The following is a 56,461-nucleotide window of genomic DNA, read 5'->3' on the forward strand; positions in this document are numbered from 1 at the left end:
GCCGACCGTGTCGGGCGTCGCCTTGTCGGCGGTGCCGATGGTCGGCCGGATCGCGAACCGCGCCTCGGTGACGTAGCGGTCGGAGGCGATCAGCCCGTAGTAGATCCCGGCGGCCAGGGTCGGCAGGACGAAGCAGACGACGAACAGGAGCGGCAGCCAGGGGTCGCTTTTGACGTGGCTCTGGTACGAGCGCACGCCCTTCTTGGTGTCGGGCAGGCCCGGGAGGCGCGCGAACTGCCGCAGCGACTGCGCGATCACCTTATTCCGGTCGATGCCTTTCAGAGGCCGGCCCTGGGCTTTCTCGACCTGCATGTCCATCGTTGCTTCTCGAAGCTCGGGCTTGCGCGGGCGTCGTCGACCCGCGCGGCTTTCACGCCGCTCGCGCAGCCCATCACACGGACAGGCGGCGAAAGCATGTCAGCCGCGCCGTGCTCCCTCCCCCGTGCGGGAGGGCGTTGGGGAGCGGCAGGACGCTTCGAGGTGGAGCGCGCCGTAGAGCCGCTGGGTCCGGATGTGCTTCGTCCGGACGGACCTGATCCCCGACCGGGCGCTCCGCGAGAGCAGGCCTCTCCCGACGGATCTCGGGCCTGACCGAGATCCGCGCCGGACCGGTCGGGACCGGCCCTAAGGACTGTCCGCGATCGTGACCTGATCGGCGACACCGTCGGTCTTGCCGCTGAGGCCCGGCACCTCGTCGACCTGCCGCAGGCTGGTGAACCGGCCGCGCTCCTCCCGGCAGCGCACGATCTCGAAGCCGTGGGCCTTGAGTGCCGGAACGCTGTCCAGCTCCTCGGCCGTCGCCGTGTTGAGATCGATCACGGTGGTGCCCTTCCGCGCCGGTCGGCGCCGTACTCGGTCGCTCCGGTCCCGCGCCGGCCCGGGCGCCTCAGCGGATCGGATCGGCGCGGAACTGCCCGTGGGCGGGCTCGGACGCCCGACAGCGGCAGGCGGGTGGCAGGCCGGTCGGGCCCGTGCGGTTCGGCCCCTCACGGCTCAACAGGCGCAGCAGAAGATGCTCGAGCGGCGCCGCCTGGTAGGGCTTCTGGAGCACCGGAACCGCCTGATAGGCGGCGTCCAGGCCGTGCTGCCCGTACCCGGTGGCGAACAGGAACGGCGTATCGCGCGCCAGCAGCAGGTCGGCGACCGGGTAGCTGCGCGCCTCGCCGAGATTCACGTCGAGCACCGCCAGATCGAACGCCTCGGTCCGGGCATGGGCCAGGGCCTGCTCGAGGCGCATCGCCACCACGACCTCGCAGCCCAGGTCGAGCAGCATGTCCTCGGCGAGCATGGCGACGAGGCTCTCGTCCTCGACCAGCAGGACCCGGCGTCCGGCGAGCGGCGTCATGGCGCGCGCGGCCCTTCGACCGTCTCCTGGCCGATCCAGCCGAGCCGGGTCAGCGGGATCCGCATCTGGCAGGTCGCGCCCGCCGGCGCGAAGGTGATCGCCGCGCTGCCATCGAACTCCAGCGGCAATTGCCGCTCGATGAGCCGTGAGCCGAACCCCTTCCGGGTCGGGGGCGTGACTGGCGGGCCACCCCGCTCCTCCCAGAGCAGGTCGAGCTGCTGACGGCCGTCATCGCGATCGTGAAGGGACCAGGTCACCGCGACCCCGCCCTCGGGCGTCGACAGGGCGCCGTACTTCGCCGCGTTGGTCATCAACTCGTGGAGGGCCATTGCCAGCGTCACTGCCACCTTAGGGTGCAGTCGCGCGTCCGGCCCTTGTAACCGGAAGCGGCCGGCATCGACCTCTGCCAAAAGGTGGGGGGCGAGCGCGCGCTCGACCACGCCGCGCAGGCTGGCGCTCTCCCAATTGTCCTCGACCAGCACGTTGTGGGCGTTGGACAGGGCCGCCATCCGGGCGTCGAAGACGGCGCGCGTCGTCTGGTCCGTCTGCCCGCGGAAGGTCTGCGCGGCGATCGACTGCACCGTGGCGAGAGTGTTCTTCACCCGGTGATTGAGCTCGTTGATCAGCAGGCGTTGGCGCTCGGCGGCCGCCTTCTCCTCGCTGATGTCGCGGACCTCGATGATCGTCCCGATGATGTTGGTCGCGTCGTCGCGGATCGGGCTGGCAGTGAACGCCACGGGGAAGAAGTGCCCGTCCCTGTGCACGAACACCTCCTCGCCGCGCTCCTGATTGTTCTCCGGGAAGGCGCGGTCGATCGCGCACTCCTCCAGCGGGAAGGGCCTTCCGTCCGGGTAGGTGTGGTGGACGATGTCGTGCAGCGGGCAATCGCGGGCGAGGACTTCCCGCAGCGTCCAGCCGGTCAACTGCTCGGCGGCGCGGTTCATGTAGATGCAGTGCTGGCGGTCATCCATCAGGAAGATGGACACCGAGGCGTTGTCGAGGACCGCGTTGAGGCGACGCTCGCTCTCGAAGAGCTGGCCCGACCCGCGCCGCAGGCTCGCCAGCGGCGCGCTGGCGGCGGACGAGGATTGAAACGGCTGCCGCGAGTTCGGCACGGTCACGACCCTTCACGCGGGTTGATCTGAGATACCCTGCGCGCGATCCTGGTGGACCTTCGGGACTGGGCACGGTGGGTGGCTGGCCGCGCCGGACGGCCTAGAGGTGGGAGCGTGCAACGCACCATGCGGAGCCGTTGTTCCGCCGCGCGGACGGTCCGGCCGCGCCGTTCCGCCCGGGTCCATATCACGCGGGTCCGGATCACGCGGGTCCGGGCTCCGGGCGGCGCGCGAACAGGGCGGCCCAGTCGGCTCGACGCTCCTGCGGGACGAGGAAGAAATCCCACGTCACGTAGTCGCTGACCGCGAGCCACGTGCTCGCATCGTCGATCAGGTTTCCGGTGATGTCCGCGCAGATGTAGCCGTGGCTCTCGGCGAACCGGTAGAGGGAATCCTGCGCGTGCCCGTAGGCGGAGTAGCCGGCCCAGCCGTACTCCACGCTGACGATCGGGCGGCATCGCCGGAGGAGCTGGGCCGCGCCGCTCAGGGCGTTCAACTCCCCGCCCTCGATGTCCATCTTGATGTAGGCCACCGCGGGGACGTGACTGAGGGCGGTATCGAGCCTCTCCGTCCTGACCTTGATGGTCTTGGACGTGATGGCGGGACTGCTGAAGTAGCGGGCGAGGAGCCCGCTCTCGCCGGGCACGCTCGCGACCGTGAAATCGGTGCGCCCCGCCGCGTCGGAGAGGGCGACGTCGTGCAGCTCGACCTCGGGTCGTCGGCCGAAACGCCCCACCAGATCCTTCATCAGGAACGGGATCGGCTCGAAGGCGTGGACCTTGCCGGTCGGGCCGACGATGTCGACGAACGCGACGAGGTGGAGCCCGGTATGGGCGCCGACGTCGACGACGACATCCCCCGGAGCGAGGAAGCGGCTGTAGCCCTGCCGCAGGATGCGCTCGTAGTCCGGGACCTGACCGGCGTCATGAACCGCCCTGAAGGCGTTGGCAGCGGCCACGGCAGGATGCATGCGCAGGGTCCGTTCAGAGGGGACGAGTCCGGAGGGTCGGCGAGGTCGCGCCCATGGTAGCCCGCCCCGCGCCGGCTCTGCCAGCGCGCCGCGGCGGGAAGCCGACGCCCGCTGCGAGCCCCGACCGGATCAGGCGGGCCGGCCCTTCCCGAACCGCTTCAGCAGTCGCTCGCGCTTCAGGCGCGACAGGCGGGCGATCCAGAACACGCCGTCGAGCTGGTCGATCTCGTGCTGGAGGACCGCGGCCGGGAAGCCCTCGGTCTCCTCCTCGTGGGCGGACCCGTCGAGGTCGCGGTAGCTCAGGCGGATGCGGGCGGCCCGGGTGACCCGCTCGCGCACCCCCGGCATGCTGACGCTGCCCTCGTCGTGGACCTCCGAGTCGGAGGACGCCCAGGACACGACGGGGTTCACGTAGACGCGGGCGCTCTCGTCCGGCGACATCCGCACCACCACGAGGCGCGCGGGGACGCCGATATGCGGGGCCGTCAGGCCGATGGCGCTCTCGGCCATGAGCGTGTCCCGGACGTCGTCGGCGAGGGCCCGCAGGGCCGCGTCGAACGCGTCGACCGGTTCGGCCGGGCGCGTCAAGCGGGGATCGGGAAACAGGACGAGCGGGCGCGCCGGCATGGTTGATCAGTCCGCGTGGGTCGTTTCACCAGCGGCGCCGCGAGGGCCCGCCGCGCGCCATGCAAGCCGCGCCGCGGGGCGGATCGTCAAGACCGGCGCGCCGCAGGCCCGGCCGCGTCGCCGGGTCCCGGGCCGGCCGCGACGGCGCGCGCGACGTGGCGGAGCTTGTCGGGATTGCGCGTGATGTAGATGGCGTCGATCCGGCCGTTCTCGATCGCGAGGGCCGTCGTCTGCAGGAGGCCGCCGCGCTCGCGGGTGACATAGCCCGGAAGCCCGTCGATCCACACGAACCCGATCAGCGCCGCCCGGCCGTCGCCCCACTTGCGCCGCGCGCCCGCGTAGAGCCGGAGCAGGCGCTCGAGCCCCCGGATCGGGTTGACGAAGGCGAGCACCTTGCCGCCGCCGTCCGAGGCGAGCGTCACGCGGTCGGCGAGCAGCGTCCGCAGCCCCGCGACATCGCCGCTCGCGGAGGCGTCGAAGAACGCCCGGGCGACGCGCTCGCCCTCGTCGCGGGTCACGGGAAAGCGCGGGCGCGCGGCCCGGACGTTCCGGCGCGCGCGCGCCGCGAGCTGGCGCACGGCCGGCGCCGCCCGCCCGAGCGTCTCCGCGACGTCGCCGAGCGGCAGGCCGAACACGTCGTGGAGCAGGAAGGCCGCGCGTTCCAAGGGAGACAGCCGCTCGAGCGCGAGCATCAGCGTCAGCGTGAGGTCGTCCTCGTCCACGCCGTCCACGCCGTCCGTCCCCGGCTCGACCAGCGGCTCGATCAGCGGTTCCGGCAGCCAGGGGCCGACATAGCTCTCCCGGCGCGCGCGCGCCGACTTGATCTGGTCGAGGCAGAGGCGCGTCACGACGCGCGCGAGGAACCGGTCGGGCGCCGCGACCCCGCTCCGGTCCGCCGCGACCCAGCGCAGCCACGCGTCCTGCACGACGTCCTCGGCCTCGCTGCGCGAGCCGAGCATGCGGTAGGCGATGCGCAGGAGCCGGGGACGGTGGGCCTCGAAGGCGGCGGTCCCGTCCCCGTGCCCCGGCGGCATGACCGAACCGGAGGCCTGATCGCGTCGGGGCGGAGCCCGCCCGCGGGGAAGGTCGGGGCCCGTCATGCCGTCGCGAGCCAGGTCTCGAAGCGCGTACCCCCGAGGCGGGCCGCGGCCGCGTCGTCGGGGACCAGGGAGCCTCGCGCCAGCGCGGCACCGAAGTAGCGGGCCGCGGCGTCGACCGTCACCGCGCGGCCGTCGCCGGCGGCGGCCACGCGCCGGGCGACGAACGCCCGGAACGGCAGCCGCTCCGGCCCCGCGACGTCGATCGTCCCGTCGGCGGGCGCGCCGACGGCCACCGCGGCGAGCGCCGCGGCCACGTCCGCCGCCGCGATAGGCTGGAAATCCGCGTCCGGCACGAGGATCCGGTCCCCGACCGCGAAGGCTTCGGCGATCGTCGCGACGAACTCGAAGAACTGGGTGGCGCGGACGATGGTGTAGGGAAGGCCCGACGCCGCGATCAGCCGCTCCTGCGCGACCTTCGCCCGGAAGTAGCCGTTGCCGTCCGCGCGGTCCGCGCCGACGATCGAGAGGGCGACGTGGTGCTTGACGCCCGCCTGCCGGCCGGCGGCGAGGAGGTTGCGGCTCGAGCGCTCGAAGAAGTCGCGCACCGCCGCCTCCTCGAAGGAGGGCGCGTTCGCCACATCGACCACGGTGTCGGCGCCGACGAGAACCTGGGCCAAGCCGGCGCCGGTCACGGCGTCGACGCCCGTGCTCGGGGAGGCGGGGACGGCCTCATGGCCCGCGCGCTCCAGCTCGGCCGTCAGATGCCGGCCGATCAACCCGCTGCCGCCGATCACCACGATCTTCATGACGTCTGTCTCCCGCGCGGACCGGGCCGAGGGGCACCCTGCCGCTCCGGCGTCCCGGTCGGCGACAGGACGATGCAGCATCCCGGTTTGTGACATCCCGCCGCAAAAAGCGACGGCCGCGGCGTTGCGAGAGGCCGCGACCGGCGCTACGGAGGCCCCCCGCCGGAGCCGAGACGCCGATGAGACTGACCCTGACTGCAACGCCGCCCCGCCTTGCCGCCAGGACCGTCTCTCCGCATGCCAGCACAGCTCGCCCTCCTGAACCTCGCGTGGACCGCGCCTGACGGGCGCGCCGTCCTCTCCGGCATCACCGCCAGCTTCGGGCAGGAGCGGACCGGCATCGTCGGCCGCAACGGCGCCGGCAAGAGCACGCTCCTGAACCTCCTGGCCGGCCGCCTCGCGCCGACGGGCGGCAGCATCCACCGCGACGGCACGGTCGCCCTGCTGCGCCAGTTCGCGGGCCCGACCGCCGACGAGACCGTCGCCGACCTGTTCGGCGCGACGGCGGGCCTGGCGCTGCTCCGCCGCGCGGAGGCCGGTGCGGCGGAGGCCGACGAGCTCGCCGTCGCCGACTGGACGCTCGAGGAGCGCCTGACGGGCGCGCTGGCGCGGATGGGCGTGCCGGTGGGCCCCGACACGCCGCTGCGGCGTCTCTCCGGCGGGCAGCGCGCCCGCGCGGCCCTTGCGGCGGCGATCTTTGCCGCGCCGGATTTCCTGCTCCTCGACGAGCCGACCAACGACCTCGATCGCGACGGGCGGCGGGCGGTCCAGGAACTTCTGCAGGCGTGGCGCGCCGGCGCGATCGTGGTCAGCCACGACCGGGCCCTGCTCGACGCGATGGACGCGATCGTGGACCTCGCGCCGGCGGAGGCGACCCGCTACCGGGGCAATTTCGACGCCTTCCGGCAGGCCAAGGCGGCGCGTCTCGCCGCGGCCGAGCACGACCTCGCGGTCGCCGAGAAGCGGGCGACGGACCTCGCCCGCCGGGCGCAGGAGCGCGTCGAGCGCCAGCAGCGCCGCGACGCGGCCGGGCACCGCCGCTCCGCGAAGGGCGACCTGCCCCGGATCCTGGCCGGGGCTCGCCGGGACAACGCGGAGCGGACGGCGGGCGGGAGCGCGCGCCTTACCGAGCGCCAGCGCGCCGGCGCCGAGGCCGATCTGGCGGAGGCCCGGGACCGGATCGCGGCGGTGAAGCCGGCCGCGATCGCGCTCCCGCCGAGCGGGCTCCACGCCGACCGGCGCGTCCTCGCGCTCACCGACGTGACGGTCGGCTACCGGCCGGGACAGCCGGTCCTGCGGGACGTGTCCCTCGCGGTCACGGGTCCGGAGCGCGTCGCCCTCCGCGGGCGGAACGGCTCGGGCAAGTCGACCCTGCTCGCGCTGGTCGCCGGCCGCCTCAGCCCGTGGTCGGGCCGCGTCTCGGTCGAGGTGCGCGCCGCGCTGCTCGACCAGCGCCTCGACCTCCTCGACCGCGAGCGGACCGTGGCGGAGAACTTCGCGCGTCTCAACCCGGAGGAGGACGCGAACGGGTGCCGGGCGGCGCTGGCGCGGTTCCAGTTCCGGGCGGCGGCCGCGGACCGCCCCGTCGCGGCGCTGAGCGGCGGCGAGCGGGTCCGGACCGCCCTCGCCTGCGTGCTCGGCAACCGCGCGCCCCCGCCCCTCCTGATCCTCGACGAGCCGACCAACCACCTCGACCTGGACGCGGTCGAGGCTCTCGAGGCCGGGTTGGCGGCCTATGACGGCGCGCTCCTCGTCGTCAGCCACGACGCGGCCTTCCTGGACGCGTTGGGGATCACCCGGCGCGTCGACCTCGACGACCTCGCCGACCGGCCCCGCGCCTGAGGGGGGCATCCGGAACGGCGGCGGGACGGGACGCATTCGCCGCCCCCTACCCCGCCGGGTCTTCAGGAGGCGTCGGTTCAGTCCGCACGCGTCCCGGCCGGATCGAGCCGGAGGGTGAACAGGCGCAGGACGGTGCGGGTGCCGCGCACGGGCCCGACAGCCACGATCCGCGCCCCGCCGGACGGCGCCGCCCGGACGACCGCCTCGGAGGCGAGGCAGTCGCAGGGCAGCGCGCGGGTCATCTGTTCCAGCCGACGGGCCACGTTGACGGTGTCGCCGACTGCCGTGAACTCGACCCGCTCCGCCCCGATGACGCCGATGAAGACCGGGCCGCGATGCAGCCCGATGCCGACCCGCACCGGTGGCAGGCCGGCCTGCCCGCGCTCCCGGCTCCAGGTCGCCATCGCGGCCGCGAGCGCGCGGGCCGCCGCGACGGCGCGACCGGCATCCCCGGGCGCCGCGTCCGGCACGCCGAACACCGCCATCACCTCGTCGCCGACGAACTTGTCGACGAAGCCGCCCGCCGCCTCGATCGGCAGGGCGGCGCGGGACCGGAACGCGGCGAGGAACGCCGCGACCTCGCCGGGCGCCATGCCCTCGCAGAGGCGGGTGAAGCCGCGGATGTCGGCGAAGAGCACCGTCGCCTCCTGCTCCCAGCCGGGGCGCCGGGCGGCGCGATCCGTCTCGGCGACCCATCGGGCGACCGTCGGCGCGGTCAGGCGCGCGAGGTTATTCCGCTGCCGCATCGCGGCGCACGCGGCGCCGCGCAGGCGCTGCACCCGCAGCGAGAGCCATGCCAGGGCGAGCCCGCCGAGCCCGACCGTGACGGGCTCGGGCGTCGTCGTGGCCGCGAGCGCCAGGAGCAGCGGCAGCGGCGCCGCGGCGAGGAGCCGGCCGCGCCCCGCCGCCGCGACGGCGAGGTGTCGGCGGAGGGGAACGGCCCGCGCCCGTCGCCCGACACCGCCAGCGAGCCCGGAACAGGCGTCCGCCGTGTCCGCGTGGGGCTCTCGCAGCGCCATCGCGGGCATCAGCAGCGCGAGCAGACGCGGGCGATGATGCGCTGCGCCCGGGAGTGCTCCCGCTCCACGGCGGGGGAGCGGAGGTCTAGATCCGTCCGGAACGGGCGTGCCCGGGCGATCGCCGCGACGCTCGGGACGTCGGGCTGCGCGAAGCGCGGGATTGGCTGCGCCAGCGCGGCGGTCGGGGCCGCCAGGACTGTCAGCATCGTCCCGAGCGCGGTGGCTGCGGCGGCCCGTGTGCGGTGTGAGATCATGATCTCGTGCTCCTCGTGGTGGAGCGTCCGAAGTAAAAATCCGATCTTTCACCGCGATTTCGGCGTCTCGGAAAACAATGACAGCAGACATGCGGCGCGAACGACGGACGGGCGCGGGATCGTTGCCGGGACGGTCGTGACCCGGGTCCGGGCTCGTCGCCCCGACCGTCGCCCCGACAGTCGCCCCAATGGTCGCCCCGACACGCGAACGGCACCCGGTCCGCCGGACCGGGTGCCGTGATGGGCGCGGATGCGGGGGCCGTCCCCGCCGGGACGGTCCCACGCCGGGTGCGGCGGACGCTCAGGCGGCGCTGCGCGCGCGGTCGCCGTGGCTGGACAGGAGCCGCAGGATCTCGGCCTTGGCGTCGTAGGCGGCGAACTCGGCGGCGAGGCGCCGCGCCTCCCGGCGATGGCCGGGCGCGTCGAGCACGGTCCGCACCGCCTTCCGGATCGCCTCCGGCGTCGGGTCGTTCGCGGCGAGGTCGATCCCGGCCCCCGACCACGCGATGCGGGCGTTCACGTCGGCCTTGTCCTCGGTGAGGCCGGCGGCGACGAGGGGGATCCCGTGGCTCAGGGCCTGGTTCACGCTCCCGTAGCCGCCGTTGGTCACCATGGCGTCGACCCGGGGCAGCAGCCACTCGAAGGGCAGGTAGGACGAGAGCCGCGCGTTGGCCGGGATCGGGCCGGGGATCGCGTCGAGCCCCCGGCCGCCGCCCGTCACCACGGTCAGGATGTCGGGCTCATCGGCCAGCGCCCGGAGGGCGGGGCCGACGAGCAGGCCGAAATCGTGGTTCGCGACCGTGCCCTGCGTGACCAGCACGACCTTGCGCGCGCCGTCGAGGTCGCTCGCCCAGGGCGGGAGCGCCGCCTGCCCCGGGACGATCGGCAGCGCCCCGATGAAGCGCACCGTCGGCGGCAGCGGGAACGGGTACTCGAAACTGGGGACGGTGAGCTGCAGGTAGGTGTCGGCGAGCCGGACCACCGCGTCGAACAGCGGCCAGGGCGGGGCGGCCCGGCCGAGTTCCGCCAGCTTGGCGGCGAGGCTCAGCCCGACCGGCCGGTCGACCGCCGCCTCGTAGGCCTCTGCGATGCGGCCGTAGGCGGCCTCCTGCTCGGGCGTCTCGGCCGGCGGGAGACCCAGGAAGGCCGGAGCCCGGTCGGGCCGCGCGCAGTGCAGGATCGACGTGCCGCACAGGACGATGGCGGGGCGCTCCGCGCGCGGCCCCAGCAGCAGCGGCAGGGCGCCGAAGAACATGTCGTCGCCGATCACCAGCGAGGCCGGGAAGGCCCGGAGCGCCGCGCGCAGGCCGCGCGCCTGGTCGGGGATGCGGTCGACGAACACGCGCTCCATGGCGACGCGCAGCCAGTCCGGTCCCGGCGCGATCTCGGCCAGCTCGGGCACGACCGCGCGGAGGTCACGGCCGTCGAAATCCGCCGCGCCCGGCAGCGCCATGAAGCGGGCGCCGGCCGCCACGATGCGGTCGCGGAAGGCCGAGCCCGAGAGGACCATGACCTCGTGGCCGTCCGCGATCAGCATGTGGGCGATGGCGAGGAGGGGATTGAGATGGCCCGTGGCGGGCGTCGAGCAGAGGAGGACCTTCATCGCTTGTCCTTTCCGTGGGGGGCGTGAGGGCGCCGCGATCGCGGCGCGATCGCCGGGGCGTCCGGGAGCGAGGCTGGGGGCGGTCCGTTACGGCGTCGCTGCGGCGCGGGGCCGAAGCGGCTACGGCTGCAACGGGCGCGCGTCGGACGCGCGGGAGACGGCGCGACAGGGTCGCAGCGGTCCGGAGGGGCGGCGATCCTGTCGAGGCAGCCGCGCCCTGGTCCCCCTCCCGTGCGGGAGAGGGACCTCGCTACGCGCGGCGAAGGGCTCGGCGAGCGCCGCCGTCCCTATCCGGTCGGGAACGGCGCTAGGCGGCGACCCGCAGCGCGTCGATGCGGCGGATGCCGCTGTGGCCGCGGAGGACCGGCATCGCGCCGGTCAGGCGCAAGCGCGGGGCGAGGCGCAGCACGGCGCCCAGTCCCTCCTCCAGCTCGACCCGCGCCAGGGCCTCGCCGATGCACCGGTGCGCGCCGCCGCCGAAGACCGGATGGAGGCGCGGGAGGTCGGCGCGCCGGATGTCGAACGTGTCGGGACGCGCGTAGACCGTCTCGTCCCGCATCGCCGACAGCGTCGAGAGCAGCATCAGGCTCCCGGCCGGCACGACGTGCCCGTCGAGGGGAATGTCCTCCCGGGCGACCCGGCCGGCGGAGCCGGCGCTCGGCTCGTAGCGGAGCGACTCCGCCACCGCGGCCGGGATCAGGTCGGGATCGCGGCTGACCGCCGCCCACTGCTCGGGATGCTGCAGCAGCAGCGCCACCTGCATGGCGCCGGCGACCCGGGTCGTGTCGGTGCCGCCGATGATCATCTGCACGAGCTGGATCACCACCTCCTGCTGCGTGAGCTCGCCGGCCGCCTCGGTCTCCGCGAGGAAGCGCGACAGGAAATCGGCGCGGGGCGCCGACCGGCGCGCGGCGAGGATCCCGGCCACGTAGTCCTGCAGCGCGACCGCCGCCGCCTCCAGATCGGGGATGTCCTCCGGTCCGAAGGTGAAGCTCAGCACCCGGGAGACCTCGTAGGCGAGGTGCGTGAACCGCGGGATGTCGTCGCGCGGCAGGCCGAGGATGTCGGCGATGACCTGGGCCGGGATCTGCGCGGTGTAGCGCGCGACGAGGTCGACCTCCCCGTCCCCCAGCCAGTCGCGGACGAGGCCCTCAGCGGCGACGCGAATCCGGGGCCGAAGGCCCTCGATCAGGCGCGCCGCGAAGGTGCGGGTGAAGGGCGAGCGGCGCCGGCGGTGGACCGCGCCGTTGGCCGTGAGCATGCCGTGCGCGAAGATGTCGAACAGCGCCCCCTCGGGGATCGCGCGCGACTCCGGATAGAGCGTCTCCGTGGCTTGGGCGCGGGGGTCGCGCATCAGCAGGTCGACGTCGCGGGCGCGGAGGACGAGGACGCCCGCGACCTCGTGGCCGACGAAGGGCAGCCGCGGCCGCCAGGCGCGGTAGACACCGTGCGGGTCGGCCTCCAACTCCGCCACCGTGAGCGTCGGGACGCCGGTCGGGACGCGGGTCGGGGCTTCGGGCGGGCCTGCCTGTCGCGTCAGATCTTCGGTCGCATTCATCTGTGGGTTCTCGCTGCTGTGTTGCGCGAGAACTCTCGGAAGCCCGGACTACAGGATGATTGCGGGAGCTGGGTCGAACATTACAGCCATAACATGCGGCGCGCCGGCGGCCCGGTCGCCGCCGCGGCCGCCTTGTGCGGAAGAGCACGCCGGTCGCCGCGCGGATGGTGTGTGAGATGTTCCGAAATCATGCCGTAACTTGACCCTTCGAAAAAGGCGCCGCTTCGCAGAAGGAGAAGTCCTCATGGTTGCAGGGCTGGCGAATACGGACGACGTCTTCGAGACGCTGCTCCGACGGACGATCACGGACTTCGTGATCGGCGGTATGGACCACGGGATCCCGGACGAGGACGGCCTGATCGTCCGCCTGAGACAGTACGAGCAGCGGGCGCGCCAGGAGCAGCTGAGCTCCCAGACGCTCCAGGTCATCTCGTCGGCGCGGCGCCTCCTGGGCGACCGGACGCAGGCCGGCCCGGCGTCCTGACGCGCCCCGCGCGACGGGTCGCGGGACGGCCTCCGCGGAGGGTCCCGGCCCGCCTGACGGGCGTTGGTCCCGCGGCGTCCCGCTACCGCGCGCGCGGCCGCAGGCCGACCGCCAGGAAGCGCTCGATCATCGCGTTGACCTGCTCGGCCACTTCGATCGTGTTGAAGTGGCCCGCCAGCAGCGTCTGGGCGGTGACGAGCTGCGGGCAGAGCTCCCGCAGCCGGTCGAGGTCGCGGGCCGCCGCCACGAGCGGCACGTCCGCCGAGATGTAGGCCATCGGGACCCGGCAGGCGCGCGCGGCCGGGACGGGATCGTGGGCCAGCACCATGTCGCGCAGCGCCGCGTGGGCCACGTGCTGCGGTGTCCGCTGGCAGGGGCCGAGGATGAAGGTCTCGAAGATCGCCTTCCGCCGGGCCGGGTGGTCGTAGGCGCCGCCGATCGCCCAGGCCATCTCCCGCACAACGGACCGGTAATCCGGGCCGCCGACGCCCGCCAGCAGCCCCTCGATCGCGGCGCCGCCCGCCGCGTCCGCAGACGGCAGGACGATCGAGTCGATCATGACGAGGCCGGCGGCGAGGTCGGGATGGCGGCCGCACAGCTCCAGCGCCACCGCGCCGCCGAAGCTGTGGCCGATCACGATCGGCTTCACGAGGCCCAGCGTCCGGCTCTGCCACGCGACGTCCTCGGCGAAGCCCGCGACCGTGTAGTCGCGCTCCGGCGCGTCGCTGGCGCCGTGACCGCGCAGGTCGACCGCCACGACGCGGCGCGTCCGCGAGAAGTGCCGGATCTGCGGCGTGAAGATGCCGTGGTCCCCGGTCCAGCCGTTGATGAGCAGCAGCGGCTGCCCCTCGGGGGTGAGCGGCCCGGCCTCGATATGGGCGAGCCGGCCGCCGTCGCGCGTCAGGTGGAGGGGCTGCCAGGGGGGCGGATCGAAGAGCATGCGGGTTCTCCGTAGGGTCGGGAGGGGGCGCGGGGCGCCGGCCGGGCGAGACCCGCGTGGGCGGCGGCGGCCGCGAGGCTGCAGCCGAGCATCACGGCGGCCATCGACAGGGCGGACCGGCCGTCGAAGAACCGGGCGACGAGGTCGCTGGCGACGGCCGCCGCGAGCATCTGCAGGAAGACCGCGACGGCGCTGGCCGCGCCCGCCGCCGCCGGGTCGCGCTCCGTCGCGCCGTGCACGGCGTTGGGCGAGACGAGGCCGAAGGCCAGGGCCACGCCGACCATCGCGGCGACCACCGGCAGGCTCGCGGGCGGCCGGGCGAGCGCCGCGACGAGGAGCAGGGAAGCCGCGCCGGTCGCCAGAACGAGGCCGGCGGCGATCACCCGCGGCGGGGGGACGCCCCGGGCCGCGAGCCGCCCGTTCAGGAAGGCGCCGACCATCACCGACAGGGAACTGGCCCCGAAGACCAACCCGTAGGCCAGCGGACTGAGCCCGAGGGCGTCGATGAAGACCAGCGCCGAGCCGGTGATGTAGGCGAAGACCGCCCCCGCGGCCGCGGCGTTGCACAGGGCGTGGCCGAGGAAGACCCGGCTCGCCAGGATCCGCCCGTAGCCGCGCAGGATCCCCGAGGCCGGCCCGGGGCCCGCGGCCCGCTGCAGGGGCTCGTCGATGTGCCGGATCGCCACCAGGGCCGCCAGGGCGGCGGCGACCGGCGCGGCGTGGATCAGGCGCCAGCCGCCGAGATCCATCAGCCCGGCACCGACGGTCGGGGCCACCATCGGCACCACGTTGATGGTGAGGACGACGAAGGACATCCGGGCGCGCGCGGCCTCGCCCTCGAACAGGTCGCGGACCATCGCGAGGACCGCCATGCCGGGTCCCGCCGCGCCGATCCCCTGGAGGGCCCGGAACAGCAGGAAGTCCGGCAGCGTCCGCGCGGCGCCGCAGCCGAGGCTGCCCACGACGAGGAGGAGGCAGCCGCAGACGATGGCCGGCTTGCGGCCCAGCCGGTCCGAGACCGGGCCGTAGACCAGCAGCGCGCCGCCGAAGCCGAGCAGGTAGACGCCCATGGCCGCGCCCATCGCGGTGGCCGGGACGTGCAGCGCGGTCGCCGTGTCCGACAGGCTCGGCAGGATCATGTCGATCCCGAAGGTCGGGAGCGCCGCCAGCAGCCCGAGGAGCGCCGAGAAGGCGGCCGAGCCGGGGCGGATGCGGGGCCGCGCCGGCGCGGGCGCGCGGATCAGGCCCAAAGCCGGTCTCCGCCCCGGGCGCCGTCCCGGTCCGCGGAGGCCCGGCGCGCCGCCACCATCGCGTCGATCTCGCGGACGAGGCCGCCCGCGTCGAGATCCGCCCGCACGGCCGCTCCGAGAACTGCGGCGGCCCTACGGAAGCCCGGCTCCGCCAGGAGCCGGCGCGCCGCCGCGGCGATCTCGGCCTCGCCCGCCGTGGCGGGAAGGCGCAGGCCGGCGCCGCGCAGGGCGACGCGGGCGGCGTTGTCGGCCTGGTCGCGGGCCAGGGGGATCACCAGCAGCGGCACGCCGTGCAGCAGGGCGCGGCTGACCGTCCCGTGACCGCCCTGGCACACCACCAGGTCGGCCTGCGCCATGAGGGCGTCGTGGGAGGCGGCCGCCACGACCCGGACGGCGGCGGGGGCGGCCAGGTCCGCGGGCCCGACATTCGGTCCGGTCGTCACGATGGTCTCGGCCTCGACCGCGCCGACGGCGCGCGCGACGCGCCGGAGCAGGTCGGTCTGGTTCTGGGCGCCGGTGCTGCCGGCGACGAGGATCCGCCGCCGTCCCGTACCGGACCACCCATGCCCCGTCCCGCGGGACCAGCTCGGCTCGTCGAGCAGCGGGCCGATGTAGCGGTAGTTGGCGGGCAGCGCCTGCGTGTCGAAGTCGAAGGCGCGGCTGACGGCCAGCAGGACGCGGTCGGCGCGATCGAAATAGGCGAAGGCGCTGGCGACCGGCGGCAGCCCGAAGGCGCGCCGCGCGGCGTTGAGCGCCGGCCGGCCCCGCTCCATCGCCGACACGATGGCGGCCGTCGCCGCGTCCACCGCGTCCCGCTCCGCATCGGTCCGCGGCGGCGTCAGGCCGCTCGCGGCGGGCGGAATGCCGGGGAGCGGGCGGATGCTGATATGCGGCGACAGGACCGCGTGCGGCAGGTCGGCCGCCTCGGCCGCCAGGGCGCAGCCGGGCAGGAGGTCGAGACTCAGGACGGCATCGGTCGGGAGGCGGCGGATCTCGTCGAGCGTGTCGGCCGCGTAGGCGCCGGCCGGGGAGAACATCGTCTGCCGCAGCCAGTCCGCGAGATCCGAGAAGTCGGCCGGGTCGGCGTCGAGGCCGGTCGGGGCGCAGCGCCAGCCGACGAACGGGAAGCCCGCCGCCTCGACCTCCCCGCACATCGCCGGGTCGGCCATGACGCGCGGGCGGTGCCCCGCCCGGCGCAGCTGCCGGGCCGCCGTGAGCACGGGGCTGAGATTGCCGGTGGTGCCCCACGAGATGCAGAGGACGTTGAGCGACATGATCTGGATGTCCCGAGATGATCGCGCGCAGAGGCGCGCGGAGGCCGCGACTCGGCTGAACTTCCTGGAGGGGGCTGAAGGACGAAGTAGAGATATCGACGGAAGGAGCGTCAGCTTCGGTGCCAATTTCTACTGCTGATATCGCGCAGAAAATCGACGTAGTCCGGATGGATACTGTGAATGCACCCGCCGAATGCGAAGCTGACCACCAGCGCGTCGAGCAGCCATCGTCCGTGGCGGGCGAGCGCCGGTCGCGGCGCGGCGATCGGGGACGAAGCCGGGCCGCCGCGCTCCCGCGCCGGGCGTCCCGACGGCCCGGGAAGACCAGCAGCGGGCTTCCGACAGTCGGGCTCGGACTTGCAGAGATTTCGGTGAAGGTGCGGACCGATCTCCGGGATCGCGGCGTCAGTCATGATCACCTCTCTATTGCGAGAGCATGATCCTGATTTCCGCGGGTTACATCCCGGTGTCTCAACAAGATGATCTCGGTTACAGCCGTAACGGTGGAGATATCGTTTGTTCGATACGGTACGTGCTGGGACGAATGCTCGCGCTGTGCTGCCACGCACAATATGGAGCGCGCAATCTTTTAGGGGGCGTGGTATCAACTCAGCCGTGTAAGGCCCGATGACCGGACGCGCCCAGATTGGCCGCCGGGGCGGGCCGGCGACGGACGCGAAGGACATCCGGGTGGCGCTATCAGCCCGACCGGACGCTCCTCCCGCTCCCCGAACCGGCGCGTCGAGATCGTGCCGTCGCGGCGGGCCGCCGCGAACCGGAGGTGGCCATGATCGAATCCAGTCTGGACCGGAGTCAGGGTCGGAGCGCGCGCGCCGGCACGACCCGCATCCTCCTCGTCGAGGATGACGCGGGCATGCAGCGCATCGTCTCGGACCACTTCGCCGACCACGACGTCGCCGTGACGGCGGCGACCGACCGGGCGGAGGCGGAGAAGCGGCTCGCGGAGGCCGAATTCGACCTCGTCGTGCTGGACCTGCGGCTGGGCTCGGAGAACGGGCTCGACCTGCTGCGCGACCTGCGGGCCCGGAGCGACCTGCCGGTGATCATCACCACCGGCCATCGCCGGGACGAGATCGACCGGGTGATCGGCCTCGAGCTCGGCGCCGACGATTACCTCGTGAAGCCATACGGGCTGCGCGAGCTGCTCGCGCGGGTCAGGGTCATCCTGCGCCGGGCCGAGGTGGCGCCCGCCCCGGCGCGGGTCCAGGAATCCCACCGCAGCCGCTTCGAAGGCTGGGTGCTCGACCGGCGTCGCCGGCGCCTCACCAATCCCGACGGCGCGGATGTCGCGCTCAGCAAGGGCGAGTACGCCCTGCTGGTGGCCTTCCTCGACGCGCCCCAGCGCCCGCTCAGCCGCGAGCAGCTTTTGCAGGCCACGCGCGTCCACGAGGACGTGTTCGATCGCAGCATCGACGTCCAGATCCTGCGGCTGCGGCGCAAGCTGGAGGTGGATCCGAGCGCGCCGCGCCTGATCGTCACCGAGCGCGGCGTCGGCTACGTCCTCGCCGCGACCGTCGAGAAGCTGTAGCCGTGACCCGGTTCCGGGCCGGCCGATGGCACGTCGCGGTCGCGGCGCTCCTCGGCAGCGCCGCGGCGCTCCTCGCCGCGGCCGCCCACGAGAGGCCAGCCGGCCACGACAGGCCGGCCGACACCGCGCTCTCCGCCGAGGCGGCGGACGCGCTGGGGGTGATCACCCCGGTGCCGGACACCCTGGAGGCGGACCCGGCCCGGGCCGCGATCGGCCGCCTGCTCTTCACCGACACGCGGCTGTCACGCGGAGGCGACCGGGCCTGCATCACCTGCCACGACATCCGCACCAGCGGCGCGAGCGCGGTGCCCCGGAACCTGACCGCCGACGGCACGCCGGTTCCGCGCAACACGCCGACGGCCTTCAATGCGGCGCTCAGCTTCCGGCTGGGCTGGGCCGGCGACATCCCGAGCCTGCGCGAGCAGGCCGAGCTCGCCCTGACGCGGCCCGAGTTCCTGGGCGGTTCCTGGCCCCGGATCCTCGACACGGTGCGCGGCGACCCGGTGCTCGCCCCGATGTTCCAGGCCGCCTACGGGCGCGCGGCCGACCGGGAGACGGTGATCGACGCGATCAACAGCTTCGAGCGCACGCTCCTCACACCCGACAGCCGCTTCGACCGCTGGCTGCGCGGTGACGCCCACGCCATCACCGGCGCGGAGCAGGCGGGCTACGACCTGTTCCGCCGGATCGGCTGCGCGTCCTGCCACCAGGGCGTCAATGTCGGCGGCAACCTGTTCGAGAAGGTCGGGATCTTCGTCACGATCCCCAACAAGGTCGCCGAGGTGCTGCGGGTGCCCAGCCTGCGCAACGTCGCCGTCACGGCGCCCTACTTCGACGACGGCGGGATCGCCACGCTCCCCGAGGCGGTGCGGCTCATGGCGCGGGCGCAACTCGGCCGGGAACTCACCCCCGCGCAGATCGATGGGATCGTCGCCTTCCTCGGGACCCTGACCGGCACCTACGAGGGCCGGCCCCTGACCGCGCCGCCAGCGCCCGGCGCAGCCTCTCAGGACGGCAAGCCGCAGCTATGAGACTGACCCTGCAGGCCGTCACGCTCGGCGCGCTGCTCGCGGCGCTGCTCACGTGGCTGCTGATCAACGGCAACGGCGGGATGGAGGCCGCCTACCTGGCGACCCAGCGGACGGTCGATGCCCTGGCTCTGGCCGAGTCGCGCATGCAGCACGACGTGCTGCGGGCCCGGACCGGGCTGCTGCGCAACTACGACCCGATCGTCGCGCACCTGCGCGAGATGCAGAAGGCCGGGGCCGACCTGCAGGCGAGCAATGCCGGGGATCCCGACGTCCAGGCGCTGGCCGAAGCGGTGGAGCGGGAGGCCGCGATGGTCGAACGGTTCAAGACCGGCAACGCCCTGGTGCAGAACTCGATCGCCTATTTCGACTCGCTCAGCGACCGGCTGTCCGAGTCGGACATCGCCCCCGGCCTCGCGCGCGCGGTGGCCGCGCTCCAGATCCGCATCTCGGAACTCGTGCGCGACTCGACGCCCGCGCGCCTCGCCGACATCCGCACCCGTCTCGAGACGTTGCACGCCGCCGACGGGGCGGCCGCCCGGGCCGGCGACGTCGACGCCATCGTCCTGCACGGGCGCCAGCTCCTGGAACTGCTGCCGCACGTCGACGCGGTCACGCGCTCGCTGCCGGCCTCGTCGAGCGAGGCGGCCCGCGAGGCGCTCCTAGAATCCCGGCGAAGCCTCCGCGACCGGCGCCAGGCCCGGGCGGACGGATTCCGCCTCGCGCTCTACGCCGTCGCCCTCGCGCTGCTCGCCCTCGTGGTCCGCGTGGGGGTGCTGATGCGTGCCGGGACCCGGATCCTGCGCCGGACCGTGGATTTCCAGACCGTCGTGGCGCAGGCGGCCAACCGCTTCCTGGCGATCCAGCCCGACGAGACCGACACGCGCATCGTGGACGTCCTCGCCATGGTGGGCGAAGGGCTCGACACGGATCACGGCTACGTTCTCATGCTCGACGGCACCGGCGCGGTGCATCTCTGGAACCGGCCCGGCCTCGCGCCGCCGAGCGGCTGGCCGGCGGCGCAGCAGGCCCTCGTTCACGACGTCGCGGCCGCCGCCAGCGACCTCATCTTCGTCGAGGTGGCGGACGAGACCGGGCCGCCGGCCCTGCGCCGCTCCCTGGCCGAGCGCGGCGTCGTCTCGTGGGCCTGCGCGCGGCTGCGCCGGGGCGATCGGATCGTCGGCCTGCTCTGCTTCGAGCGCACCACCTCCGGCCTGCCGCCCTGGCTGCGGCACTCGCGCGGCCTGCTGCAGGTCGTCGCCGACAGCTTCGCGGCCGCCCTGGAGCGACAGCACGTCTGGGCCGAGCGCCGGGAGATCGAGGCGGCGCTGCGCCGCGCCCAGCGGCTCGAGGCCATCGGGACCTTCGCCAGCGGGGTCGCCCACAACATCAACAACGTCCTCAACGTCATGCTGGGCCACGCCGAGATCGCCGGGGACGCCCTGCCGGCCCATCCGGGGCGGGCGGCCGAGCATATCGGGCTGCTGGTCCAGGCCGGCGGCCGCGCGCGCGAGATCGCCGGCCAGATCCTCGATTTCGGCCGCCCCGCGCGCTCCGCGCAGTGCACCAGCGCGGCGGACGCGGTGGTCCACGAGACCGTGGCGCAGATCCGGGCCTCCACGGCCGGACCGGCCACGATCGCGCTCTCGGGCACCGCGGCGGGCGCCCGCGTCGGCGGCGAGCCGGCACAGCTGCAGCAGGTCGTCCACAACCTGATCCGCAACGCCGTCCAGGCCTCCGCGCCGGGCGCGGCCGTCGACGTGCGACTCGACCACGTCGCCCTGCCGCGGTCGAGCGCCCTGACCCACGGCACCCTGCGGCCCGGCGCCTACGTCCGGATCCGCGTGTCCGACACCGGCCGCGGCATGGACGAGGCCACGCTCGCGCGGATCTTCGAGCCGTTCTTCACCACCCGACCGGCCGGGACCGGCCTCGGGCTCGCCACCGCCTTCGAGTTCGTCCAGGAGCACGACGGCGCCTTCGACGTGCGCAGCGCGCCGGGCAGCGGCAGCACCTTCGCGGTGTGGCTGCCCGTGATCCCGCAGGCCGCGGCCGGCGCGGCGGCCGGCGGGACCGTGATGCTGGTCGGGCGCACGCGCCGGTCGGTCCAGGACGACGAGGAGACGCTGGCGGCGCTCGGCTACGAGCCGGTCGGCTACGCGGATCCCGAGGCGGCCCTGGCCGTCCTGCGGCGGGAGCCGGGGCGGTTCGATCTGCTGATCGTCGACAACCGTCTCGTCGATCTCTCGGGCCTCGCCTTCGCGCACCGCGCCGCGCGGATCTCCGGGCGGCCGATCGTGCTCTCGCTGTCGTCGACCGACGCGGTGCAGCCGGAACTCCTCGCGGCGGTTCCCGTCGCCGACATCGTCCGGCGGCCGTGGCGCTCGAACGCCCTGGCGCTGACGCTGCGGCGCCATCTCGCCTCCGCCGACCCGGCGCGTCGCCCGGCCGCCGTCTCCTGAGGGCACCGGCGGCATCAGGATCCTGCGATCCGGCCACGCGGGCGCTATCCCGGCTTTGACAAGCTCGGCGTCACGTGGGACCGGTCTGCCATGCCGGGCGGCCAGATGCGCGATGCCGCCTCGACGATCGAACGGGCCGGGTCGAGTGTCGCCGAGACCCCGTCGCGCGAGGAACCCCCGATGCCCGTCGAAGCCGCGTCAGGACGCCATGCACGGGAGATCTGACGCCCCGATCTGCGACCCGGCCTTCCTCGCCGACGGCGGCGCGATGGCCGTGCTCCTGCGCGCGCACGACTGGGACAGCACGCCCCTCGGCGCGCTGTTCGCCTGGCCCGAATCGCTGACGACCCTCGTCGGGGTCATGTTCGGCGCGAACCGGCCGACGTTCATCCTCTGGGGCCCCGAGCGGCGGCTCCTGTACAACGATCTCTACGCGGAGATCCTCGGCGACCGGCATCCCGCGGCTCTCGGCCGGGACTGTCTCGCGGTCTGGGGCGGGGTCGGGGCCGGTCTCGCGCCCCTCGTGGACAGGGCCTATGCCGGCCGGCCGGTCCACACGGCGGAGGGTGAGCCCCTCCTCCACGGCGACGGCGGTGCCGACGCGGCGCGCTTCGCGCTCTCCCTGGTGCCGGTCCGGGACACGGCGGGGCGCGTCACCGGCCTCGTCGGGACCTGCACGGCGATCGCCGGCCAGGCGGCCGCCGCCCGCCGTCCGCGCGAGACGGAGGCATCGCGCCGGGACAACGAGGAGCGGCAATCCTTCCTGCTCGATCTCAGCGACACGCTCCGTCCGCTGACCGCGTCGGCGGAGATCGTCGCGGTGGCCTCGCGGCGCCTCGGCGAGCGCGTCGGCGCGAGCCGCGTCTTCTACGCCGAGATCGCCGGCAGCCTGATGAAGGTCGAGCGGGAATACGTCCGGGGCGTCGGCTCGATCGTCGGGGAGCATTCCCTGGCGGCGTTCGGCCCCGACCTCCTGGCCGCCTACCGCGACGGGACGGTGGTCGCGGTCGAGGACGTGGCCGCCGATCCCCGCTTCAGCGACGCGGCGCGCGCCGGCCTCGGATCCCGCGAGGTCGCGGCCTTCGTCGACGTCGTGCTGTTCCGCGGCGCGGAGTGGGTGAGCCTGCTGGCGGTGCAGAGCGCGGTGCCGCGCGCCTGGACCACCGCCGAGGGGAACCTGATCCGCGACGTCGGCGAGCGCGTGAAGGCGGCGATCGAGCGCGCCCGCGCCGAGGCGGCCCTGCGCAAGAGCGAGGAGCACTTGGCGGCGATCTTCGCCGGCGCCTCGGTCGGCCTGTCCGAGGTGGATGCCGCGGGGCGCTTCCTGCGGGTCAACACCGAGCTGTGCCGGATCCTCGGGCGCCCGGCCGAGGCGCTGCTGCGGCTCGGCGTCGCCGACGTGACCGATCCCGCGGACCGGGCGCCGAGCGCGGCCGCGCTGGCGCGGGCCCTCGAGACCGACCGCGACGTCACCCTCGACAAGCGCTATCTCCGCCCGGACGGCAGCGCGATCTGGGCCAGCAGCAGCATCCGGCGCCTCGACGACGCGGACGGCAGGCTCAAGAGCCTGCTGATCGTCACGGCCGATCTCAGTCGGCGCAAGGAGGCCGAGACGCGGCTCGCCGAGAGCGAGCGCCGCCTCCAGCACCTGAACGAGACCCTGGAGCTGCAGGTCTCCGAGCGCACCGCGGAGCGCAATCTCTTCGCCACGATCGTCGAGAGAACCGACATCATGGTGATGGCGGCCGATCTCGACTACAACATCCTGGCGATCAACAGGGCGAATGCCGACGAGTTCGCGCGCATCTACGGCGTGAGGCCGAAGGTGGGCGACAACATGCTCGACCTGCTGGCCGATCAGCCGGAGCACCAGGCGCAGGTGCGGGCGGTATGGGGACGCGGGCTCGCCGGCGAGGAGATCACCCTGGTCGAGGCGTTCGGCGACGCGGAGCGGGCGCGCCCCTCCTACGAGATCAGCTTCCGCACCCTGCGCGACGCGCGGGGCGAGCGCACGGGCTGCTACCAGTTCGTCATGGACGTCACCGAGCGGCTGCGCGGCCAGGCCGAGCTGGCCCAGGCGCAGGAGGCGCTGCGCCAGTCCCAGAAGCTGGAGGCGGTGGGCCAGCTCACCGGCGGCGTCGCGCACGACTTCAACAACCTGCTGACCATCATCCGCTCGTCCGTCGACTTCCTGCGTCGGCCCGACCTGCCGGAGGTCCGCAAGCGCCGCTACCTCGACGCGGTCTCAGAGACCGTGGAGCGGGCCGCGAAGCTCACCGGCCAGCTGCTGGCCTTCGCCCGCCGGCAGGCCCTCAAGCCCGAGGTGTTCGAGGTCGGCCAGAGGGTGCGGGCGATCGCCGACATGCTCGACACCCTGACCGGCGCGCGGGTGCAGGTCGTGACCGAGGTGCCGGAGGCGACCTGCCTGATCCGGGCGGATGTGAGCCAGTTCGAGACCGCGCTCGTCAACATGGCGGTCAACGCCCGCGACGCCATGGACGGGGAAGGCACGCTGACCCTGCGCGTGACCTGCGGCGCGGCCCTGCCGGCCATCCGCGGCCATGCCGGGTCCCGGAAGCCCTTCGCGGCCGTGTCGCTGATCGACACCGGCACGGGCATCCCGCCCGAGCGGATCGGGCGGATCTTCGAGCCGTTCTTCACCACCAAGGAGGTGGGCAAGGGGACCGGCCTCGGCCTGTCCCAGGTCTTCGGCTTCGCCAAGCAGTCGGGCGGCGACGTCGACGTGCGCAGCACCCTCGCTGCGGGCACCGCGTTCACCCTCTACCTGCCGGAGGTGGCGTCCGAGGAGCGGCCGGCGGGTGACCGCCTGCAGGATGCCGACCTCGCGCCGCTCGGGAGCGGGCAGCGCGTCCTGGTCGTGGAGGACAATGTCGGCGTCGGGCAGTTCGCGACGCAGATCCTGGAGGATCTGGGCTACCGGCCGACCTGGGCGGCCAACGCCGAGGAGGCGCTGGAGGAGCTCGGCCGGGCGGGGAACCGGTTCGACCTGGTCTTCTCGGACGTGGTGATGCCGGGCATGGGCGGCGTCGCGCTCGCGCAGGAGCTCCGGAGGCGCGCGCCGCAGGTACCCGTGGTGCTGACATCGGGTTACAGCCACGTTCTCGCGCAGTCGGACGCCCACGACTTCACGCTGCTCCACAAGCCGTACTCGGCCGAGCAGCTCGGCCGCATCCTGCATCGGGCCCTGGATCCGCGCCGGAAGGCCGGCGCGCTCGCGGATCCGTCCTGAGCCCGGGCTCCCGCGTCGGGATCCCGGACCTCCGGGCCGGGGCCTGCGCGGTTCGCCGCCGCCCTCAGCCAGCTTTCAGCTCGCCCTCAGCCCGCCCTCAGCTCGCCTTGGCCCACGCCACCGCGTCGGCGCCGGCCGGCAGACGCATGGGGCACGACGGGTCCGTCACCGCGCGCCACACCGCCTCCGCCACGTCCGAGGACCGGGTCAGGTCCCCGTCCGCCTGCTGGATGCCGGCGAAGACCTTCGCGGCCACCGCCGCGTAGGCTTCGGGGATGTCCATGCCCATGCGGGCGCGCGCGTTGGCGCCGAACGCGGTCTCCGGGGACCGTCCGGGAATGACCAGCCGGGCGCGGATGCCGAACGGTTCGAGTTCCAGCGCCACGGACTCGGTGAAGGCGTTCACCGCCGCCTTGCTCGCCGTGTAGACGGACAGCAGGTGCAGCGGGCGCTGCGTCACGCTCGACGTCACGTTGACGACGACGCCCGCGCGGCGCGCCCGGAACTGCGGCAGCACCGCTCGGGTCATCGCGATGGTGCCGAGGGTGTTAGTCTCGAACACCTCCCGCGCGGCGTCCATCGAGACGCCCTCCAGCGCGTTCAGGAGCCCGACGCCGGCGTTGTTGACCAGCGCGTCGACCGGTCCGGCCGCCGCGACCGCGCGGTCGATGCTGTCGTGGTCGGTCACGTCGAGCGGCAGGATGCTCAGACGATCGGAGGGCGCCAGCAGGTCGCTCCGCGGCCCGCGCATCGTGGCGACCACGCGCCAGCCCCGTTCGAGGAAGGTGCGGGCCGTCTCCAGGCCGAAGCCGGACGAGCAGCCGGTGATCAGGATCGTGTTCATGGGAACTCCCGTGCAGAAGCGGCAACGGGGTGATAGGGAGCGCGGGCCGGACCTGATACGTGCGCAAGTCCGTTTCGCATTGGCGAGCGTCCGAGAATGCCCGATCCGCTCACCCAGGTGGTCGGCCTCCTCCGGCCGAGCGCCCCGCTGTCCAAGCTCGTCACCGGCTCCGGTCACTGGGCGGTGCGGCGCACGGATTCCGGGCTTCCGTTCTACGCCGCCGTGCTCGAGGGCGGGTGCCGCCTCGCGATCGACGGCGAGGCCGGGATCGTGCTCGGAGAGGGCGACTTCGTCCTCATCCCCGCGGCCCACGCGTTCACCACCACCAGCCTCGAGCCGCCGCCCCCGCGGCGCGCAGCGCAGCGTCCCGTCGCTGTGAGCCCCGGCGTGTTCCGGCTCGGCGACGCCGAGGGGCCGCCGAATGTCCGGATGCTCGTGGGCCACTGCGTCTTCGCGTCGAGCGACGCGGATCTGCTCGTCTCGCTGCTGCCCCGGTATGTCCATGTGCGCGGCGCCGCCCGGCTGACCACTCTGCTCGGCCTCGTGAACGAGGAGACCCGCGCCGACCGGCCGGGCCGCGACGTGGTCCTGGCGCGCCTGCTGGAGGTCGTGCTGATCGAGGCGCTGCGCGCCACCGCCGGGCCGGCGGCGCCCTCGGGACTGCTGCGCGGGCTTGCCGACGACCGGCTCGCCGCCGCCCTGCGGCGGATGCACGACCGGCCGACGGCGAGCTGGACGGTGGCCGCGCTCGCGCGCGAGGCGGGCCTCTCCCGGTCCACGTTCTTCGAGCGGTTCCGCCGCGCGGTCGGGGTCGCCCCGATGGAGTACCTGCTGGCGTGGCGGATGGCGCTGGCGAAGGATCTGCTGCGCCGCGAGGCGGTCGGGATGGCCGAGGTAGCCGCGCGGGTGGGCTACAGCTCGGCGAGCACCTTCAGCGTCGCCTTCGCCCGGCACGTCGGCCGGCCGCCGATCCGGTACGCCCGCGAGCGGCCAGTGCCGTGATCCGGGCCGGCTGGCCGTGCCCCGGACGAGCCCCGGGCCAAGCCCGGGCCAGGCCCGGACACGGTGAGGCGGCTTCCTTCCGGTCCGGCACCGGCATCGACGGGGCCAGCCGGCCCTTCGCCCCGAGGCCGAGTTCGGCTACCAGACGGAAGCGCGCTCGACCCCGTCACCCGCCGCGGCGCGACCGACGCGCCACGGCCCCTCGCGCAGGAGAACGTCCTGATCACCGATCCGCAGGCCCTCCGCGCGCAGGCCGGTGCCCGTGCGAGCCGCCGCCAGGACCGCGCCGCTCGATGGTCGCCGGCATTCCGCGCGATCGCCGGCCGCGTCCGAGCCGACATCGGCGCTCCCCCGCGGGGCACCCTCGGCACGGTGGCGCGCTCCTGATGGTCGCATCGTCCTGGGCGCCCGCCGCCGCGCCCGGCGGTCCGGCGGCATCGCGGCGCGTCGGCTCCATCGACGCCCTGCGCGGGCTGGTGATGCTGCTGATGCTCGTCGACCACGTGCGGGAGTTCTTCTACCTTCACGCGCAGGTCCGCGACCCGATGGACCTCGCCGCGACGCCGCCCGACCTGGTCCTGACACGGGCTGCCTCGCACCTCTGCGCGCCGGTCTTCGTCCTGCTCACCGGCCTCTCGGCGTTCCTCTACGGGCAGAGGCACGGCGCGCGGGCGACCGCCGCCTTCCTGCTCAAGCGCGGTCTGCTCCTGATCCTGCTGGAAGTGACGCTCGTCAACGTCGCCTGGGCCGGCAGCGTCCGGCCGCCGATCCTGTACCTGCAGGTGATCTGGGTGATCGGTCTCTGCATGGTGGCGCTGGCCGGCCTGCTCTGGCTGCCGCGGGCCGCCCTCGTGGCCGGGGCCCTGGCGCTCATGCTCGGCCACAACCTGCTGGACGGGGTCGCGATCCGGGCGGACGAGCCCGGCTACGTGCTCTGGTCGATCCTGCACCAGCGCGGGATGATCGCGCTGCCCTGGGGCGGGCTGGCGCGGACCTCGTACCCGCTCCTGCCCTGGATCGGCGTGATCGCGGCCGGCTACGCCCTGGGGCCGCTCTTCGCCGGCGGTGTCGACGCCGCGCGCCGACGCGCGGGGCTCCTCGGGCTGGGGGCGGCCGCCCTGGTCGGCTTCCTCGTCCTGCGCGGGCTCAACGGCTACGGCGAGCCGGTGCCGTGGCAGGCGGGGGCCACGCCGCTCGCCACGGTGCTGTCCTTCGTCAACCTGACCAAATACCCGCCCTCGGCCGACTTCCTGCTGCTGACCCTCGGGATCGGTCTCTGCCTGCTGGCGCTGTTCGAGGTGATGCCGCAGCGGCTCCTCGGCGGCCTGCGCGTCTTCGGCGGCGCGCCGCTGTTCTTCTACCTGCTCCACCTCGCGCTGCTGCGCGTCCTCTACGACGGCGCGGTGGCGCTGGGCCTCGCCGGGGCGTCGGGACGGGTGGAGGCCGGCTCGCCCCTCGCGCTCTGGCTCGTCGCGGCCGCCGTGAGCGTTCCCCTCTGGCTGGCGTGCCGCGCCATGGTGCGCCTGAAGCGGGCCTCGACATCGCCGGTCCTGAGCTACCTCTGACGGCGGCCCCCCGGCCGCCGACATCCGCCGCGGCCCCGTGTGGGAGCGGCCACGACCGGGCCGCCCCCGCGGTCCCGCGTCACGACAGGTCCGCCCCGTCGCGGTCGTGCTGATGGCGCAGCTCGGGGGTCCCCTTCACCGGCCCGACGGTGACCTCCGCGTCGCTCCGGCTCTCCGCGCGCGCCGTGTCGATGAAGACGCGCGCCTCGCCTTCGCGCACGCCGAGACTGCGCAGCGCGTAGAAGGACATGCCGAGGGCCAGCTCCCGCTCGCCCATCAGCACGAGGCCAACGCCGTCCTCCTCGAGATGCCGACGTTCCGCCTCGCTGTGCGTGCGGACCACGGTGTCGATCCCCGGGTTGGCGGCGCGCGCGGCCTCGACGAGGCGACGGGCCTGATGCGCGTCGGGCGTGGCGACGACGAGCAGGCGCGCGGTGCCGATACCGGCCGCCTCGAGGATGCCGGGCGCGGTCGCGTCGCCGAACACGGCCTGCGTGCCGGCCGCGCGCAGGGCCAGCACGCGGCGGCGGTCGCGCTCCACCACCACGTAGGGCAGGTCCCAGGTCTCCAGCGTCGCGCCGATGCTGCTGCCGACGCGCCCGAAGCCGACGATCACGACGTGGTCCCGTCGCGGCGGCTCCCCGCCCGAGATGGCGACGTCGGCCGCGCCCTTGCGCGCGAAGCGGGCGGCGAGGTCTGGCCGGTCGGCGAAGACCTGCTCGATCCGCGCTGCCAGGGCGAAGAAGAGCGGGTTCAGCGTGATCGACAGCAGGGCTCCGCCCAGGATCAGGTTGCGCCCTTCCTCGGGCAGCAGCTTCAGCGACAGGCCGAGCGATACCAGGATGAAGGAGAACTCGCCGATCTGGGCGAGGCTCGCGGCGATCGTCAGGGCCGTGCCGAGCGGGTGCCGGAAGGCCAGCACGATGGCGACGGCCGCGAGGGACTTGCCGACCATGATGACGCCGAGCACCGCCAGGACCGAGAGCGGCGCGCGCAGGAGGATCCCCGGATCGAACAGCATCCCGACCGACACGAAGAACAGGACCGCGAAGGCGTCCTGCAGCGGCAGCGAATCGGCGGCCGCCTGATGGCTGAGATCGGACTCGGCGAGCACCATCCCGGCGAAGAAGGCCCCGAGGGCGAAGGAGACCCCGAACAGCTCCGCCGAGCCGAAGGCGATGCCCAGGGCCAGGGCCAGGACCGCGAGGGTGAACAGCTCCCGCGAGCCGGTGCGCGCCGCCTGGTCGAGCAGCCAGGGCACGAAGCGGCGTCCGCCCACCAGCATCAGCCCCGCGAAGACCGCGACCTTGGCGAGCGTCAGAACGACGGTGAGCGCGAGGCTCTGCGCGTACTCCGGTCCGACGAGCTGGGCGACGAGGTCCGTGAGGGCGTGGGCCGTGCCGTGCCCGAGGCCCCGGGCCTCGCCCCCGAGCGAGGGCGCGAGGGCGGGCAGGACCACGAGGGTCAGCACCATCGCCAGATCCTCGACGATGAGCCAGCCCACCGCGATGCGGCCGTTGTCCGTGTCGAGGAGGCCGCGCTCCTCCAGCGCGCGGAGCAGGACCACCGTGCTCGCGACGGAGAGGGCGAGGCCGAAGACCAGGCCCTGCCCGAGGGTCCAGCCCCAGGCGAAGGCGAGGCCGATCCCCATGGCGGTCGCCGCCGCGATCTGCACCACCGCTCCGGGCAGGGCGATGGCGCGCACGGCCATCAGATCCTTGAACGAGAAGTGCAGCCCGACCCCGAACATCAGCAGGATGACGCCGATCTCGGCGAGCTGGCCCGTGAGGTTGCTGTCGCCCACGAAGCCCGGCGTGTAGGGGCCGACGAGGACGCCCGCGACCAGGTACCCGACCAGCGGCGGCAGCCTGAGGCGCTGCGCGACCATCCCGCAGATGAAGGCGAGGGTCAGCCCGAGGGCGATGATGGCGATCAGTTCGGTCGCGTGCGGCACAGGGTCTTCACCTCCGGGGGGCGATGCGGATCGGGCGGAGCGAGCCTTTCCGAATGGCGGCCGCGATTCAACGCTCTTCCGACCGAACGCCTGTGCGAACCGCCGTCGGCGATCGCCGCGTGCCCCTCGGGCGCCGCGAAACCGCCTCCCGCCGAGCCGCGATGGTCTTCCGGAGTGCTGTCCCGCGCCAGGGCGGCGGGCGCCGCCCGCGTCCGCGCGTCCCGATCGCCCATCGTGCAGGAATCCGGCGCGCGGTCGAGGGCCGAGGCGGGTCGGGGCGGGACGAACGGCCGGGACCTGGAACCCGCGGCCTCGCCGCTGCCGGAACCGGGCGCCTCGTTGGGACCCGCGCCGCGGGAGCGGTGCCGCCCGCGCGACGTGCGGCAGCCTGACCGGGATGCGCGACTCCGTCACGCGGCCCGGAAGCGGGCGCGCGTCCGGCCGCAACAGGGTCGGGTTTTGCTCTAGCTGTCCGTGAGGATCGACGTGAGATCCGTGAACCCCTGGGCCTCGCTCGTGAGCAGGGCCACGAGCAGCAAGCACAGGCCGCCCAAGAGTGCGACCCCGGCCGTGGCTCCCACCAGATCCGACGTCCGAATGGTCGGCTCAGCTTGACGGCTGAACAGCAAAGCTCGCCCCTTGCGAGTGTTCGGATACGTACGGCTCACGCGATGCCCCCAGAGATCGAGGCCCCTCGTATTAACGTTCACATGATCGGCTCTTCATCCGCGCGCGAACCGCGAGCATTGTAAATCGCGTGCGCTGGCACACGTCTACGATCTGGGAAGAGGATGATTTGACCTTCCCTCGATTGTCCGGGTCTTGGTCGCGGGCGGCCGCTGCTCTTCGGGGACAGCTTCGGCCACCGGGCGCCGTTCATGCTGACGATCCTGTTCGCCGAGATATTCCGGGAGGTGCACGTCGTCTGGCCGACCTCGATCGATGACGGGCTGGTCGATCGCGTGAAGCCCGCCCCCATGCTGACCGAGATGGACGAGCGGCTTCTCCATCTGACCGTCGACGGCGGCTTCGCTGTCGCGGTGCACGCGCGCGGGAGGTTCGGCGCCGAGCTATCAGGGGTGTCGCGGCGCGGGTCGCCGCGCATGCCGCGGCCGTGACAGCGGGACGGCGCCGGTCGCGCGAAGCTTCGCCGCATGGGCAAGGTGCGGGGCTAACGCGGCCCGCTGCCTTCGACCGTCGTCGGTGAGCCGAGCCAGCCCTTCGCCGCCGCCGCCGCGCGCAGGATTGCCTTGGTCGGCTCGTACTTGAGATGAAGCCGCTCGCGGGTCTCCGGGGGCAGGAGCGCCAGACGCCCGGGATCCGAATTGTCCTCGAGGTCGGCGAGCTTGACGAGGGTCGCCCGGAGGGTGCCCACTTTCGCGATGTTGTTGATCCAGGCCGCGTAGGTGACGCGACCTCCGGGCTTCGTCAGCATGGCGACCGAGGTCAGCACGTTGTCGCTGAATCCCTCCTTGGCCAAGTCGCCGAACCCGTAGCGGGTGTCCTCGACCACATCGTGTAGCCACGCGGCCTGCAGCGCCTCGTCCCGCTCCAGGTCGGACCAGAACGGGCACCCTTCCGACAGCCCGAGCACGCCGGCAGCCACGCGCGCAAGATGCTCGATATACGGCCTGCCGGCCTTGTCGACCTGGCCGTCGTGGGCGACGGTGGCCACCGTCCGCGCATCGGCCGCGGTCCGGCGGAGGGGAGGCAGGATCACGCGGTCATCCCTTCACCGGATACGCCAGCAGGGTCGCTGTCCCGGCCATGTACCGCTCTCAGCCCGACACGAACAGCATCATCATCCGCGCCGCCGCCGCGATCTGCTCGACGGTGGCCTCCGGCATGTCGGCGACCGCCTTCTCGACGATGCTCCGGGCGATGCCGTCGTACAGGCCGATGCCCAGCGCGAACGTGCTGAGACGAACCAGCACGCTGTCGGCGATCGTCTTCCGCTTCGGATCGGGCACGTCGCTCATGTCGTCCTCGGGAAACTCATGTTGATCGCGCTCTCGGCCACGTGCGGCGCAGCGCCGGCGCGGAGGCTCCTCGCCTGAGAGCGCATTTCGATGGCCTCGGCCACGTCGACGTGGCGGCCTGTCGGGATCGTGAAGGGCTCAGCCGTCGCGGTCTCGCTCTCCACAGCGGTCGTCTCGGCCTCACGGTGCGGAGCGCCGGCGCCGGACGGCCCGCGGGCCGTTCGGGACCGTGCGGATTCTCGTGCCGCGGGGCGACACCGCGCGTTCCGGCGGACCCGCTCAGTCCCGGCACCGAAGGTCCTGTTTCCCTTGGGAAATTTGGCTGGGGCGCCAGGATTCGAACCTGGGAATGGCGGTACCAAAAACCGCTGCCTTACCACTTGGCGACGCCCCAAGGTGAGCGGAGGCTGTCTAGACGCCGCGCCCGCCCCTGGCAAGCGGCGGATCGCGGCCGTCCGGCCCCCGCCCGAAGCGGCTCAGCGGCGCTCGGGCGTGCCGTCGATCCGGCGGGGCAGGCTCAGCGGGTTGGCGGCCTGGAGCGCCGCCGGCAGCAGGGCGTCGGGGACGTCCTGGTAGCTCACCGGCCGCAGGAATCGGTCGATCGCGAGGCTGCCCACCGAGGTCGTGCGCCCGTCCGAGGTCGCCGGGTAGGGACCGCCATGCACCATGGCGTGCGCCACCTCGACGCCGGTCCCGAACCCGTCCACCAGGATCCGGCCGACGCGGCGCTCCAGGAGCGGCAGCAGGTCCCGGGCGGCCGCGTGATCCTCCGGCGCGAGGTGCAGCGAGGCCGTGAGCTGGCCCTCCAGACGCTCCAGGACCGCCCGCATCGCGGCGAAGTCCGCGCAGCGCACCACGAGCCCCGAGGCGCCGAACATCTCCTCCTGCAGCTCGGGATCCGCCAGGAACACGTCCGAGTCCGCGGCGAACAGGGTCGCCCGGCCCTGGGTCGCCCCGCCCTCCGTGCCCTCGGCGATGCGGGTGACGGCGGCGTGGCCGGCCACCCGCGCCACGGCCTCGCGGTACGCGCGCTGGATGCCGGGCGTCAGCATGGTCGCGGCCGGGCTCTCGCGCAGGGCCGCGCCGGCCGCCTCGAGGAAGGCGTCGAGACCCGGACCCGGCAGCGCCAGGATCAGGCCGGGATTGGTGCAGAACTGCCCGGCGCCGAGCGTCAGCGAGGCCGCGAAGGCCTTGCCGATCGCGGCACCCCGCGCGGCGAGCGCGCCGGGGAACAGCAGCACCGGGTTGATGCTGCTCATCTCGGCGTAGACCGGGATCGGCGACGGGCGCCCGGCCGCGATCGCCATCAGGGCGGTGCCGCCCCGGCGCGAGCCCGTGAAGCCGACGGCCGCGATCCGGGGATCGGCCACCAGCCCCTGCCCGATCGACTGGCCGGCATCGAACAGCAGCGAGAAGGTCCCCTCCGGCAGGCCGCAGGACGCAACCGCCTTCTGGACGGCGCGGCCGACGAGCTCCGAGGTGCCGGGATGGGCGGGATGGGCCTTGACCACCACCGGGCAGCCCGCCGCCAGGGCCGAGGCGGTGTCGCCCCCCGCCACCGAGAAGGCCAGCGGGAAGTTCGAGGCGCCGAACACCGCCACCGGGCCGACGGCGATCCGGCGCAGGCGCAGGTCCGGACGGGGCAGCGGCTTGCGGTCCGGAAGGGCCGGGTCGATCCGCGCCTCGACGTAGCTGCCCTCGCGGACGACGCCGGCGAACAGGCGCAGCTGGCCGACCGTCCGGGCGCGCTCGCCCTCGATCCGCGGCCGGGGCAGCCCCGTCTCGGCCATGCAGCGAGTGACGAGGTCGTCCCCGATCTCCAGGATGTTCGCGGCGATCGCTTCCAGGAAGCCGGCCCGCGCCTCCGGGTCGGTCTCGCGGAAGGTGTCGAAGGCGGCCTCGGCGAGCGCGCAGGCCCGGTCGAGGTCGCTCCGGCTCGCGCCCGGGAAGTCCGGCTCCAGGGTCTGTCCGGTGGCCGCCTCGACGGCCCGGAAGGCCGCCTCGGTGCCGCGCCGCGCCTCGGCGCCGATCAGGTTCTCGCCGCGCAGGGTCATGAGCTGCTCCTCTCGGTGGGGGTGCGGGCGGGCCGCACCGGGACGGCGCGCGGGAGCGGTCAGCCCCGCTGCGCCGCCAGGGCCTTCTCGCGGATGGCCGCGAGGGTCATGGTCGGGGTCAGCGCCTCGGGATCGACGAGGCAGTGGATCATCGCCGGCAGCCCGGAGGCGAGGCCGCGCTCGAAGGCGGGGGCGAACTCCTCGGTGCGCTCCACCCGTTCGCCGTGGCCGCCGAAGGCGCGGGCCAGCGCCGCGAAGTCGGGGTTGCGCAGCTCGGTCGCCGAGACCCGGCCGGGATACTCGCGCTCCTGGTGCATCCGGATCGTGCCGTACATGCCGTTGTCGAGCACCACGACCACGACGGCGATCCCGTACTGAACCGCGGTCGCGAATTCCTGCACGGTCATCATCACGTCGCCGTCGCCGGCGAGCGCCACGACGATCCGCTCCGGGCGGCTGCGCTTCGCCATCACGGCGGCGGGCAGGCCGTAGCCCATGGAGCCGGAGGTCGGCGCGAGCTGCGTGCCGAAGGCGCGGAACCGGTAATAGCGGTGGACCCAGGTGGCGAAGTTGCCGGCGCCGTTGCAGATCACCGCGTCCTGCGGCAGCCGCTCGCGCAGCCACGCGATCGCCGCGCCGTACTGGAACGCGCCGGGCTTCGGCTCCGGCGTCTCGGACCACGCGCAGTAGGCGGCATGGGCCTCGGCGGCGCGGCCGGTGCCGGTGGCCTCGAACTCCGGCAGGACCGCGCAGAAGGTCTCGGGCGCCGCCTCGATCGCCAGTGCCGGCTGGTAGACCCGGCCGAGCTCCGCCGCGTCGGCGTGGACGTGGACCAGCGGCAGGCCGGGATCGGGGATGCCGAGCAGGCCGTAGGACTGCGCCGGCATCTCGGAGAGGCGCCCGCCCACCATCAGCAGCAGGTCCGCCTCCCGGATCCGGGCGAGCAGCGCCGGGTTGGGCCCGATCCCGAGCTCGCCCGCGAAGTTCGGGTGGTCGGCGGGGAAGAGCTGGGCCCGCCGGAACGAGACCGCCACCGGCAGGTCGTGGCGCTCGGCCCAGGCGGCCAGGGCGGCGACGGCGCCTTCCGTCCAGCGGGAGCCGCCGAGCAGCACCACCGGCCGCCGCGCCTCCGCCAGCATGGCCCGCAGGCGCGCGACGTCGTCCCCCGACGGGGCCGGCGCGGCCGGGACGACGCGCGGCGCGTCCGGCACGGCCGCGACGTCGTCGAGCATGTCCTCCGGCAGGGCGACCACGACGGGGCCCGGGCGGCCTTGCAGCGCGACCCGGAAGGCCCGGGCGAGGATCTCCGGGATGCGCGCCGCGTCGTCGATCTCCACCGCCCACTTGGCGACGCCGCCGAACATCTGGCGGTAGTCGACCTCTTGGAAGGCCTCGCGGTCGCGCATGCGCCGGGCGATCTGGCCGACGAACAGGATCATCGGCGTCGAATCCTGGCGGGCGATGTGCACGCCGGCGGAGGCGTTGGTGGCGCCGGGCCCCCGGGTCACGAAGCAGATGCCAGGGCGGCCCGTGAGCTTGCCGGCGGCCTCGGCCATGATCGCCGCGCCGCCCTCCTGCCGGCAGACCAGCACGTCGATGCCGCTGTCGCGCAGGGCGTCGAGCACCGCGAGATAGCTCTCGCCGGGGACGCAGGTCACGCGCTCGACGCCCTGCGCGCGGAGCTGGTCGACGAGCACCTGCGCGCCGGTGCGTGGGGGCAATCCGCTCAAGCCGTTCCTCCCTGGCGCTCGGGCCGCGTCCGGGGCATGGCGCCGGGATCGGCCGTGGATCCGCCCGCCGCTGAGATGCGTCTGATATCCCAGTCTCAGGATAGGGGCGGGTTCGGGGCGGTCAACCTGTCAGACCAGGGGGCGCCGGTCGAGGGCCCGGCGTGTCATCCGGTCGAGAAAGTCGAACAGCGTCCCGATCCCGGCAAGGGCCGCCCCCGCGTCGCGCGCCGCGATGCCCGACACGATCGCCGCGTGGATCGCCGCGCAGTCCGGGAAGCTCGCGGTCGGCTCGTAGGTGTACCAGAACCGTCGCGACTGCGCGTGCAGCGCCGCCATGGTGCCGGCGAGCGTCGGGTTGCAGGCGGCGCCGACCAGCCCCTCGTGCAGGGCGCGCTTGTGCCGGAAATACGCTTCCCGGTCGCGGGCCTCCGCGGTCCGGCGCAGCCCGCCGACGCGGTCCAGCAGCCGCGCCATGTCGTCCTCGGTGCCCCGCGCGATGGCGCAGCGGGCCACGGTCTCGTCGAGGGGCCGCCGCACCTCCAGCAGCTCGAGGTGCCTGATGATGTCGACCTGGGTGACGAGGACGCCGCGGCGCGGGTGGACCTCCACGAACCCGATCGTCTTCAGCCGTGCCAGGGCCTCGCGGACCGGAGTCCGGCCGAGGCCCAGCTCCGCGCCGAGTTCGCCCTCGGAGACCATCGCGCCTGGCGCGAGGCGGCGGCTGATGATCATCTGCTCGATGGCGTCGTAGGCAGTCTCGGCCAGCGAGCGCGGCCTGCGCGCCTCCGCCGTCGAGGCGCTGCCGCCCGCAAAGTCCAATTCGGCCAAGGGCTTCCCCGTCGATCTCCGATCGGGTCGGTCGCGACCCGCGCCGGTTGACAATGGCGCGGCGCCCCGTGTTACTCAAGAGCTGGGATATCAGTCCGCGCCCAGCGCGGGCGGGAGCCAAGGCCGGCGCAAGCGACGCGTGATTGTCACCGTCCGCGGGTGCCGAGACCGAGGCCCGGGGAGGAGAAGCGGATGTCCGGGTTGTCCCCTGAGACGCCCGCCAAGCTGAAGACCGTCAGCACGGCCACGCTGATGACCGCCCTCTACAAGCGCGGCTTCCGCAACCAGATGATCCAGGGCGTTCTGCCCCTGAAGGCCGGCGGCCCGACGATGGTCGGCGAGGCCTACACCCTGCGCTACATCCCGGCCCGGGAGGACCTGAACCCGATCACGGTGTTCCGCGACCGCGCGCACCCGCAGCGCAAGGCCGTGGAGGAGTGCCCGCCCGGCGCCGTGATGGTGATCGACAGCCGCAAGGACGCGCGCGCGGCGTCCGCCGGCTCGATCCTGGCCACGCGGCTGATGGTGCGCGGCTGCGCCGGGCTCGTCACCGACGGGGGCTTCCGCGATGCCGACGAGATCGCCCGGCTCGAGATGCCGAGCTACCACGCGCGCCCGTCGGCACCGACGAACCTCACGGTCCACCAGGCGATCGACATCAACGTGCCGATCGGCTGCGGAGACGCGCCCGTCTTTCCCGGGGACGTGATCGTCGGCGACGGCGACGGCGTCGCGGTGATCCCGGCCCACCTCGCTGACGCGGTCGCCGACGAGGCCGTGGAGATGACCGCCTACGAGGATTTCGTCACCGAGGAGGTACGCAAGGGCCGCACAATCCTCGGCCTCTACCCTGCCACCGACGAGCAGAGCCTCGCCGATTTCGCCGCCTGGCGGACGCGGACCGGCCGCTGAGCGTGCCGCACCGGCCCGCTCCGGCCCGGCCCGCGATCGGCAAAGGGCCGGGACGCGTCGGATTCGGCTCGGGGGGACGCCATGGCGACGGGGTTGCGCGGGGGCGATGCGGCACCGGAGATCGAGCGGCGGACGGTCGCCAAGGTGTCGCGGCGTCTGCTGCCGCTGATCGTCCTCATCTACTTCGTCGCCTACATGGACCGGACCAACGTCGGCTTCGCGGCGTTCGGGCTGAGCCGGGAGTTCGGGTTCTCCGCCACGGTCTACGGCTGGGCGGCCGGCATCTTCTTCCTCGGCTACGTCATCTTCGAAGTGCCGAGCAACGTCCTCCTGGAGCGCGCCGGGGCGCGGCTCTGGATCGCCCGGATCATGGTCACCTGGGGGCTGGTGGCGGGCAGCATGGCGCTCATCACCGGCCCGGCGAGCTTCCTCGCCCTGCGCTTCCTGCTGGGCGTGGCCGAGGCCGGCTTCTTCCCCGGCGTGATCCTCTACTTCACCTACTGGTTCCCGAAGCGGTACCGGGCGCGCGTGGTCGCCGCGCTGTTCCTCGCGGTCCCGGGCTCGAACGCCCTCACGGCGGTGATCTCTGGGGCGCTGCTCCAGCTCGACGGGGCGCTCGGCCTGCACGGCTGGCAGTGGCTGTTCCTCCTCGAGGCGGCGCCCTCGATCCTGCTGGCCTTCGCGGTCCTGGCGCTGATGACCGACCGGCCCGAACAGGCCGCGTGGCTCACGTCCGAGGAGCGGTTGTGGCTCGGGACCGCGATCGCGGCGGAGCGGGACGGCACGGTCCGGGCCCACGGGCCCTTCACTCTGGGGCAGGTCCTGACCGACCGGCGCGTGCTCGCGCTGGGCGCGATGTACTTCAGCATCGGTACCGCCACCTACGGCATCACCTTCTTCCTGCCGCCGATCCTGAAGAGCCTGCACCTCACCGACTGGGAGACGGGGGTCGCGACGGCGGTGCCCTACGGCGTCGGGACCCTGGGCATGATCGCCTGGAGCTGGTCGTCGGACCGGCGCGACGAGCGCCGCTGGCACTTCGCGATCGCCGCGCTGGTCGCCGCCCTCGGCCTCGTCGTCTCCGGCCCCATGCTCGGCAGCCTCTGGGCGCTCGCGGCGATGTCGGTGGCCACGATCGGGCTCTACGGGAGCAAGCCCGCCTTCTGGGCGATGCCGGGGGAGTTCCTGGCCGGGCCCGCGGCCGCCGGGGGGATCGCGCTGATCAACGCGATCGGCAATCTCGGCGGCTTCGTCGGCCCCTACGTCCTGGGCTGGCTGAAGGATTACACCGGGACCTACGAGGCCGGCCTCTATTTCCTGGCGGCTTGCGCGCTCGCCGCCGCGGCGATCACGCTCGTCGCGGGCCGCCCGGCCGGGTCGAACGCGTGAGACCGGAGACAGAGCGATGACCGCGCGCAAGAAGACCCTGGAGGATCTGCGCAGCCAGCGCTGGTTCGGCGCCACCGACCTGCGCAGCTTCGGCCACCGCTCGCGCATGCTGCAGATGGGCTACGAGCGGGCGGATTTCACCGGCAAGCCGATCGTCGGCATCATCAACACCTGGAGCGACATCAACCCCTGCCACCAGCATTTCCGCGAGCGCGTCGAGCACGTGAAGCGCGGCGTCTGGCAGGCGGGCGGCTTCCCGATCGAGCTGCCGGCGCTGTCGCTGTCGGAGAACTTCGTCAAGCCGACCACGATGCTCTACCGCAACCTCCTGGCCATGGAGGTGGAAGAACTGCTGCGCCAGCACCCCGTGGACGGCGCGGTGCTGATGGGCGGCTGCGACAAGACCACGCCCGGCACGGTGATGGGCGGGATCTCCATGAACCTGCCGATGGTGTTCCTGCCGGCGGGACCGATGATGCGCGGCCATTTCGGCGGGACGATCCTGGGCTCGGGCTCGGATGTCTGGAAGTACTGGGCCGAGAAGGAGGCCGGGAACATCACCGCGCAGGAATGGAACGACATGGAGGCGGGCATCGCCCGCTCCGCCGGAACCTGTATGACCATGGGCACGGCCTCGACCATGACGGCGATCACCGAGGCCCTGGGTTTATCGCTGCCCGGTTCGGCCTCGATCCCGGCGGCCGACGCCGACCATCCGCGCATGGCCGGCGCCTGCGGCCGGCGCATCGTCGAGATGATCTGGGAAGACCTGAAGCCGTCCGACATCCTCGACCGCCGCTCGGTCGACAACGCGCTGGTGGTCCACAACGCGCTCGCCGGCTCCACCAACGCGATGATCCACCTCGTGGCCATGGCCGGTCGGGCCGGTATCCCGGTCAAGCTCACCGAGTTCGACGAGTTCGCCCAGAAGGTGCCGGTCATCGCCAACCTCCGGCCCTCGGGTCAGTGGCTCATGGAGGATTTCCACATCGCGGGCGGCATCCGCGCCCTGATGGCGCGCCTGTCCCCCCACCTCCACCTCGACGCCCGCTCGGTCACCGGAGGCACGATCGGCGACGGGCTGGCCGGCATGCGGGTGTTCAACGACGACGTGATCCGGCCGCTCGACCGGCCGATCGTCGCCATGGGCGGGACCGCGATCCTGTACGGCAACCTCGCTCCCGACGGCTGCGTGATCAAGCCGCCGGCCGCCGACCCGCGGTTGCTGCAGCACACCGGTCCCGCGCTGGTCTTCGACAGCTACGACGCGATGAGCGCGGCGGTGAACGACCTCGACCTCGACGTCACGCCCGACCACGTGATGATCCTGCGCAATGCCGGCCCGATCGGCGGCCCCGGCATGCCGGAATGGGGCATGCTGCCGATCCCCAAGGTGCTGCTCCGGCAGGGCGTGCGCGACATGGTCCGCATCTCGGACGCGCGGATGAGCGGCACGAGCTACGGCGCCTGCATCCTGCACGTGGCGCCGGAATCGGCCGCGGGCGGTCCGCTCGCGGCCGTGCGCGACGGCGACCTCATCACCGTGGACGTGCCCGGGCGGCGGATCCACCTGCACCTCGACGACGCCGAGATCGCGGCGCGGGTGAAGGCGTTCCGGCCGCCGGACCGGGCCTATCCGCGGGGCTACAACCGGCTGTTCGCCCAGCACGTGCGGCAGGCCAACGAGGGCTGCGATTTCGACTTTCTGGAGGGCGCCGGGGGGATCCCGGAACCCGAGATTCACTGACCGGCCCGAGCCGTCGGCAACAGGCGGCGGGCCCCATCACAGGGAGGTAACATGGTGACGATCGCGCGCAGGGGCCTGCTCGCCGGAGCGGCCCTGCTCGGCGCCGCGCGGGCGGCCGGGGCCGGCTGGGAGCCGTCGCAGCGGGTGCCCGATCCGGCCGTCGAGATCCTCGATCCGGCCTTCGCCAAGTACCGGCTCGCCTCGGCGACGGTCGAGCGGGTCGCCACGGGCTTCCGCTGGGCCGAGGGCCCGGTCTGGTTCGGCGACATGGGATCGCTGCTGTTCAGCGACGTGGTCAACGATCGGATCATGAAGTGGGAGGAGGCGTCCGGCGCGCTCTCGGTGTTCCGCAAGCCGTCGAACTACGCCAACGGCAACACCCGCGACCGGCAGGGCCGGCTGGTCACCTGCCAGCACAGGACCCGCAGCGTCACCCGGACCGAGCACGACGGCAGCCTGACCACGCTGATGGACCGGTTCGACGGCAAGCCGCTGAACTCGCCGAACGACGTGGTCTGCCATTCCGACGGTGCGGTCTGGTTCACCGACCCGGCCTTCGGGCCGAATCCGCACGAGTCGATGGCCGCGCCGGAGCTTCCCGGCAACGTCTACCGGATCGATCCGAGGACGGGACAGGCCAGCGTCGCGGTCGAGGGCGTGGCGGGTCCGAACGGGCTCTGCTTCTCGCCGGACGAGTCCAAGCTCTACCTCATCGAGGCGCGGGCGAAGCCGAACCGCCTGATCCGCGTCTACGACGTGGTCGAGAACGGCACCAGGACCGCGAACGGCCGCGTCTTCTACGATGCCGGGACCGGCACGCCGGACGGCTTTAGGGTCGACGTCGACGGCAATCTCTGGTGCGGCTGGGGGATGAGCGAGGCCGAGGACGGGGTCATCGTGCTCTCGCCTCAGGCCAAGCTGATCGGCCGGATCCGCTTACCGGAGCGCTGCGCCAACCTGTGCTTCGGCGGCATCAACCGCAACCTGCTGCTGATGACGGCGTCGCACTCGGTCTATTCACTATACGTGAATACGCGGGGCGCCGGGACCTGCTGAGGTTGGACGGTCGGGTCTGAACCCCCGCCGTCCTTGCGAGCGGAGCGAAGCAATCCAGGGGCGCCACGCCGACAGATGTCGTGCGGCCCTGGCTCGCTTCGCTACGCTCGCGATGACGGTGGTGCCCCGTCCCTACTCCGCCGCCTGCGGCATGTACCGCGCCGGATCGTAGTTCAGGATCGGGCCGAGCCAGCGCTCGACGTCGCGGACATCCATCCCCTTGCGGGCGGCGTAATCCTCGACCTGATCCCGCTCCACCTTGGCGACGCCGAAATAGTGCGCCTCCGGGTGGGCAATGTAGATCCCCGATACCGAGGAACCCGGCCACATCGCGTAGGACTCGGTGAGCTTCACGCCGATCCGGCTCTCCGCCTTCAGCAGGTCGAACAGGGTGGTCTTCTCGGTGTGGTCGGGCTGGGCCGGATAGCCCGGGGCCGGGCGGATGCCGTCGTACTTCTCCAGAACGAGTTCCTCGGGCCCGTAGGCCTCGTCGGACGCGTAGCCCCAGAACTCCTTGCGCACCCGCTCGTGCATCCGCTCGGCGAAGGCCTCGGCGATGCGGTCGGCGAGCGCCTTCACGAGGATCGCCCGGTAATCGTCGTTCGCCCGCTCGAACCGCTCGGCGATCCGCACTTCCTCCAGGCCCGCCGTGACCACGAAGCCGCCGACATAGTCGGCGATGCCGGTCTCGGCCGGGGCGACGAAGTCCGACAGGCAGGTGTTCGACCGCCCGTCGCGCTTCGAGAGCTGCTGGCGCAGGCCGTGGAAGGTGGCGAGCCGCTCCGACCGGCTCTCGCCGGTGTAGAGCGCGATGTCGTCACCGACGCTGTTGGCCGGCCAGAAGCCGATCACTGCCTTCGGGTTGAACCAGCGCTCCTCAACGATCTGCTTCAGCATCGCCTGCGCGTCCTCGTAGAGGGCGCGGGCGGCCGGGCCCTGCTCGGGATCGTCCAGGATCGCCGGGAAGCGGCCCTTGAACTCGTAGGTCTGCAGGAACGGCGTCCAGTCGATGTAGGGCACGAGGTCGGCGACCTCGTAGGAGCCGTAGACCCTCGTGCCGGTGAAGGTCGGCTTGGCCGGCTTGTAGCCCGACCAGTCGATCCTGAAGGCGTTGGTCCGCGCCTTCGCGAGCGGCAGCCGCTGCTTGTCGGCCTCCGAGCGCCTGTGGGCGTCCGCCACCTTGGCGTACTCGGCCCGGACCTTCTCGATCGTCGGCCCACGAGTCTCCTTCGAGATCAGGCTCGACACCACGCCGACCGCGCGGCTCGCGTCGGTGACGTAGACCGCCTGCCCCTTGGCGTAGGCTGGGTGGATCTTCACCGCCGTGTGGACGCGGCTCGTGGTGGCGCCGCCGATCAGCAGCGGCACGTCGAGGCCCTCGCGCTCCATCTCGCCGGCCACGTGGACCATCTCGTCCAGCGACGGGGTGATCAGGCCCGACAGGCCGACGATGTCGACCTTCTCGGTCTTGGCGGTCTCCAGGATCTTGGCGGCCGGCACCATCACCCCGAGATCGATGATCTCGTAGTTGTTGCAGGCCAGCACGACGCCGACGATGTTCTTGCCGATGTCGTGGACGTCGCCCTTCACGGTCGCCATCAGCACCTTGCCGGCGGCCTGACGCTTGCCGTCGCCGCCGTTGGCGCGCTTCTCCTCCTCCATGAACGGCTCGAGATAGGCGACCGCCTGCTTCATCACGCGGGCCGACTTCACCACCTGCGGCAGGAACATCTTGCCGGAGCCGAACAGGTCGCCGACCACGTTCATGCCGGCCATCAGCGGGCCCTCGATGACGTGGAGCGGGCGCTCGACGCCCTGGCGCGCCTCCTCGGTGTCGGCCACGATGTACTCGGTGATGCCGTTGACCAGCGCGTGCTCGATCCGCTTCCCGACCGGAGCCTCGCGCCAGGTCAGATCGGCGGTCTTGGCCTGGGCCGATGCGCCGGTCTTGAAGCGCTCGGCGGCCTCCAGCAGGCGCTCGGTCGAATCCTCGCGGCGGTTGAGGACGACGTCCTCGCACAGCTCGCGCAGCTCCGCCGGGATCTCGTCGTAGACGGCGAGCTGGCCGGCATTGACGATGCCCATGTCCATGCCGGCCTTGATGCAGTGGAACAGGAACACCGCGTGCATGGCCTCGCGCACCGGCTCGTTGCCGCGGAAGGCGAAGCTGAGGTTCGAGACGCCGCCCGAGATGTGGGCGTGCGGCAGGGTCTCGCGGATCGTGCGGGTCGCCTCGATGAAGGCCACGCCGTACGGGTTGTGCTCCTCGATACCCGTGGCGACCGCGAAGATGTTCGGATCGAAGATGATGTCCTCGGGCGGGAAGCCGACCTGCTCGGTCAGGATCCGGTAGGCCTTGGTGCAGATCTCGACCTTGCGTTCGTAGGAATCCGCCTGCCCCTGCTCGTCGAAGGCCATCACCACCACGGCGGCCCCGTAGGAGCGGCAGATCTTGGCGGCTTCGATGAACTTCTCCTCGCCCTCCTTCATGGAGATCGAGTTCACGATCGGCTTGCCCTGGATGCACTTGAGGCCGGCCTCGATCACCTCGAACTTCGAGGAATCGACCATCACGGGCACCCGGGCGATGTCGGGCTCGGCGGCGACGAGGTTCAGGAACTCGACCATCGCCTTCTGGGAGTCGAGCAGGCCCTCGTCCATGTTGACGTCGATCACCTGGGCGCCCGCTGCCACCTGATCGCGGGCGACGTCCAGCGCCGCCGCGTAGTCGCCGTTGGTGATCAGCTTGCGGAACTTGGCCGAGCCGGTGACGTTCGTGCGCTCGCCGACATTCACGAAGGGGATTTCCGGCGTGAGCACGAAGGGTTCGAGGCCGGAGAGCCGCATCAGGCGCGGCACCTCCGGGATCGGCCGCGGCGCCTTGCCGGCGACCGCCTCCGCGATGGCGCGGATGTGGTCCGGCGTGGTGCCGCAGCAGCCGCCGACCATGTTGACGAGGCCGGATTCGGCGAACTCGCCGACCAGCTTGCCCATCGCCTCCGGGCTCTCGTCGTAGAGGCCGAACTCGTTCGGCAGGCCGGCATTCGGGTAGGCGCAGACGAGGGTGTCGCAGATCCGCGACAGCTCGGCGATGTGGCCGCGCATCTCGCGGGCGCCGAGCGCGCAGTTGAGGCCGAAGGTCAGCGGCTCGGAATGGCGCAGGGAGTGCCAGAAGGCCGCCGGAGTCTGGCCCGACAGGGTGCGGCCCGAGAGATCTGTGATCGTGCCGGAGATCTGGATCGGCAAGCGGATGCCGGTCTCGTCGAAGACCTGCCACGCCGCCGCGACCGCAGCCTTGGCGTTGAGCGTGTCGAAGATGGTCTCGATCAGGATCAGCTCGGCGCCGCCGTCGATCAGGCCGCGGACCTGCTCCACGTAGGCCTGCTTGACCTGGTCGAAGGTGACCGCCCGGAAGCCCGGGTTGTTCACGTCCGGCGAGATCGACAGGGTCCGGTTCGTTGGGCCGATGGCGCCGGCCACGAAGCGGCGGCGGCCGTCCTTCTCCTCGGCGAGCTTGGCCGCCTCGCGGGCGAGCCGCGCTCCTTGAGCGTTCAGCTCGTGGATGATCGACTCCATGCCGTAATCGGCCTGGGCGATGGTGGTGCCCGAGAAGGTGTTGGTCTCGCAGACGTCGGCGCCGGCCAGGAAGTAGTCGAGGTGGATCTGCCGGATCGCGTCGGGCTGGGTCAGGATCAGGAGGTCGTTGTTGCCCTTCTGATCGTGCCCGTGATCCCTGAACCGGTCGCCGCGAAAGTCCTCTTCCGAGAACTTCAGGCGCTGGATGACGGTGCCCATCGCCCCGTCGAGGACGAGGATCTTCTCCGCGGCGCGCTGGCGCAGGGCCTTCGCGATCGCGCTGCCGTCGACGGGGGCAAAATCGGTCATCGTGCGTCCTGTCAGATCACCTCGTCCTGAGGTGCCGGAGCGAAGCGGAGGCCTTGGAGGCCTCCAGATATCTCGGTGTTCCCTGGAACCCTCCTTCGGGGCCGCTCACGCGGCCCCTCAGGACGAGGTGGAGGGGGATCTTCGGTCTCTCGTGCGTGCCCTGGCTGCTGTCTCGGACACAAGCCGTCTTTGCGAGCGCAGCGAAGCAATCCAGCAGCGCCACGCTCACGGAGGTTGCGCTGCCCTGGGTCGCTTCGCTGCGCTCGCGATGACGGACCGCGGCCCCGAGAAGTTAAGCTGCCGCCTTCGCGGCCGCCAGCTTCGGCGCCTGGGCGCGCAGGCCGAGCAGGTGGCAGATCGCGTAGACCAAGTCGGAGCGGTTCATCGAGTAGAAGTGGAAGTCGTTGACGCCCTCGTCCACGAGGTCGAGCACCTGCTCGGCCGCCACCGCGCCGGCCACGAGCCGGCGGGTCTCGACGTCGTCCTCCAGCCCCTCGAACCGGGCGGCCAGCCAGTAGGGCACCGAGGCGCCGGTGCGGCGGGCGAAGTTCGCTGCCTGCTTGAAATTCTGCACCGGCAGGATGCCCGGGATGATCGGGATCGTAATCCCGGCGGCCCGGACCTTGTCCAGGTAGCGCAGGTAGATCTCGTTCTCGAAGAAGAACTGGGTGATCGCCTGGTCGGCCCCGGCATCGACCTTGGCCTTCAGGGCGTCGATGTCGGCGTCGAGGGAGGCCGCCTCGGGATGCTTCTCGGGATAGGCCGAGACCGAGACCTTGAAGTCGCCGATCCGCTTGATCCCTTTCACCAGCTCTGCGGTCGAGGCGTAGCCCTCCGGGTGCGGCCGGTAGGCGTGGCCGACACCCTCGGCCGGGTCGCCGCGCAGTGCCACGATGTGGCGCACGCCCGCGTCCCAGTAGGACTGGACCACCGCGTCGATCTCGTCGCGGGAGGCGTCCACGCAGGTGAGGTGGGCGGCTGGCTTGAGGCCGGTCTCGCGGACCATGCGGGCGACCGTGTTGTGGGTGCGCTCGCGGGTGGAGCCGCCGGCGCCGTAGGTCACCGAGACGAAGCTCGGCTGCAGCGGCGCGAGGCGCTCGATGGAGTTCCAGAGGATCTTCTCCATCTCGTCGGTCTTCGGGGGGAAGAACTCGATCGAGACGCGGATCGGGTGGTAGCCGTCGCGGCTGGCGCGGTGGGTGGAGCGGCGCATCGGGGTCTCGTCCTCTATGTCGGTCGGTTCAGACGAAGTCTGCGGAGGTCAGTGTCTCAGGCGACGGCGCGCTGAGGCTGTTCTGTGTCGGTATCGGCCAACCCGTCCTGAGCCAGTCCGTCCTGGGCCAGCCAGAGGGTGACGGTGAGCTGGCCCGACTCGCGCGGCGTCAGATCGCGGGTGGCGACCGTCGCGAGGCCGGCCTCGGCGAGCCAGCCGGAGACCTGTTCGGCGGAGAAGCCGAGGCGCCGATGGGCCTGCCCGGTGCGGAGGAATTCCAGCTCGTGCGGCGCGAAGTCCACCACCAGCAGGCGGCCGCCCGGCGCCACGAGCCGCGCGGCCCCGCGGAGCGCCCGGGCCGGGTCGTCGAGATAGTGCAGCACCTGATGGACCACGACGAGGTCGAAGCTCGCCCGCGCGAAGGGCGGCGCGTGGATGTCGCCCTGCCGCAGGTCCACCCTTGCCAAGCCCTGGCGCTCCAGGTTGGCCCGGGCGACGGACAGCATGGCATGGCTCGAATCGAGCCCGGTGGCGCGGCCGGCCCGGGGCGCCAGCAGGCCGAGCATCCGGCCGGTGCCGGTGCCGAGATCGATCAGGCTGCCGATCGGGCGGTCGCCCAGGGCGTCGAGCACCGCGGCCTCCACGATCGCCTCGGGCACGTGCAGGGAGCGCAGCTCGTCCCATTTGGGGGCCAGCCGGGCGAAGAAGGTCGTGGCGGCATCCGCCCGCTGCGCCCGGACGGCGTCGAGGCGCGCGCGGTCCTCCGACAGGGGCGGCGCGGTCCGGTCGAGACCGGACAGGAGCGGGTCCGCCAGGCCGGCACGGGCGTCGGACAGCCGGAAGAACGCCCAGGCCCCCTCGCGGTGGCGCTCGACCAGCCCGGCCTCCACCAAGAGCTTGAGGTGGCGGGAGATCCGCGGCTGCGACTGACCCAGGATGTCGGTGAGGTCGGACACCGACAGTTCCCCCTCGACGAGCAGCGCCAGGATGCGCAGGCGCGTCTCCTCCGCGGCGGCACGCAGGACGCCCAGGGCTTCCGGAAAGGGGATCGACCCCGCTTCTTGCCTGCGTTCGATAGACATAAAGATATGTTTATGTCCGTTTTCCCGCGGGCGCAAGCACGATCTTGATCGGGTCCAAGACGGCGCGTGACGGCTCCCGACGGCATTGCCGAACCGATGAGACCGAAGCGCGGCGGCGGCGTTGATGGCAGGGTCGATGACTGGATCGATGACAGGGCCGCGGACCGCGTGCCCGGGGAGGCACGCATGGCCGAGAGCCCGTTCCCGCAGATCACGCTGGTCCGCCACGGCGAGACCGCCTGGAGCCGGTCCGGTCAGCATACCGGGCGCAGCGACATCCCCCTGACGCCGGAGGGTGAGGACGCGGCGCGCGCCCTCGCACCGCGCCTGGCGCGCCGCGCCTACGCGGAGGTGTGGTCGAGCCCGTCGGGCCGGGCGGCCACGACCTGCGCGCTGGCGGGCTTCGGCGACCGCCGCGCGACCGACCCGGATCTCGCGGAGTGGGATTACGGCGCCTACGAGGGCCGGACCACGAAGGCGATCCTGGCCGAGCGGCCGGACTGGCGGCTGTTCCGCGACGGCTGCCCCGGCGGCGAGACGGCGGCGGATGTCGGTGCCCGGGCGGACCGGGTCATCGCCCGGGCCCGCGCCCGCGACGCCGACCTCATCGTCTTCTCCAGCGCACATTTTCTGCGGGTGCTGGCCGCGCGCTGGATCGGCCTGGAGCCGCGGTGCGGCGCGCTCCTCGTCCTCGGCACCGCGAGCGTCTCGGTGCTCGGCTACGAGCACGACCGCACCGAGCCGGTGCTGCGCGCCTGGAACGGGTAGGCGCTAGCGCAGCCAGTACCCGTCGGGCGCCAGCGCCTGGGGCATCGGCTCGCCGAGGGCGTGGTGGACGATGCGGTCCACGGCGCGGACCATGGCGTCGAGGGGCAGGTCGTTGGGCTCGGTGCCGAACGGCTCCTCGAGCTCGTCCCCGAGGGCGTCCAGGCCGAAGAACGTGTAGGCCACGAGCGCCACCACGACCGGGGTCGCCCAGCCGAGCGAGCCGGTGAGGCCCACCGGCAGGAGCAGGCAGTAGAGCCACGCCGTCCGGTACACGAGCAACGTGTAGGCGAAGGGCAGCGGCGTGTTGGCGAGCCGCTCGCAGGCGGTGTGCACGCCCGACAGCGCCTCGATCCGGGCCTCGAGGAGGCCGAACTGGATGTCGCTGAGCCGGCCCGCGCGCGTCAGCGCGGCGAGGTCTCGGGTGATGGCGGCCAGGACCGAGTCGGTGGGGTTCGGGCCGGACAGGTCCGATCCGGGGCTCGTCCGGTCGACGGCGGCGGCCTCGTCCAGGTCGCGCAGCCGGGCGTGGAGGCCGTGCGCGAAGGCCGACAGGCGCCGGAGCTGGAGCGCGGCCTCCCGCTCGGGCAGCAGGGCCGGGAGGGCGCGGGCGAGGTTGCGCACCTCGCCGATCAGGTTGCCCCAGTGCTTCCGGGCCTCCCACCAGCGCTCGTAGCAGGCGTTGTTGCGAAAGCTCAGGAAGATCGAGAGGGCGAGGCCGACCACGGTGAACGGCGTCACCCCCGCGCTGACCGGGAACAGCGCGGGCCACCGCGATTCCGCCCACACCACCGCGCACGAGACCGCGACGATCCCCGCGAGCTTGGGCGCCACCCGCGGCACGATCGAGCCGCGCAGGGTGAACAGCAGGGTCAGCAGGTTGGGCCGGGTGCGGACGATCATCGGGACTTCGGCGATGCGGTGCTGCCGTCCTGCCCTGCGCCCTCCGGTCCCGCAACCGACGTCTCTGTGAGCTCGGCAGTTCGATCGACCAAGGCCGGGCCGCGGACGGGTCTCAGACGGTCTCCGCCTCCCACAGCCACGCCGCCCCGCGCACCCCCGAGGCGTCGCCGTGCAGGCTCGCCCGCACGGGCGTGTCGAAGGCGTCGGAGAAGACGTGGGGGGCGATCGCCGCCGGCAGGCCCGCGATCAGCTCCGGGATGCGCGACAGGCCGCCGCCGATCACGATCACGTCCGGGTCGAGGAGGTTCACCACCTGGGCGGCCGCGCGCCCGAGCCGCTCGAGGTGGACGGCGAGCGTCTCCCGCGCGGCCGAACTCCCGGCCCGGGCCTCGGCGACGACCGCCTCGGCGGTGAGGTTGCCGCCGTGCCGCCGCGCGTGGTCGGCGGCCAGCCCGGGACCAGACAGCCAGGTCTCGACGCAGCCCCGGCGGCCGCAATAGCAGGCGGCGCCCGGCCGCTCGTCGTCGCGGGGCGCCGGCAGGGGGCCGTGGCCCCACTCGCCCGCGATGCCGTTGCGGCCCGTGAGCACCCGACCGTCGAGGGCGATGCCGGACCCGACACCGGTGCCCAGGATCACCGCCCAGACCACGCGGGCCCCGGCGCCGGCGCCGTCGATCGCCTCCGACACCGCCAGGCAGTTGGCGTCGTTCTCGATCCGGAGCGGGCGTTCCAGGCGCGCGCCGAGATCGGCCGCGAACGGGTGTCCGTTGAGCCAGTGCGAGTTGGCGTTGCGCACGAGGCCCGTCGCCGGGGACAGGCTCCCGGGCATGCCGATGCCGACGCTGCAGGGCGCGCCGGCCTCGGCCTCGAGACGCAGGACGAGGTCGGCCACGGCCTCGACGGTGGCCCGGTAGGCGCCCCGCGGGGCGGGCATCCGCGCCTCGGCCAGGGTCGACCCGTCCCGGCCGAGCACGATCCCGGCGATCTTGGTGCCGCCGAGATCGATGCCGAGGCGCGGGCGACCCGCGTTCTCCGCCGCGGGCGATCCCATCACTCGGCGGCGGCGACCTTGCTGTCGGTGCCCATCGGCTGGGGCGACTCGTCGGCGATGTGGGTGCCGATGGCGACCGGGTGGGCCATCACCTCGTTGAGCTTGGCGACGTCGAGCTCGCCTTCCCAGCGGCTGACCACCACGCAGGCGACGCCGTTGCCCACGAGGTTGGTGAGCGCGCGGCACTCGGACATGAACTTGTCGATGCCGAGGACCAGGGTCATGGCGGCGACCGGCACCGGGCTGTTGGGGATCGCCGAGAGCGTCGCCGCCAGGGTGATGAAGCCGGCACCCGTGACGCCCGAGGCGCCCTTCGAGGTCAGCATCGCCACCAGGATGATGGTCGCGTACTGGCTGATCGACAGGTCCACGCCCACGGCCTGCGCCAGGAACAGCGTCGCCAGCGTCATGTAGATGTTGGTGCCGTCGAGGTTGAACGAGTAGCCGGTCGGGACCACGAGGCCGACGACCGAGTCCGAGGCGCCGAGGCGGCGCATCTTGGTCATGAGCTGCGGCAGCACCGTCTCGGAGGACGACGTGCCGACCACGATCAGCAGCTCGTCCTTGATGTAGGCGAGGAAGCGCAGGATCGAGAAGCCCGCGACCCGGGCGATCGTCCCGAGCACCACGAGCACGAACAGGATCGCCGTGATGTAGAAGGTGCCGACCAGCCACGCGAGGTCGTAGACCTTCTGGATGCCGTACTCGCCGATCGTGAACGCCATGGCGCCGAAGGCGCCGACGGGGGCGAGCTTCACGACGATGCCGATGATCCGGAAGAAGATCTGGCCGGCGGTGTCGATCGCGTGGTTCACCGAGGCCGCGCGCTCGCCGAGATTCGTCACCACGACGCCGGTGAGGATCGAGATCAGCAGCACCTGCAGCAGGTCGCCGGTGGCGAAGGGGTCGAGGAAGCTCTTCGGGATGATCGCCAGGATGTGGGCGACGGTGGAATCGGCGGCCGCCTTGCTGGCGTAGGTCGCGACCTTGCTGGCGTCGAGCTTCGACGGATCGGCGTTGAAGCCGGCGCCGGGCCGGATCACCTCGCCGACGATGACGCCGATCAGCAGCGCGATGGTGGACACCACCTCGAAGTAGACCAGCGCCTTCAGGCCGACGCGGCCGACCTTCTTCAGGTCGCCGATCGACGCGATGCCGTGGACGATCGTGCAGAAGATGATCGGCGCGATCATCATCTTGATCAGGCCGATGAAGGCGTCGCCGAGCCACTTCATCGACTTGCCGGTGGCCGGGTCGTACCAGCCGAGCAGCACGCCGAGCGCGATGGCGATCAGCACCTGGATGTAGAGCACCTTGTACCAGGGCTCGCGGGGCGCTGCGGCGGGAGCCGTCGCCTGGATTGCCTGTGCCATGTCCATCCCGTGCGACGACCGCGCACCCTCCCGATTTGCCGGCACGCTAGCGACTATCACCCGGCGCCTCAACGGCTGCACGCTTATCCGCCCGGAACCATCCGTGACAAAAACCTGTCATTCCCGGACGAAGATCTCTCGTATCCGAGAGCCGCGGACCCGCGAAAACAGACGGGCCGCAGCGCGATCTGCGCTGCGGCCCGGTCGTGCCTCGCGTCGTTGCGACGCGGGTCAGGTCTGCTGCTGGGTCCGGCGGGGGCGGACGGTCCAGCGCTCGAACATCGAGGCGGGATCCTCGCTCTTCCCGTCCTTGTTCTCGGCGGCGGGATCGGGCTGCTGGTGGATCGCCGCGCCGAGGGCCTGCGACAGGCTCTCGATGACGTCGTCGATGCGGGCATCCCCGTGCAGGGCGTCGCCGCTGCCGGATTGCGGGGCGGGCGTCTCGGCGGCCGGCGCGGCGTGTGCGGCCGCTTCCGGCGCGGGCTCCGGCTGCGGCTCGGGCTCGGGGTGATGCTCCGGGGCCGGCTCGGGCGGGCGCGGGGCGGCCGCGGCGGGCTCGGGAGCCGGCGGCGGGGCGGCGACGACCGGCGCGGCGGCGGCCAGCGCCGCGGGAGCCGCGGCCCGGCGCATCGCACCCTCGTCGGACTCGGTGCTCCGACTGCTGCTGCTGCTACCGTAACGGCCGAAGCCGAAGCGCGGCTCGATCAGGTCCAGCACCGCGTCCAGCGCGGCGTTGCTCAGCGCCACCTCCTCGGCCGCCGGCACGCCCTGGATGGCCAGGGCCGCCCGCTCGAAGTCCGGCTCGCTGCTGACCTCGCGGCCGAACCAGCTCGGGGCGTGGAAGCCGGCGGCCTCGCCGTCATCGTCGAAGGTGACGCTGATCAGGTCCAGGCTGCCGGGGGTGACGTAGCGGTCGATGGCGATCTCGCGCCCGCCGGCATTCAGCGTGGTGCGGTCGTAGGCGGCCTTGCCGGGGCACACGTCCAGCAGGGCGTCGCCGTGGGCGCGCGGGACGTCGGTGCGCTCCTCGACCGGGACGCCGTCCGGCCCCTTGTTCACCAGGACCAGCTGGCAGACCTGGCCGTCGACGCGCACGTAGGAGGCCCGGCCGCCCTGGGGCGCGAAGTGACCCTCGGTGATGCGGGCGCCACCCCGCTCCTTGCGGATCAGGCGGACCAGGGATGGTGCGACCAGAAATCGGCGAACGGTGCTCATGAACTCAAAACCCCTCCCGCTTGGTCGGCGGCGCGCCGATCCGGCGGACAGCCCTCAGCGCCGCCGGGTCGCACGGAAGGGGGCACGTGGAGCCGGCCCGCACGGCGTATAAGCTGACTGCCACGCCGTATTCGCCAGAGCCTGACCACTTCCGTCGCCAATCACCGGACAGCGACATCCTGAGACTATAGAGCGCTAAGCAAAAACGCGACGAAATCAAGACCGGATCCGGCCGAGGATCCGGCCCCGGCGGTCCCTGTCCCCGATATCCCGGCTTTCGCGCCGCGTTTCCGAACCCAGGTTAGCGGGCCCCGCGATTCATTCAGCCGGCTCGAAATTCATCGCCGCGCCGTTCATGCAGTAGCGCAGGCCGGTCGGCGCCGGGCCGTCGTCGAAGACGTGGCCCAGATGGCCCTTGCAGCGGGCGCAGTGCACTTCGGTGCGGACCATCCAGTGGCTGCGGTCCACCGTGGTCTCGACGGCGCCGTCGAGGGGCTCGAAGAAGCTCGGCCAGCCCGTTCCGGACTCGAACTTGGTGCCCTGCTCGAACAGCGGCTGACCGCAGCCGGCGCAGGTGAAGGTCCCGGCCCGCTTCTCGGCGAGCAGACAGCTCGTGCCGGCCCGCTCCGTGCCGTGCTCGCGCAGGACCCGGTACTGCTCCGGTGTCAGCGCCGAGCGCCACTCGGAATCGCTGCGGGTCTCCGGGCTGGTGGTCGGCGTGTCGGCCATGGCGATCTCCCTTCTCGCCACGCTATATAGGGATCGCGCGCCCTATCCGGCAGTCCCGGAGGATGCCGCAGGGCGTCTCCGGGATCGGAGACGCGGCGTTCAGGCGGCGGCGCCGACGGTGTCGGCCATCCGCGCCCGGCGCGCGCCCATCGGCAGCGGCGCGCCCGTGGTGGTGTCGCGGGCGGTCTGGTGCTCCAGCTCCGCGTTGATCTCGCCTCCGAGCAGCACGATCGTCGAGGAGATCCAGATCCACGTCATGAAGCCGATCACGGCGCCGAGCGACCCGTAGGTCTCGTTGTAGGTGCCGAAATTGGCGACGTACCAAGAGAACAGGAGCGACGCGGCGAGCCAGAGCAGGCCCGCGACGACGCTGCCGAACCCGACCCAGCGCCAGCGGGCGTGCTCCCGGCTCGGCCCGAACCGGTAGAGCACCGACAGGCCGCCGAGCAGGACGATCAGGATCGCCGGCCAGCGCAGGGCCGCGAGCAGCCACGCGGTCGAGCCGAGGCCCAGGAAGTTCAGCATCACCGGCACGACGACGATGACGTTGAGCGCGACGATGATGAACAGCAGGGCGCCGACCGTGAAAGTGAGCGAGCGGAGGTTGAGCCAGAAGAAGTTTCGCTTCTCCTCCTCCTCGTAGACGACGTTCAGCGCGTCGAACATCGCCTTCATGGCCGCGTTGGCGCTCCAGATCGACAGGAGCAGGCTGGAGAAGAACGTGATGCTGAGGGAGCCGCTGCCCTTGGCGGCGATGCGCTTGACCTGGTCGCCGATGAGCTCGACCGCGCCGGACGGCAGGACCGCGTGCAGCTGGGCGAGGTGATCGTTGATGACGGTCACGTCGGCGAAGAGGCCGTAGCAGGAGACCAGCGCGGCGATGGCGGGGAACAGCGACAGCAGCGTGTAGAAGGTCACCCCGGCGGCGACCGCCAGGACCCGGTCCTTGTTGAACTCCAGGTAGACCCGGACGACGATGTCCTTCCAGCCGGACCGCGTCATCTCGACGGGGCTGTCGGCGGCGCGGCCGCGCTCCGGCTGGGTCGCGGCGGTGAGCTGCGCGGCGCGCCCCGAGATCGAGCGCGCCCCCGCGGCGACGCCCTTCCGCAGGCCCCGATCGTCGCAGGACGGATCGCGGTCGAGCGGCGGCGCGTCGGCGGGGAGAGCCGCCGGCACGCGGCGCCGCGCCGGCGCCGCCGCGAGGGCGACCAGTGCCGAACCGAGCATCAGGATCCAGAGGATCGAGCCGCCCTCCGAGGGGCCGGTCGAACGCGACGGTGACGGGGGCATGGATCGGGGCCAGTGCGCGGAACTGCCGCGCTCGGGACTCCCAACGTCGTCGTGCCGCGGCCGTTCCGCGCGTCGCGCGGGGACGCCGCGGCCCTCCGCGCGTTGTGCTCGTTATGCGCGATCAGCCTCGACTCGGATTCTGCTGCAAGTTCGTCCTGGACGAGCCGCCCGGCACCCACGCCACCCTCAAGGCGGAGCGGGAGGCCACGCTGCACATGAACCTCACCAGCGTGACCATGGCCCATCTCACGAAGCTGGATCCGGCCGCTCGGCGTGTGAAGCTCACCGGGCTCGTCGCCCACAACCTCGACGCCCTCGCCCGCCAGATCGCCTGGGTCGGGGCCCGGCCGCCGCTGGAGCGTCTCCTGCGCATGGCGAGCAACGTCCTTCCGGGCTACACCCACCCGATCGCGCAGCCGCTCTACGCCGAGCCCGAGATGGCGGCGCTGGTCGAGCGCGGCCTCGCCGAGGCCGGCGCGCTGGCCCGCCGGCTCGGGGTGCGCCTGAGCTTCCACCCGGGACCGTTCTGCCTGCTGGCGAGCCGCAACCCGGCGGCGATCGCCAACGGCCTGTCCGAGCTCGACTACCACGCCGAGATCTTCGATCGGATGGGCTACGGCGGCGGCTGGCACCCGCACGGCGCCCACATCAACATCCATGTCGGCGCGGGCGACCCGGGGGTCGAGGGCTTCCGCGAGACCCTGCCCCGGGCGAGCCGGGTGGCGCGCGACCTCGTGACGGTCGAGAACGACGAGAACGTGTTCGGCCTCGACGCGGTGCTGCGGCTCGCCGACCTCGTGCCCGTGGTGCTCGACCTGCACCACCACTGGGTCGAGAGCGGCGGGGAGTATCTCGAGCCGGACGATGCCCGGATCGCCCGGGTGCAGGAATCCTGGCGCGGCGTCCGGCCCGTGGCCCATATCAGCGTGTCGCGCGAGGCGGTCTCCGCCGCCTGCGATCCGGACGCCCTGCCCGACTTCCCGGCCCTGCGCGCGGCCGGCCACGCGGTCCGGGACCTCGCGGCCCATTCCGACATGATGTGGAACCGGGCGGTGAACGACCTCGTCGCCCGGCACCTCGCCTGGGCGGATTTCGAGATCGAGGCCAAGGCGAAGAACCGCGCCTCCGTGCAGATCGCCCGACACATCCTGGCCCTCGAGGGAGCGGCGCCGATCGCTGCCGAATGACGGGACGGTCTCGACGCGTCCGTCGGTCCGCACTAGGCATCCCGGTATGAAGACCGCCGACTGCGACATCCTCATCGTCCCGGGGCTCGGGGGCTCCGAGGAGGACCATTGGCAGGCCCGCTGGGCGGGCCGCCTCGCTACCGCGCGCGTGGTCGAGCAGGACCAGTGGCACGAACCGACCCCGGAGGCGTGGTGCGGCCGCATCGCCGAGGCGGTCGCGGCGGCGACGCGGCCGGTCATCCTGATCGCCCACAGCCTCGGCGTGGTGGCGTGCGTCGAGGCGGTGCCGCGC

General features: G+C 72.8%; 48 protein-coding genes and 1 tRNA gene (2 of these 49 only partly in view). 16 read left to right on the forward strand and 33 right to left on the reverse strand.

Features of this window, described 5'->3' with window-relative positions; all coding sequences use genetic code 11:
- The 8 genes from BMY19_RS16395 to BMY19_RS16430 all read right to left on the reverse strand — a co-directional run.
- On the reverse strand, window positions 1-318 hold the 5' portion of the coding sequence (locus BMY19_RS16395; RefSeq protein ID WP_020092207.1) for a KpsE/RkpR family capsule polysaccharide export protein. It extends 927 nt beyond the left edge of the window; only the first 318 of its 1,245 coding nucleotides appear in the window; its start codon is at window positions 316-318; its stop codon lies beyond the left edge, outside the window.
- Between the two features lie 306 nt (window positions 319-624).
- Window positions 625-819 carry a helix-hairpin-helix domain-containing protein gene (locus BMY19_RS16400; protein ID WP_100252304.1) on the reverse strand — a complete coding sequence of 65 codons (195 nt, stop codon included), beginning with the start codon at window positions 817-819 and terminating at the stop codon, window positions 625-627.
- 67 nt (window positions 820-886) lie between these two features.
- A complete protein-coding gene (locus tag BMY19_RS16405; RefSeq protein WP_091680327.1) occupies window positions 887-1,345 on the reverse strand; it encodes a response regulator in 459 nt (152 codons plus the stop codon).
- Window positions 1,342-2,460 carry a sensor histidine kinase gene (locus BMY19_RS16410; RefSeq protein WP_100252369.1) on the reverse strand — a complete coding sequence of 373 codons (1,119 nt, stop codon included), beginning with the start codon at window positions 2,458-2,460 and terminating at the stop codon, window positions 1,342-1,344. Before BMY19_RS16410 ends, BMY19_RS16405 begins: the two co-directional genes overlap by 4 nt.
- Window positions 2,461-2,662: 202 nt before the next feature.
- On the reverse strand, window positions 2,663-3,430 hold the full coding sequence (locus BMY19_RS16415) for an FkbM family methyltransferase (RefSeq protein ID WP_020092203.1): 768 nt from the start codon (window positions 3,428-3,430) through the stop codon (window positions 2,663-2,665).
- 129 nt (window positions 3,431-3,559) lie between these two features.
- A complete protein-coding gene (locus tag BMY19_RS16420; RefSeq protein ID WP_100252305.1) occupies window positions 3,560-4,057 on the reverse strand; it encodes a peptide deformylase in 498 nt (165 codons plus the stop codon).
- 86 nt (window positions 4,058-4,143) lie between these two features.
- A complete protein-coding gene (locus tag BMY19_RS16425) occupies window positions 4,144-5,091 on the reverse strand; it encodes a sigma-70 family RNA polymerase sigma factor (protein ID WP_100252306.1) in 948 nt (315 codons plus the stop codon).
- A gap of 62 nt (window positions 5,092-5,153) precedes the next feature.
- On the reverse strand, window positions 5,154-5,903 hold the full coding sequence (locus tag BMY19_RS16430) for an SDR family oxidoreductase (RefSeq protein ID WP_100252307.1): 750 nt from the start codon (window positions 5,901-5,903) through the stop codon (window positions 5,154-5,156).
- Window positions 5,904-6,140: 237 nt separating this feature from the next.
- Here BMY19_RS16430 and BMY19_RS16435 point away from each other — a divergent pair, with 237 nt between their 5' ends.
- Window positions 6,141-7,745, forward strand: a complete 1,605-nt coding sequence (locus BMY19_RS16435) for an ATP-binding cassette domain-containing protein (RefSeq protein WP_100252308.1) — start codon at window positions 6,141-6,143, stop codon at window positions 7,743-7,745.
- A 77-nt stretch (window positions 7,746-7,822) separates the two neighbouring features.
- Here the strand turns inward: BMY19_RS16435 and BMY19_RS16440 are convergent, their stop codons facing one another.
- The 4 genes from BMY19_RS16440 to BMY19_RS16455 all read right to left on the reverse strand — a co-directional run bounded on the left by BMY19_RS16440 (window position 7,823) and on the right by BMY19_RS16455 (window position 12,179).
- Window positions 7,823-8,764, reverse strand: a complete 942-nt coding sequence (locus BMY19_RS16440; RefSeq protein ID WP_100252309.1) for an adenylate/guanylate cyclase domain-containing protein — start codon at window positions 8,762-8,764, stop codon at window positions 7,823-7,825.
- Between the two features lie 8 nt (window positions 8,765-8,772).
- Window positions 8,773-9,018 carry a hypothetical protein gene (locus BMY19_RS16445; RefSeq protein WP_100252310.1) on the reverse strand — a complete coding sequence of 82 codons (246 nt, stop codon included), beginning with the start codon at window positions 9,016-9,018 and terminating at the stop codon, window positions 8,773-8,775.
- Window positions 9,019-9,319: 301 nt separating this feature from the next.
- Window positions 9,320-10,621 (reverse strand): glycosyltransferase, encoded by a 1,302-nt coding sequence (locus tag BMY19_RS16450; protein ID WP_100252311.1) that lies wholly within the window; start codon window positions 10,619-10,621, stop codon window positions 9,320-9,322.
- 307 nt (window positions 10,622-10,928) lie between these two features.
- The gene (locus BMY19_RS16455; protein ID WP_100252312.1) at window positions 10,929-12,179 is read right to left on the reverse strand and encodes a cytochrome P450; all 1,251 of its coding nucleotides are present in this window, start codon (window positions 12,177-12,179) and stop codon (window positions 10,929-10,931) included.
- 244 nt (window positions 12,180-12,423) lie between these two features.
- On the opposite strand from BMY19_RS16455, the gene BMY19_RS16460 reads away from it, so the two are divergent.
- Complete coding sequence (locus BMY19_RS16460) at window positions 12,424-12,663, forward strand: hypothetical protein (RefSeq protein WP_100252313.1); 240 nt, start codon at window positions 12,424-12,426, stop codon at window positions 12,661-12,663.
- Between the two features lie 82 nt (window positions 12,664-12,745).
- Here BMY19_RS16460 and BMY19_RS16465 read toward each other — a convergent pair whose 3' ends face one another.
- The 4 genes from BMY19_RS16465 to BMY19_RS30500 form a co-directional block, all read right to left on the reverse strand.
- On the reverse strand, window positions 12,746-13,603 hold the full coding sequence (locus tag BMY19_RS16465; RefSeq protein WP_020092193.1) for an alpha/beta fold hydrolase: 858 nt from the start codon (window positions 13,601-13,603) through the stop codon (window positions 12,746-12,748).
- Complete coding sequence (locus tag BMY19_RS16470) at window positions 13,564-14,853, reverse strand: Bcr/CflA family efflux MFS transporter (RefSeq protein WP_100252314.1); 1,290 nt, start codon at window positions 14,851-14,853, stop codon at window positions 13,564-13,566. The genes BMY19_RS16465 and BMY19_RS16470 overlap by 40 nt, the downstream gene beginning before the upstream one ends.
- Window positions 14,844-16,127, reverse strand: a complete 1,284-nt coding sequence (locus BMY19_RS16475) for a glycosyltransferase (protein ID WP_100252315.1) — start codon at window positions 16,125-16,127, stop codon at window positions 14,844-14,846. Before BMY19_RS16475 ends, BMY19_RS16470 begins: the two co-directional genes overlap by 10 nt.
- Before the next feature lie 110 nt (window positions 16,128-16,237).
- Window positions 16,238-16,540, reverse strand: a complete 303-nt coding sequence (locus BMY19_RS30500) for a hypothetical protein (protein ID WP_139215647.1) — start codon at window positions 16,538-16,540, stop codon at window positions 16,238-16,240.
- Window positions 16,541-16,914: 374 nt separating this feature from the next.
- Here BMY19_RS30500 and BMY19_RS16480 point away from each other — a divergent pair, with 374 nt between their 5' ends.
- The 4 genes from BMY19_RS16480 to BMY19_RS16495 all read left to right on the forward strand — a co-directional run bounded on the left by BMY19_RS16480 (window position 16,915) and on the right by BMY19_RS16495 (window position 24,416).
- The gene (locus BMY19_RS16480) at window positions 16,915-17,676 is read left to right on the forward strand and encodes a response regulator (RefSeq protein ID WP_042669822.1); all 762 of its coding nucleotides are present in this window, start codon (window positions 16,915-16,917) and stop codon (window positions 17,674-17,676) included.
- Window positions 17,677-17,678: 2 nt separating this feature from the next.
- Complete coding sequence (locus BMY19_RS16485) at window positions 17,679-18,707, forward strand: cytochrome-c peroxidase (protein ID WP_100252316.1); 1,029 nt, start codon at window positions 17,679-17,681, stop codon at window positions 18,705-18,707.
- Window positions 18,704-21,166, forward strand: a complete 2,463-nt coding sequence (locus BMY19_RS16490) for a two-component system VirA-like sensor kinase (protein WP_100252317.1) — start codon at window positions 18,704-18,706, stop codon at window positions 21,164-21,166. Before BMY19_RS16485 ends, BMY19_RS16490 begins: the two co-directional genes overlap by 4 nt.
- A gap of 208 nt (window positions 21,167-21,374) precedes the next feature.
- Window positions 21,375-24,416, forward strand: coding sequence for a PAS domain-containing protein (locus BMY19_RS16495; protein ID WP_100252318.1), 3,042 nt, complete (start codon window positions 21,375-21,377; stop codon window positions 24,414-24,416).
- A 97-nt stretch (window positions 24,417-24,513) separates the two neighbouring features.
- Here BMY19_RS16495 and BMY19_RS16500 read toward each other — a convergent pair whose 3' ends face one another.
- Window positions 24,514-25,260 (reverse strand): SDR family oxidoreductase, encoded by a 747-nt coding sequence (locus BMY19_RS16500; protein ID WP_100252319.1) that lies wholly within the window; start codon window positions 25,258-25,260, stop codon window positions 24,514-24,516.
- 96 nt (window positions 25,261-25,356) lie between these two features.
- Here BMY19_RS16500 and BMY19_RS16505 point away from each other — a divergent pair, with 96 nt between their 5' ends.
- Together BMY19_RS16505 and BMY19_RS16510 are read left to right on the forward strand one after the other, a co-directional pair.
- Window positions 25,357-26,262: an AraC family transcriptional regulator gene (locus BMY19_RS16505; RefSeq protein ID WP_100252320.1), complete on the forward strand. Its 906-nt coding sequence runs from the start codon at window positions 25,357-25,359 to the stop codon at window positions 26,260-26,262.
- A gap of 386 nt (window positions 26,263-26,648) precedes the next feature.
- Window positions 26,649-27,827 carry an acetyltransferase domain-containing protein gene (locus BMY19_RS16510; RefSeq protein ID WP_100252321.1) on the forward strand — a complete coding sequence of 393 codons (1,179 nt, stop codon included), beginning with the start codon at window positions 26,649-26,651 and terminating at the stop codon, window positions 27,825-27,827.
- Window positions 27,828-27,906: 79 nt separating this feature from the next.
- Here the strand turns inward: BMY19_RS16510 and ybaL are convergent, their stop codons facing one another.
- Window positions 27,907-29,781 carry a cation:proton antiporter domain-containing protein gene (gene ybaL / locus BMY19_RS16515; protein ID WP_100252322.1) on the reverse strand — a complete coding sequence of 625 codons (1,875 nt, stop codon included), beginning with the start codon at window positions 29,779-29,781 and terminating at the stop codon, window positions 27,907-27,909.
- An 878-nt stretch (window positions 29,782-30,659) separates the two neighbouring features.
- Between ybaL and BMY19_RS16525 the strand changes: the two genes are divergently transcribed.
- Window positions 30,660-30,899: a hypothetical protein gene (locus tag BMY19_RS16525; protein WP_100252324.1), complete on the forward strand. Its 240-nt coding sequence runs from the start codon at window positions 30,660-30,662 to the stop codon at window positions 30,897-30,899.
- A gap of 53 nt (window positions 30,900-30,952) precedes the next feature.
- Here BMY19_RS16525 and BMY19_RS31645 read toward each other — a convergent pair whose 3' ends face one another.
- The 6 genes from BMY19_RS31645 to BMY19_RS16555 form a co-directional block, all read right to left on the reverse strand.
- Entirely contained in the window at window positions 30,953-31,501 is a 549-nt protein-coding gene (locus tag BMY19_RS31645) for an HD domain-containing protein (RefSeq protein WP_100252325.1), read from the reverse strand.
- Window positions 31,502-31,559: 58 nt separating this feature from the next.
- Entirely contained in the window at window positions 31,560-31,760 is a 201-nt protein-coding gene (locus BMY19_RS16535; RefSeq protein WP_056532440.1) for a hypothetical protein, read from the reverse strand.
- Between the two features lie 319 nt (window positions 31,761-32,079).
- Window positions 32,080-32,154 (reverse strand) — tRNA-Gln (locus BMY19_RS16540).
- Window positions 32,155-32,236: 82 nt separating this feature from the next.
- A complete protein-coding gene (locus tag BMY19_RS16545) occupies window positions 32,237-33,814 on the reverse strand; it encodes an aldehyde dehydrogenase (NADP(+)) (RefSeq protein WP_100252326.1) in 1,578 nt (525 codons plus the stop codon).
- A gap of 59 nt (window positions 33,815-33,873) precedes the next feature.
- Entirely contained in the window at window positions 33,874-35,544 is a 1,671-nt protein-coding gene (locus BMY19_RS16550) for a thiamine pyrophosphate-binding protein (protein WP_100252327.1), read from the reverse strand.
- A 129-nt stretch (window positions 35,545-35,673) separates the two neighbouring features.
- Window positions 35,674-36,372, reverse strand: coding sequence for a GntR family transcriptional regulator (locus BMY19_RS16555; RefSeq protein WP_244534937.1), 699 nt, complete (start codon window positions 36,370-36,372; stop codon window positions 35,674-35,676).
- Between the two features lie 192 nt (window positions 36,373-36,564).
- Between BMY19_RS16555 and BMY19_RS16560 the strand changes: the two genes are divergently transcribed.
- The 4 genes from BMY19_RS16560 (at window position 36,565) to BMY19_RS16575 (ending at window position 41,476) form a co-directional block, all read left to right on the forward strand.
- Window positions 36,565-37,284 carry a ribonuclease activity regulator RraA gene (locus BMY19_RS16560; protein WP_100252329.1) on the forward strand — a complete coding sequence of 240 codons (720 nt, stop codon included), beginning with the start codon at window positions 36,565-36,567 and terminating at the stop codon, window positions 37,282-37,284.
- An 81-nt stretch (window positions 37,285-37,365) separates the two neighbouring features.
- Window positions 37,366-38,673 (forward strand): MFS transporter, encoded by a 1,308-nt coding sequence (locus BMY19_RS16565; RefSeq protein WP_091977314.1) that lies wholly within the window; start codon window positions 37,366-37,368, stop codon window positions 38,671-38,673.
- A gap of 16 nt (window positions 38,674-38,689) precedes the next feature.
- Window positions 38,690-40,420 (forward strand): L-arabinonate dehydratase, encoded by a 1,731-nt coding sequence (araD, locus tag BMY19_RS16570; RefSeq protein ID WP_091977316.1) that lies wholly within the window; start codon window positions 38,690-38,692, stop codon window positions 40,418-40,420.
- A 51-nt stretch (window positions 40,421-40,471) separates the two neighbouring features.
- Window positions 40,472-41,476: an SMP-30/gluconolactonase/LRE family protein gene (locus tag BMY19_RS16575; protein WP_100252330.1), complete on the forward strand. Its 1,005-nt coding sequence runs from the start codon at window positions 40,472-40,474 to the stop codon at window positions 41,474-41,476.
- Window positions 41,477-41,608: 132 nt separating this feature from the next.
- Here the strand turns inward: BMY19_RS16575 and metH are convergent, their stop codons facing one another.
- From metH to BMY19_RS16595, 3 genes are all read right to left on the reverse strand, one after another.
- Complete coding sequence (metH, locus tag BMY19_RS16580) at window positions 41,609-45,361, reverse strand: methionine synthase (RefSeq protein ID WP_100252331.1); 3,753 nt, start codon at window positions 45,359-45,361, stop codon at window positions 41,609-41,611.
- A gap of 292 nt (window positions 45,362-45,653) precedes the next feature.
- On the reverse strand, window positions 45,654-46,574 hold the full coding sequence (metF, locus tag BMY19_RS16590; RefSeq protein ID WP_020095368.1) for a methylenetetrahydrofolate reductase [NAD(P)H]: 921 nt from the start codon (window positions 46,572-46,574) through the stop codon (window positions 45,654-45,656).
- Between the two features lie 56 nt (window positions 46,575-46,630).
- On the reverse strand, window positions 46,631-47,656 hold the full coding sequence (locus tag BMY19_RS16595; RefSeq protein ID WP_020095369.1) for an ArsR/SmtB family transcription factor: 1,026 nt from the start codon (window positions 47,654-47,656) through the stop codon (window positions 46,631-46,633).
- Window positions 47,657-47,842: 186 nt separating this feature from the next.
- Between BMY19_RS16595 and BMY19_RS16600 the strand changes: the two genes are divergently transcribed.
- A complete protein-coding gene (locus tag BMY19_RS16600) occupies window positions 47,843-48,424 on the forward strand; it encodes a histidine phosphatase family protein (protein ID WP_091927526.1) in 582 nt (193 codons plus the stop codon).
- A 3-nt stretch (window positions 48,425-48,427) separates the two neighbouring features.
- On the opposite strand, the gene BMY19_RS16605 is transcribed toward BMY19_RS16600, so the two are convergent.
- From BMY19_RS16605 to BMY19_RS16630, 6 genes are all read right to left on the reverse strand, one after another.
- On the reverse strand, window positions 48,428-49,324 hold the full coding sequence (locus BMY19_RS16605) for a bestrophin family protein (RefSeq protein ID WP_100252332.1): 897 nt from the start codon (window positions 49,322-49,324) through the stop codon (window positions 48,428-48,430).
- A gap of 112 nt (window positions 49,325-49,436) precedes the next feature.
- Window positions 49,437-50,375, reverse strand: a complete 939-nt coding sequence (locus BMY19_RS16610; RefSeq protein WP_100252333.1) for an ROK family protein — start codon at window positions 50,373-50,375, stop codon at window positions 49,437-49,439.
- A complete protein-coding gene (locus BMY19_RS16615) occupies window positions 50,375-51,748 on the reverse strand; it encodes a dicarboxylate/amino acid:cation symporter (RefSeq protein ID WP_026605282.1) in 1,374 nt (457 codons plus the stop codon). Before BMY19_RS16615 ends, BMY19_RS16610 begins: the two co-directional genes overlap by 1 nt.
- A gap of 231 nt (window positions 51,749-51,979) precedes the next feature.
- Window positions 51,980-52,963: a hypothetical protein gene (locus BMY19_RS16620; RefSeq protein ID WP_100252334.1), complete on the reverse strand. Its 984-nt coding sequence runs from the start codon at window positions 52,961-52,963 to the stop codon at window positions 51,980-51,982.
- 318 nt (window positions 52,964-53,281) lie between these two features.
- Window positions 53,282-53,692 (reverse strand): peptide-methionine (R)-S-oxide reductase MsrB, encoded by a 411-nt coding sequence (msrB, locus tag BMY19_RS16625; protein WP_091927530.1) that lies wholly within the window; start codon window positions 53,690-53,692, stop codon window positions 53,282-53,284.
- Between the two features lie 99 nt (window positions 53,693-53,791).
- Complete coding sequence (locus tag BMY19_RS16630) at window positions 53,792-54,982, reverse strand: YihY/virulence factor BrkB family protein (protein WP_020095376.1); 1,191 nt, start codon at window positions 54,980-54,982, stop codon at window positions 53,792-53,794.
- Between the two features lie 113 nt (window positions 54,983-55,095).
- On the opposite strand from BMY19_RS16630, the gene BMY19_RS16635 reads away from it, so the two are divergent.
- Both BMY19_RS16635 and BMY19_RS16640 read left to right on the forward strand, forming a co-directional pair.
- Window positions 55,096-56,169 carry an apurinic/apyrimidinic endonuclease family protein gene (locus BMY19_RS16635; RefSeq protein ID WP_100252335.1) on the forward strand — a complete coding sequence of 358 codons (1,074 nt, stop codon included), beginning with the start codon at window positions 55,096-55,098 and terminating at the stop codon, window positions 56,167-56,169.
- A 46-nt stretch (window positions 56,170-56,215) separates the two neighbouring features.
- Window positions 56,216-56,461, forward strand: partial view of an RBBP9/YdeN family alpha/beta hydrolase gene (locus BMY19_RS16640; RefSeq protein ID WP_100252336.1) — the beginning only. The gene runs 306 nt beyond the window's last position; only the first 246 of its 552 coding nucleotides appear in the window; its start codon is at window positions 56,216-56,218; the stop codon falls past the right edge of the window.

It is taken from the genome of Methylobacterium sp. UNC300MFChir4.1 (assembly GCF_900110155.1).
Classification (GTDB): domain Bacteria; phylum Pseudomonadota; class Alphaproteobacteria; order Rhizobiales; family Beijerinckiaceae; genus Methylobacterium.

What these genes read in the sequence shown, in the direction of transcription:
- BMY19_RS16405 (WP_091680327.1), bottom strand. Translation starts at nt 1,345, where the DNA reads ATGACGCCGCTCGCCGGACGCCGGGTCCTGCTGGTCGAGGACGAGAGC.
- BMY19_RS16415 (WP_020092203.1), bottom strand. Translation starts at nt 3,430, where the DNA reads ATGCATCCTGCCGTGGCCGCTGCCAACGCCTTCAGGGCGGTTCATGAC.
- BMY19_RS16420 (WP_100252305.1), bottom strand. Translation starts at nt 4,057, where the DNA reads ATGCCGGCGCGCCCGCTCGTCCTGTTTCCCGATCCCCGCTTGACGCGC.
- BMY19_RS16425 (WP_100252306.1), bottom strand. Translation starts at nt 5,091, where the DNA reads ATGCCGCCGGGGCACGGGGACGGGACCGCCGCCTTCGAGGCCCACCGT.
- BMY19_RS16430 (WP_100252307.1), bottom strand. Translation starts at nt 5,903, where the DNA reads ATGAAGATCGTGGTGATCGGCGGCAGCGGGTTGATCGGCCGGCATCTG.
- BMY19_RS16435 (WP_100252308.1), top strand. Translation starts at nt 6,141, where the DNA reads ATGCCAGCACAGCTCGCCCTCCTGAACCTCGCGTGGACCGCGCCTGAC.
- BMY19_RS16440 (WP_100252309.1), bottom strand. Translation starts at nt 8,764, where the DNA reads ATGGCGCTGCGAGAGCCCCACGCGGACACGGCGGACGCCTGTTCCGGG.
- BMY19_RS16445 (WP_100252310.1), bottom strand. Translation starts at nt 9,018, where the DNA reads ATGATCTCACACCGCACACGGGCCGCCGCAGCCACCGCGCTCGGGACG.
- BMY19_RS16450 (WP_100252311.1), bottom strand. Translation starts at nt 10,621, where the DNA reads ATGAAGGTCCTCCTCTGCTCGACGCCCGCCACGGGCCATCTCAATCCC.
- BMY19_RS16455 (WP_100252312.1), bottom strand. Translation starts at nt 12,179, where the DNA reads ATGAATGCGACCGAAGATCTGACGCGACAGGCAGGCCCGCCCGAAGCC.
- BMY19_RS16460 (WP_100252313.1), top strand. Translation starts at nt 12,424, where the DNA reads ATGGTTGCAGGGCTGGCGAATACGGACGACGTCTTCGAGACGCTGCTC.
- BMY19_RS16465 (WP_020092193.1), bottom strand. Translation starts at nt 13,603, where the DNA reads ATGCTCTTCGATCCGCCCCCCTGGCAGCCCCTCCACCTGACGCGCGAC.
- BMY19_RS16475 (WP_100252315.1), bottom strand. Translation starts at nt 16,127, where the DNA reads ATGTCGCTCAACGTCCTCTGCATCTCGTGGGGCACCACCGGCAATCTC.
- BMY19_RS30500 (WP_139215647.1), bottom strand. Translation starts at nt 16,540, where the DNA reads ATGACTGACGCCGCGATCCCGGAGATCGGTCCGCACCTTCACCGAAAT.
- BMY19_RS16480 (WP_042669822.1), top strand. Translation starts at nt 16,915, where the DNA reads ATGATCGAATCCAGTCTGGACCGGAGTCAGGGTCGGAGCGCGCGCGCC.
- BMY19_RS16490 (WP_100252317.1), top strand. Translation starts at nt 18,704, where the DNA reads ATGAGACTGACCCTGCAGGCCGTCACGCTCGGCGCGCTGCTCGCGGCG.
- BMY19_RS16495 (WP_100252318.1), top strand. Translation starts at nt 21,375, where the DNA reads ATGCACGGGAGATCTGACGCCCCGATCTGCGACCCGGCCTTCCTCGCC.
- BMY19_RS16500 (WP_100252319.1), bottom strand. Translation starts at nt 25,260, where the DNA reads ATGAACACGATCCTGATCACCGGCTGCTCGTCCGGCTTCGGCCTGGAG.
- BMY19_RS16505 (WP_100252320.1), top strand. Translation starts at nt 25,357, where the DNA reads ATGCCCGATCCGCTCACCCAGGTGGTCGGCCTCCTCCGGCCGAGCGCC.
- BMY19_RS16510 (WP_100252321.1), top strand. Translation starts at nt 26,649, where the DNA reads ATGGTCGCATCGTCCTGGGCGCCCGCCGCCGCGCCCGGCGGTCCGGCG.
- BMY19_RS16525 (WP_100252324.1), top strand. Translation starts at nt 30,660, where the DNA reads ATGCTGACGATCCTGTTCGCCGAGATATTCCGGGAGGTGCACGTCGTC.
- BMY19_RS16535 (WP_056532440.1), bottom strand. Translation starts at nt 31,760, where the DNA reads ATGAGCGACGTGCCCGATCCGAAGCGGAAGACGATCGCCGACAGCGTG.
- BMY19_RS16545 (WP_100252326.1), bottom strand. Translation starts at nt 33,814, where the DNA reads ATGACCCTGCGCGGCGAGAACCTGATCGGCGCCGAGGCGCGGCGCGGC.
- BMY19_RS16560 (WP_100252329.1), top strand. Translation starts at nt 36,565, where the DNA reads ATGTCCGGGTTGTCCCCTGAGACGCCCGCCAAGCTGAAGACCGTCAGC.
- BMY19_RS16565 (WP_091977314.1), top strand. Translation starts at nt 37,366, where the DNA reads ATGGCGACGGGGTTGCGCGGGGGCGATGCGGCACCGGAGATCGAGCGG.
- araD (WP_091977316.1), top strand. Translation starts at nt 38,690, where the DNA reads ATGACCGCGCGCAAGAAGACCCTGGAGGATCTGCGCAGCCAGCGCTGG.
- BMY19_RS16575 (WP_100252330.1), top strand. Translation starts at nt 40,472, where the DNA reads ATGGTGACGATCGCGCGCAGGGGCCTGCTCGCCGGAGCGGCCCTGCTC.
- metH (WP_100252331.1), bottom strand. Translation starts at nt 45,361, where the DNA reads ATGACCGATTTTGCCCCCGTCGACGGCAGCGCGATCGCGAAGGCCCTG.
- metF (WP_020095368.1), bottom strand. Translation starts at nt 46,574, where the DNA reads ATGCGCCGCTCCACCCACCGCGCCAGCCGCGACGGCTACCACCCGATC.
- BMY19_RS16595 (WP_020095369.1), bottom strand. Translation starts at nt 47,656, where the DNA reads ATGTCTATCGAACGCAGGCAAGAAGCGGGGTCGATCCCCTTTCCGGAA.
- BMY19_RS16600 (WP_091927526.1), top strand. Translation starts at nt 47,843, where the DNA reads ATGGCCGAGAGCCCGTTCCCGCAGATCACGCTGGTCCGCCACGGCGAG.
- BMY19_RS16605 (WP_100252332.1), bottom strand. Translation starts at nt 49,324, where the DNA reads ATGATCGTCCGCACCCGGCCCAACCTGCTGACCCTGCTGTTCACCCTG.
- BMY19_RS16610 (WP_100252333.1), bottom strand. Translation starts at nt 50,375, where the DNA reads ATGGGATCGCCCGCGGCGGAGAACGCGGGTCGCCCGCGCCTCGGCATC.
- BMY19_RS16615 (WP_026605282.1), bottom strand. Translation starts at nt 51,748, where the DNA reads ATGGCACAGGCAATCCAGGCGACGGCTCCCGCCGCAGCGCCCCGCGAG.
- BMY19_RS16620 (WP_100252334.1), bottom strand. Translation starts at nt 52,963, where the DNA reads ATGAGCACCGTTCGCCGATTTCTGGTCGCACCATCCCTGGTCCGCCTG.
- msrB (WP_091927530.1), bottom strand. Translation starts at nt 53,692, where the DNA reads ATGGCCGACACGCCGACCACCAGCCCGGAGACCCGCAGCGATTCCGAG.
- BMY19_RS16630 (WP_020095376.1), bottom strand. Translation starts at nt 54,982, where the DNA reads ATGCCCCCGTCACCGTCGCGTTCGACCGGCCCCTCGGAGGGCGGCTCG.
- BMY19_RS16635 (WP_100252335.1), top strand. Translation starts at nt 55,096, where the DNA reads ATGCGCGATCAGCCTCGACTCGGATTCTGCTGCAAGTTCGTCCTGGAC.